This window comes from Nocardia brasiliensis IFM 10847 (genome assembly GCF_000710915.1).
Taxonomy (GTDB): Bacteria; Actinomycetota; Actinomycetes; order Mycobacteriales; family Mycobacteriaceae; genus Nocardia; species Nocardia brasiliensis_A.
This window is the reverse complement of sequence record NZ_BAUA01000107.1, coordinates 1-57,671: the sequence shown is the minus strand read 5'-3', so window position 1 is coordinate 57,671 and position 57,671 is coordinate 1. Positions and strand designations below refer to the sequence as shown.

General features: G+C 69.5%; 41 protein-coding genes and 1 pseudogene (1 of these 42 running past the window's edge). 15 read left to right on the top strand and 27 right to left on the bottom strand.

Annotated features, from left to right (window positions below; translation table 11 throughout):
* Window positions 1-13,547, bottom strand: the 5' portion of a protein-coding gene (locus NBRGI_RS22785) for a non-ribosomal peptide synthetase (RefSeq protein WP_036560403.1). It extends 1,711 nt beyond the left edge of the window; only the first 13,547 of its 15,258 coding nucleotides appear in the window; it begins with the start codon at window positions 13,545-13,547; its stop codon lies off the left edge, out of view.
* A gap of 372 nt (window positions 13,548-13,919) precedes the next feature.
* Between NBRGI_RS22785 and NBRGI_RS45340 the strand changes: the two genes are divergently transcribed.
* Window positions 13,920-17,282, top strand: a complete 3,363-nt coding sequence (locus tag NBRGI_RS45340; RefSeq protein WP_081878197.1) for an AfsR/SARP family transcriptional regulator — start codon at window positions 13,920-13,922, stop codon at window positions 17,280-17,282.
* An 84-nt stretch (window positions 17,283-17,366) separates the two neighbouring features.
* Here the strand turns inward: NBRGI_RS45340 and NBRGI_RS22775 are convergent, their stop codons facing one another.
* From NBRGI_RS22775 to NBRGI_RS45335, 5 genes are read right to left on the bottom strand one after another with little or no spacing between them, the layout of a single operon-like run.
* Window positions 17,367-17,879, bottom strand: a complete 513-nt coding sequence (locus NBRGI_RS22775; protein WP_036560401.1) for a VanZ family protein — start codon at window positions 17,877-17,879, stop codon at window positions 17,367-17,369.
* A 39-nt stretch (window positions 17,880-17,918) separates the two neighbouring features.
* On the bottom strand, window positions 17,919-18,998 hold the full coding sequence (locus tag NBRGI_RS22770; protein ID WP_029899278.1) for an SDR family oxidoreductase: 1,080 nt from the start codon (window positions 18,996-18,998) through the stop codon (window positions 17,919-17,921).
* The gene (locus NBRGI_RS22765; protein ID WP_029899277.1) at window positions 18,998-20,392 is read right to left on the bottom strand and encodes a condensation domain-containing protein; all 1,395 of its coding nucleotides are present in this window, start codon (window positions 20,390-20,392) and stop codon (window positions 18,998-19,000) included. Before NBRGI_RS22765 ends, NBRGI_RS22770 begins: the two co-directional genes overlap by 1 nt.
* A complete protein-coding gene (locus NBRGI_RS22760; protein ID WP_029899276.1) occupies window positions 20,389-21,594 on the bottom strand; it encodes a M20 family metallopeptidase in 1,206 nt (401 codons plus the stop codon). The genes NBRGI_RS22765 and NBRGI_RS22760 overlap by 4 nt, the downstream gene beginning before the upstream one ends.
* Before the next feature lie 56 nt (window positions 21,595-21,650).
* Entirely contained in the window at window positions 21,651-22,409 is a 759-nt protein-coding gene (locus tag NBRGI_RS45335) for a class I SAM-dependent methyltransferase (RefSeq protein WP_235211075.1), read from the bottom strand.
* Between the two features lie 254 nt (window positions 22,410-22,663).
* Here NBRGI_RS45335 and NBRGI_RS22750 point away from each other — a divergent pair, with 254 nt between their 5' ends.
* From NBRGI_RS22750 to NBRGI_RS22720, 7 genes are all read left to right on the top strand, one after another.
* Window positions 22,664-23,860, top strand: coding sequence for an iron-containing alcohol dehydrogenase (locus tag NBRGI_RS22750; RefSeq protein ID WP_029899274.1), 1,197 nt, complete (start codon window positions 22,664-22,666; stop codon window positions 23,858-23,860).
* A complete protein-coding gene (locus NBRGI_RS22745; RefSeq protein WP_029899273.1) occupies window positions 23,850-25,172 on the top strand; it encodes a hypothetical protein in 1,323 nt (440 codons plus the stop codon). The genes NBRGI_RS22750 and NBRGI_RS22745 overlap by 11 nt, the downstream gene beginning before the upstream one ends.
* A 31-nt stretch (window positions 25,173-25,203) precedes the next feature.
* A complete protein-coding gene (locus tag NBRGI_RS22740) occupies window positions 25,204-26,214 on the top strand; it encodes a C-terminal binding protein (protein WP_029899272.1) in 1,011 nt (336 codons plus the stop codon).
* Between the two features lie 104 nt (window positions 26,215-26,318).
* A complete protein-coding gene (locus NBRGI_RS22735; protein WP_235211074.1) occupies window positions 26,319-27,191 on the top strand; it encodes an isocitrate lyase/phosphoenolpyruvate mutase family protein in 873 nt (290 codons plus the stop codon).
* Window positions 27,176-28,339, top strand: coding sequence for a phosphonopyruvate decarboxylase (gene aepY / locus NBRGI_RS22730; protein WP_235211073.1), 1,164 nt, complete (start codon window positions 27,176-27,178; stop codon window positions 28,337-28,339). Before NBRGI_RS22735 ends, aepY begins: the two co-directional genes overlap by 16 nt.
* Window positions 28,329-29,720: an aldehyde dehydrogenase family protein gene (locus tag NBRGI_RS22725; protein WP_029899269.1), complete on the top strand. Its 1,392-nt coding sequence runs from the start codon at window positions 28,329-28,331 to the stop codon at window positions 29,718-29,720. Before aepY ends, NBRGI_RS22725 begins: the two co-directional genes overlap by 11 nt.
* Before the next feature lie 33 nt (window positions 29,721-29,753).
* A complete protein-coding gene (locus tag NBRGI_RS22720) occupies window positions 29,754-30,557 on the top strand; it encodes an SDR family NAD(P)-dependent oxidoreductase (RefSeq protein ID WP_029899268.1) in 804 nt (267 codons plus the stop codon).
* Between the two features lies 1 nt (window position 30,558).
* Here NBRGI_RS22720 and NBRGI_RS48180 read toward each other — a convergent pair whose 3' ends face one another.
* The 10 genes and pseudogenes from NBRGI_RS48180 to NBRGI_RS22665 all read right to left on the bottom strand — a co-directional run bounded on the left by NBRGI_RS48180 (window position 30,559) and on the right by NBRGI_RS22665 (window position 39,422).
* Window positions 30,559-30,774 (bottom strand): phosphopantetheine-binding protein, encoded by a 216-nt coding sequence (locus tag NBRGI_RS48180; protein WP_029899267.1) that lies wholly within the window; start codon window positions 30,772-30,774, stop codon window positions 30,559-30,561.
* Window positions 30,774-32,216, bottom strand: coding sequence for a class I adenylate-forming enzyme family protein (locus tag NBRGI_RS22710; protein WP_029899266.1), 1,443 nt, complete (start codon window positions 32,214-32,216; stop codon window positions 30,774-30,776). Before NBRGI_RS22710 ends, NBRGI_RS48180 begins: the two co-directional genes overlap by 1 nt.
* A gap of 2 nt (window positions 32,217-32,218) precedes the next feature.
* Complete coding sequence (locus NBRGI_RS22705) at window positions 32,219-33,544, bottom strand: aminotransferase class III-fold pyridoxal phosphate-dependent enzyme (protein WP_029899265.1); 1,326 nt, start codon at window positions 33,542-33,544, stop codon at window positions 32,219-32,221.
* Between the two features lie 34 nt (window positions 33,545-33,578).
* A complete protein-coding gene (locus NBRGI_RS22700) occupies window positions 33,579-34,331 on the bottom strand; it encodes an ABC transporter permease (protein ID WP_029899264.1) in 753 nt (250 codons plus the stop codon).
* A complete protein-coding gene (locus tag NBRGI_RS49210; RefSeq protein ID WP_051727958.1) occupies window positions 34,328-35,281 on the bottom strand; it encodes an ABC transporter ATP-binding protein in 954 nt (317 codons plus the stop codon). Before NBRGI_RS49210 ends, NBRGI_RS22700 begins: the two co-directional genes overlap by 4 nt.
* A complete protein-coding gene (locus tag NBRGI_RS49205) occupies window positions 35,272-35,601 on the bottom strand; it encodes a hypothetical protein (protein WP_029899262.1) in 330 nt (109 codons plus the stop codon). The genes NBRGI_RS49210 and NBRGI_RS49205 overlap by 10 nt, the downstream gene beginning before the upstream one ends.
* A pseudogene (locus NBRGI_RS49950) lies at window positions 35,555-36,412 on the bottom strand (serine hydrolase domain-containing protein); the annotation flags it as partial. The gene NBRGI_RS49205 and the pseudogene NBRGI_RS49950, both read right to left, overlap by 47 nt.
* A 67-nt stretch (window positions 36,413-36,479) precedes the next feature.
* Window positions 36,480-37,319 (bottom strand): pantoate--beta-alanine ligase, encoded by an 840-nt coding sequence (gene panC, locus NBRGI_RS22675; RefSeq protein ID WP_029899259.1) that lies wholly within the window; start codon window positions 37,317-37,319, stop codon window positions 36,480-36,482.
* 191 nt (window positions 37,320-37,510) lie between these two features.
* Window positions 37,511-38,191, bottom strand: a complete 681-nt coding sequence (locus NBRGI_RS22670) for a response regulator (RefSeq protein WP_029899258.1) — start codon at window positions 38,189-38,191, stop codon at window positions 37,511-37,513.
* Window positions 38,181-39,422 (bottom strand): sensor histidine kinase, encoded by a 1,242-nt coding sequence (locus NBRGI_RS22665; protein ID WP_036560417.1) that lies wholly within the window; start codon window positions 39,420-39,422, stop codon window positions 38,181-38,183. The genes NBRGI_RS22670 and NBRGI_RS22665 overlap by 11 nt, the downstream gene beginning before the upstream one ends.
* Window positions 39,423-39,587: 165 nt before the next feature.
* Here NBRGI_RS22665 and NBRGI_RS22660 point away from each other — a divergent pair, with 165 nt between their 5' ends.
* The gene (locus NBRGI_RS22660; protein WP_200882213.1) at window positions 39,588-40,196 is read left to right on the top strand and encodes a hypothetical protein; all 609 of its coding nucleotides are present in this window, start codon (window positions 39,588-39,590) and stop codon (window positions 40,194-40,196) included.
* Here the strand turns inward: NBRGI_RS22660 and NBRGI_RS22655 are convergent.
* The 3 genes from NBRGI_RS22655 to NBRGI_RS22645 form a co-directional block, all read right to left on the bottom strand.
* Entirely contained in the window at window positions 40,187-40,513 is a 327-nt protein-coding gene (locus NBRGI_RS22655; protein WP_014985107.1) for a hypothetical protein, read from the bottom strand. The genes NBRGI_RS22660 and NBRGI_RS22655 overlap by 10 nt on opposite strands.
* Before the next feature lie 61 nt (window positions 40,514-40,574).
* Window positions 40,575-41,312, bottom strand: coding sequence for a GNAT family N-acetyltransferase (locus NBRGI_RS22650; RefSeq protein ID WP_029899255.1), 738 nt, complete (start codon window positions 41,310-41,312; stop codon window positions 40,575-40,577).
* Window positions 41,313-41,409: 97 nt separating this feature from the next.
* Window positions 41,410-44,031 (bottom strand): helix-turn-helix transcriptional regulator, encoded by a 2,622-nt coding sequence (locus NBRGI_RS22645; RefSeq protein WP_029899254.1) that lies wholly within the window; start codon window positions 44,029-44,031, stop codon window positions 41,410-41,412.
* A 167-nt stretch (window positions 44,032-44,198) separates the two neighbouring features.
* Here NBRGI_RS22645 and NBRGI_RS22640 point away from each other — a divergent pair, with 167 nt between their 5' ends.
* On the top strand, window positions 44,199-44,645 hold the full coding sequence (locus tag NBRGI_RS22640; RefSeq protein ID WP_029899253.1) for an ester cyclase: 447 nt from the start codon (window positions 44,199-44,201) through the stop codon (window positions 44,643-44,645).
* Window positions 44,646-44,672: 27 nt separating this feature from the next.
* Here the strand turns inward: NBRGI_RS22640 and NBRGI_RS22635 are convergent, their stop codons facing one another.
* Window positions 44,673-45,182 carry a hypothetical protein gene (locus tag NBRGI_RS22635; RefSeq protein WP_063048044.1) on the bottom strand — a complete coding sequence of 170 codons (510 nt, stop codon included), beginning with the start codon at window positions 45,180-45,182 and terminating at the stop codon, window positions 44,673-44,675.
* Between the two features lie 143 nt (window positions 45,183-45,325).
* Entirely contained in the window at window positions 45,326-46,276 is a 951-nt protein-coding gene (locus NBRGI_RS22630) for a LysR family transcriptional regulator (protein ID WP_235211072.1), read from the bottom strand.
* A gap of 111 nt (window positions 46,277-46,387) precedes the next feature.
* Here NBRGI_RS22630 and NBRGI_RS22625 point away from each other — a divergent pair, with 111 nt between their 5' ends.
* Both NBRGI_RS22625 and NBRGI_RS22620 read left to right on the top strand, forming a co-directional pair.
* A complete protein-coding gene (locus NBRGI_RS22625; protein ID WP_029899250.1) occupies window positions 46,388-47,446 on the top strand; it encodes an AMP-binding protein in 1,059 nt (352 codons plus the stop codon).
* The gene (locus NBRGI_RS22620; RefSeq protein ID WP_029899249.1) at window positions 47,446-48,807 is read left to right on the top strand and encodes an aldehyde dehydrogenase family protein; all 1,362 of its coding nucleotides are present in this window, start codon (window positions 47,446-47,448) and stop codon (window positions 48,805-48,807) included. The genes NBRGI_RS22625 and NBRGI_RS22620 overlap by 1 nt, the downstream gene beginning before the upstream one ends.
* A gap of 9 nt (window positions 48,808-48,816) precedes the next feature.
* Here NBRGI_RS22620 and NBRGI_RS22615 read toward each other — a convergent pair whose 3' ends face one another.
* Together NBRGI_RS22615 and NBRGI_RS22610 are read right to left on the bottom strand one after the other, a co-directional pair.
* Window positions 48,817-49,536 carry a DJ-1/PfpI family protein gene (locus NBRGI_RS22615; protein ID WP_036560411.1) on the bottom strand — a complete coding sequence of 240 codons (720 nt, stop codon included), beginning with the start codon at window positions 49,534-49,536 and terminating at the stop codon, window positions 48,817-48,819.
* A gap of 168 nt (window positions 49,537-49,704) precedes the next feature.
* Window positions 49,705-50,715 carry a GlxA family transcriptional regulator gene (locus NBRGI_RS22610; RefSeq protein WP_029899247.1) on the bottom strand — a complete coding sequence of 337 codons (1,011 nt, stop codon included), beginning with the start codon at window positions 50,713-50,715 and terminating at the stop codon, window positions 49,705-49,707.
* Between the two features lie 370 nt (window positions 50,716-51,085).
* On the opposite strand from NBRGI_RS22610, the gene NBRGI_RS22600 reads away from it, so the two are divergent.
* Both NBRGI_RS22600 and NBRGI_RS22595 read left to right on the top strand, forming a co-directional pair.
* Window positions 51,086-52,669, top strand: coding sequence for a CocE/NonD family hydrolase (locus NBRGI_RS22600; RefSeq protein WP_081878194.1), 1,584 nt, complete (start codon window positions 51,086-51,088; stop codon window positions 52,667-52,669).
* A 172-nt stretch (window positions 52,670-52,841) separates the two neighbouring features.
* Window positions 52,842-54,206 (top strand): family 20 glycosylhydrolase, encoded by a 1,365-nt coding sequence (locus NBRGI_RS22595; RefSeq protein WP_051727955.1) that lies wholly within the window; start codon window positions 52,842-52,844, stop codon window positions 54,204-54,206.
* A 235-nt stretch (window positions 54,207-54,441) separates the two neighbouring features.
* Here the strand turns inward: NBRGI_RS22595 and NBRGI_RS22590 are convergent, their stop codons facing one another.
* From NBRGI_RS22590 to NBRGI_RS22580, 3 genes are all read right to left on the bottom strand, one after another.
* On the bottom strand, window positions 54,442-54,993 hold the full coding sequence (locus NBRGI_RS22590) for a putative immunity protein (protein ID WP_029899244.1): 552 nt from the start codon (window positions 54,991-54,993) through the stop codon (window positions 54,442-54,444).
* A gap of 103 nt (window positions 54,994-55,096) precedes the next feature.
* Window positions 55,097-55,927 carry a helix-turn-helix domain-containing protein gene (locus NBRGI_RS22585; protein WP_029899243.1) on the bottom strand — a complete coding sequence of 277 codons (831 nt, stop codon included), beginning with the start codon at window positions 55,925-55,927 and terminating at the stop codon, window positions 55,097-55,099.
* Between the two features lie 51 nt (window positions 55,928-55,978).
* Window positions 55,979-56,563 (bottom strand): nucleotidyltransferase domain-containing protein, encoded by a 585-nt coding sequence (locus tag NBRGI_RS22580; protein ID WP_235211071.1) that lies wholly within the window; start codon window positions 56,561-56,563, stop codon window positions 55,979-55,981.
* A 160-nt stretch (window positions 56,564-56,723) separates the two neighbouring features.
* Between NBRGI_RS22580 and NBRGI_RS22575 the strand changes: the two genes are divergently transcribed.
* A complete protein-coding gene (locus NBRGI_RS22575) occupies window positions 56,724-57,164 on the top strand; it encodes a hypothetical protein (RefSeq protein ID WP_148310910.1) in 441 nt (146 codons plus the stop codon).
* Window positions 57,165-57,223: 59 nt separating this feature from the next.
* On the opposite strand, the gene NBRGI_RS22570 is transcribed toward NBRGI_RS22575, so the two are convergent.
* Window positions 57,224-57,671, bottom strand: a 448-nt coding sequence (locus NBRGI_RS22570; RefSeq protein ID WP_029899240.1) for a TetR family transcriptional regulator, incomplete at its 5' end; no start/stop codon positions are given.

Sequence of the window (57,671 nt, the reverse complement as noted above, 5' to 3'; positions counted from 1 at the left end):
CCGCCGGCGGTGCCCGATCGCTCGGGCACCACGTAGCCGATCAGGTGCTTGCCGCCCGTCTCCGTCTCGCGCGCGACGACGACGGCACGCGACACCGAAGGATGCTGGCTCAGCACGGTTTCCACTTCGCCCGGCTCGACCCGGAAGCCGCGGATCTTCACCTGGTCGTCCACCCGGCCCACGAATTCGAGCTGCCCCGAACGGTTCCAGCGCACCACGTCGCCGGTGCGATACAACCGGCCGCCGGAGGCGTCGAACGGATCGGCCACGAATCGGGCCGCGGTCAGCCCGGACCGGCCTCGATAACCCCGTCCCACCTGGGCGCCCGCCACGTACAACTCACCGGCCACGCCCACCGGCACGGGCGTCAGCCACGAATCCAGCACGTACACCCGGGTATTCGGCACCGGCACGCCGATCGGCACGGGGCCGTCGAGCTCGGCCCCGGCGTCGTAGGTGGTCACGCACGCCGTGGTCTCGGTGGGCCCGTAACCGTTCATGACCTGCGCCCGAACACCGCGCTCGGGCAGCTTGCGCACGACGTCGGCGGTCAGTTCCGCGCCGCCGGAGATCACCCGGCGCAACGATTGCAACGGACTGCCGGGCAGCGACGCCACATGGTCGGACAGCGCCGAGAGCAGTGGCGGTGTGGCGAACATCTTGGTCACCGACCGCCGCTGCACCAGCCGGGTGATCTCCGCCAGATCCGCGCGCTGCGCACAGGTCAGCACGACCGCCGCACCGCCGCACAGGGCAGGCCAGATCTCGTAGGTGGTCGCGTCGAAGGCAATCGAGGAGTGCACCAGCACGCGGTCCCGCGCAGCCACCGACCACGCCTGCGCCACCAGGTTGACGACGTTGCGATGGGTGATCGCAACTCCTTTCGGCCTGCCGGTCGAGCCGGACGTGTAGATCACGTAGGCCAGGTTCTGCGGCGCGGGCGCGCCGCTCGACACCTGGACGGACCCTGCAGGTCCGGCCATGGCCGCTACGGCGTCGGGCGCGTCCAGGTGCAGCTGCGGTGCCGAAGTCGACGGCAGCAGTTTCGCGGTCGCCGAATCCGTCACCACGACGACGGGAGCCGCGTCGGTGAGCACGAATTCGACTCGATCCGAGGGATATGCCGGATCGATCGGCAGGTACCCGCCACCGGCCTTCAACACGGCCAGCAACGTCACGAGCAGGTCCGGCGAGCGCGGCAACGCCACCGCGGCGAGCCGCTCCGCGCCGACCCCGTAGGCCACCAGCATCCGCGCCAGCCGGCCCGCGCGCAGGTCGAGTTCGCGATAGGTGAGCTCGGTGTCCGCACACACCACCGCGAGCGCCTCCGGCGTCCGCGCCGCCTGGGCCTCGAACACCTCGACCAGAGTCGTCTCCGGCACCACCGCCGTCGCGGCGTTCCACCTGTGCAGCAACGACTCTCGTTCGTCCGCGCCCAGTACATCGATCGACCCCACGGGAGCGGCGGGTTCCACCGCGATCCGGCGCAGCACCTGCTCGAATCGGCGCACCATGGTCTCGACCGTCGACCCGTCGAACAGCTCGGTCGCATACTCGACCAGCCCGCTCCAGGCATGGCCGGCCGGTGCGTCGGTGATGTTGAAGAACAGGTCGAATCGTGCGGTCGCCGTGGTCGCGACATGCGGCTCGAACCGCACGCCGGGCAGCTCGAGGGACGGCAGCGCATTGTTCTGGAAAGCCAGCGACACCTGGAACAACGGGTGATGCGCCGCCGATCGCGCCGGATTGAGCAGCTCGACCAGCAGTTCGAACGGGACGTCCTGGTTCTCGTAGGCGGCCAGCGCTTTCGTCCGCACCTGGGCCAGGATCTCCCGGAACGACTGGGCCACCGGGACCTTCGCGCGCAGCACCCAGGAGTTCACGAAGAAGCCCACCAGATCGGCCAGGGCCTCGTCGGTGCGTCCGGCGATCGGCGACCCGATCGGAATATCCTCGCCCGCACCGAGTCTGCTCAGCAGCACGGCCAGCGCCGCCTGCAGCACCATCGAGACCGTCGCGCCTTCGGCCGCCGCCAAGCGTTCGACCGCCGTGCGTGTTTCGAGATCGATCTCGAAGAACACCATATCGCCGCGGTAGCTGGCCACCCGCGGCCGCGGCCGATCTGTCGGCAGTTGCAATTGGTCGGGCAGGCCGTCGAGTTCACGCCGCCAGTACTCGAATTGCCGGGCGAGCACACTGTCCGGATCGGTGGCCGCGCCCAGCAGTTCGCGCTGCCACAGCGTGTAGTCCACGTACTGCACCGGCAGCGGCGGCTGATCCGGCGCCCGGCCACCGATGCGAGCCGTGTACGCCGTCGACAGGTCCCGCAGCAGCGGCGTCATCGACCAGCCGTCACCGGCGATGTGATGGATCAGCAGCACCACCACGTATTCGTCCGCGCCGCACTGGAAAACGTCTGCGCGCAAAGGGATCTCGGTCGAAAGATCGAAGCCGTAGCGCACGGCGCCGGTCACCGCGGCGTCGACCTGGGCCGGGTCGACGATGCTGCGGTGCACCGGAAGCTCGAGGCCGTCCGCGTCGAGTACCCGTTGCGACGGCACGCCGTCGGCGTCGACGAAGATCGTGCGCAGGCTTTCGTGTCTGCGCACCACGTCACCGATGGCTGTGGTCAACACGGCGGCGTCCGCCCCGTGCAGCCGCACCGCGTAGGCCATGTTGTAGGTGGCCGAGGGGCCTTCGAGGCGGTGGATGAACCACAACCGTCGCTGCGCGAACGACAACGGCACCACATCCGGGCGCGGCCGCGCGACCAGGGCCGGCCGCAGCCGTGCGTTTGCGTCGAGCCGAGTCACCAACTGCGCCACCGTCGGTGCGTCGAACACCGTCCGGATCGGCACTTCCACCCCGAGCACCACCCGGATGCGGCTGGCCAGCCGGGTGGCGAGCAACGAGTGCCCGCCCAGCGCGAAGAAGCTGTCATCGACGCCGACGCGGTCCAGGCCGAGGATCTCGGCGAACAATTCGGCCAGCACCCGCTCGCGCTCGTCGCGCGGTGCCCGGTAGGCGCGCGCGGGGGCGAACTCCGGGTCGGGCAGGGCGGCCCGGTCGAGCTTGCCGGTCGCGGTCAACGGCACCGAGTCGAGCACCAGCACGGTCGCGGGCACCATGAACTCGGGCAGCCGGTCGGTGGCCCAGCGGCGTACCTCGGCGGCCAGCAGGCCCGCGTGCGGGCTGTTCGCGTACCGAGCCGGATCACCCTGCGCCGTCGATGGGTAGACGTCGGCGAGCGGTCCATCCGGCGCCGTCGCGGCGTCGACGAACACGGCCGTCATCCGGCCCGGCTCCGCCGACCACGTGACCGCGGTCCGGTAGCCGAATTCCGCGCCGAACCGGTGCAGGTCCTCGGGCAGCAGACCGGTTCCCGAGCGCGACGCGTAGTCACCGAGTACACCTTCGAAACCCGCGGCGAGAGCGCCGTTTTCGCGGCCCGGGTCGACCGGCACACCGTTGCGAATCCGATGCGCGGCCGCGACCTCCCCGACGAGCCCGGCGTGCGGAATACCGGTGACCCGGACGCCGGCACAACGCTCCCGCAGCAACGTCCGCAGCCATTCGCCGTCGCGGAAGGCAGCTTCCGGCAGTTCGGCAACAGCGACAGGGGCCACCGGAGCCTTGTACAGGACCACGTCGTACCGGTACCGGGTCAACTCGTTGACCGAATATCCGCGCTTGAGCGCGATATCCACCGCGCCGATCTCGAGCTCCCCGCGCAGCGCCGGGAAGTACTCCGGTGCGAGCAGCAGTTCCTGTTCGGCGGCGATATCGCGGCGCACGCGGTCCTCGACCGCCGCCGGATCCGCACCGCCGTTGCGCCGGATCTGCGCCGCGGTGGCGAACTCGGTGAGCAGGGCCAGATTTCGGATGTCACCGACGAACACCGCGCCGCCGGGCGCCAGCGCGCGCAACGCGTGCTCGAGCACGCGGCGCAGGTACCGCTCTCCGGGGAAGTACTGGATCACCGAGTTCACGATCACCGTGTCGAAATGGCCTACCGGCAAGCCCGACCCGTCGTCGGCGGCCCGGACGCTCAGCTCGACATGCTCGACCCAGTCCTGCCGCAACTGCGCGAGCTGGTGGCGCAGCGAGGCGATGGTCTCGGCGGAGAAGTCCGTCGCGTGGTACTCGGCGCACTCCGGAGCCAACTGCGACATCAACAGACCCGACCCCACACCGATCTCCAGCACCCGACGCGGACCCAGATCCCGAATCCGATCCACCGTCGCCGCCCGCCACTCCCGCATCTGCGCCAACGGAATCGGCGCACCGGTGTAACTGCTGTTCCAACCACCGAAGTCGTTGCCGAACCCGGCCTGCGCGTCGGAGCGGGTGACGCTCTCGCTCGCCGCGGCGTACAGGTCGTCGTATACCCGGCGCCACTGCCCCACCAACTCGTCCTCGCCCACGGTCGGCCCCGAACGGTCGGCGACGACGTAACCCACCAACTGCTTGCCGCCCTCGTTGCCGGTGTCGCGGGCCACCACGACCGCCTGGGCCACCGACGGGTGTTGCGCCAGCACGGTTTCCACCTCGGCCGGTTCCACTCGGAACCCCCGGATCTTGACCTGATCGTCGGCGCGGCCGACGAACTCCAGCACGCCCGAACCGGTCCAGCGCACCACATCGCCGGTCCGATACAGCCGGCCACCCGCCGGATCGAACGGATCGGCCACGAACCGCGCCGCGGTCAACCCGGCCCGCCCGCGGTAGCCGCGCGCCAATTGCGCACCGGATACATACAATTCACCGGCCACCCCCACCGGGACCGGCGTGAGCCACGAATCCAGCACGTACACACGGCTGTTCGCCACCGGCGCCCCGATCGGCACCATCGTGTCCCGCAGACCGGTAGGCACGCGGTAGGCGGTGACGTTTACCGTCCCCTCGGTCGGGCCGTAGAGGTTGTCCACTCGGACATCGCCGCACACCGCGTGCAACGCGTCGACCAAACCGCTGGGCAGCGTGTCGGCTCCGGTGTTCACCTGGGTCAGGTTGCGCAACGGCGTGCCCGGCACCGACGCCGCGTGCTCGGCCAGCGCCGAGAGCAGCGGCGGTGTCGCGAACAGCTTCGTCACCGACCGGCTCGCGATCAGGCGGGTGATCTCGCCCGGATCCGAACGCCGCGCCCCGGCGATCACCAGCGTCGCGCCGCCGCACAGCGCGGGCCAAATCTCGTAGGTGGACGCGTCGAACGCGACCGAGGAGTGCACCAGCACCCGATCGCCGGGACCCGCCGACCAAGCCTGCGTCACCAGGTTGACCACGTTGCGATGCGTCACCCCGACGCCTTTGGGCACACCGGTCGAACCGGAGGTATAGATCACATACGCCAGGTTCTGCGGCTGAGCCGTACCGCTGCGGTCGCCGAGGTCCGGCAGCTCCGCTGTGTCGACTCGCAGGCGCGGTATGGCGTTGCGCGGCACCGTGTTCTCGGTGGCGGCATCGGTGAGCACGAGCACCGGCGCCGCATCGTTCAGCACGAACGCCAACCGATCCGTCGCGTAGATCGGATCGATCGGCAGATATCCGCCGCCCGCCTTCAGCACCGCGAGCAGGGCGACGACCAGCTCCGCCGACCGGGGCAGGGCCACCGCGACGATACGGTCGGGCCCGACGCCGTGCGCACGCAGATGCCGCGCGAGGCGATCGGCCTGACCATCCAGGTCGCGGTAGGTGAGTTCGGTGGCCGCGCCGACGACGGCCACCGCATCGGGCGTGCGGGTGGCCTGCGCTTCGAACAGGCCGGCCACGGTGGCTTCCGGCAACGCGCACGCGGTGTCGTTCCAGCGGGTCAGCACCAGTTCACGTGCCGCACCGTCGAGCAGATCGATCGCGCCCACCGGTGCGGCCGGACTCGACACCGCCAGACGCAGTACCCGCACCAGCCGTTGCGCCATGGCCGTAACCGTGGATCGGTCGAACAATTCGGTCGCGTATTCGACGAAGCCGCGCCACGGCGCACCGGCCGGCGCCTCCGACACATTGAAGAACAGGTCGAAACGCGAAGTCGCGGTGGACGCGTCGTACGGTTCGAGCCGCACCCCCGACAGCTCCAAGGCGGGCAGCGTGTTGTTCTGGAAGGCCAGCGTCACCTGGAACAGCGGATGGTGCGCCGCCGAGCGCACCGGGTTGAGCAGCTCCACCAGCAGTTCGAACGGAATATCCTGATTCTCGTACGCGGCCAGCGCTTTCGCCCGGACCTGTCCCAGCACCTCGGCGAACGACGCCGCGGGCGTGACCGTGGCGCGCAGCACCCAGGTGTTCACGAAGAAGCCGACCAGATCCGCCAATGCCGCGTCGGTCCGGCCCGCGATCGGCGCGCCGATCGGAATATCTTCGCCCGCACCGAGTTTGGACAGCAGCACGACCAGCGCCGCTTGCCACACCATCGACACCGTCGCGCCTTCGCGGGCCGCGAACTGTTCCACCTCCGCGCGCAGCGGCGCGTCGACCTCGAAGGCGACCACGTCACCGCGATAGCTCGCCACCCGCGGCCGCGGTCGATCAGTGGGCAGCCGCAGCTGTTCGGGCACCTCGTCGAGTTCGTTGCGCCAGTACTCGAATTGGCGCGCGAGCACACTGTCCGGATCATCCGGCGCACCGAGCAGGTCTCGCTGCCACAGCGTGTAGTCCACGTACTGCACCGGCAGCGCGGTCCAGCGCGGGGCGCGGCCCGCCAGGCGGGAGTCGTACGCGGCGGACAGATCCCGCAGCAGCGGCGTCAGCGACCAGCCGTCCCCGGCGATGTGATGGATCAGCACCACCGCGACGCACTCGTCCGGGGCGTACCGGAAGACACTGGCACGCAGGGGGATCTCCGCGGACAGGTCGAAGCCGTACCGGGCGGCTCCCGTGACGGCCGCGTGCACGTCGGCGGCGGCCACCTCGGTCACCACCACCGGTACCTCGATGTCCTCCATCGCGAGCACCCGCTGAGCGGGCACGCCGTCGGCGGCGACGAAGATCGTGCGCAAGCTCTCGTGCCTGGCCACCACATCACGCACGGCGGCGCCGAAAGCCTCGACATCCAGTCCGTGCAGCCGGACCGCCAGCACCATGTTGTAAGTGGCCGAGGGACCTTCCAGGCGGTGGATGAACCACAGTCGCTGCTGCGCGTAGGACAGCGGAATCACTTCGGGCCGAGCCTGACTCGACAGCGCCGGACGCACCTGCTCGTCGGCGTCGAGCCTGGTCACCAGCTGCGCCACGGTCGGCGCGTCGAACACCGTCCGGATCGGCACCTCGACGCCGAGCACCACCCGGATCCGGCTGGCCAGCCGGGTCGCGAGCAGCGAATGACCGCCGAGTTCGAAGAAGCTGTCGTCCACGCCGACCCGGTCGCGGCCGAGGATCTCCCGATACAGCTCGACCAGCATGTGTTCCTGGATGGTGCTCGGCGCGCGATACCGTGCGGCGGAACGCAATTCGGGCTCGGGCAGCGCGCCTCGATCCAGTTTGCCGTTCGGCGTCAGCGGCACCGCGTCGAGGACGAGAACCGCTGCGGGCACCATGAATTCGGGCAGCCGCTCGGCGGCGAACGCGCGCACGTCGGCGCCCGTCAGCTCGGTGTGACCGTTCGTGCCCGCTCCGCCGCCGGTGTGCTTTGCGACGACGTAGCCGACCAGTTGCTCCCCGACCGCGGTGGTGCGGGCCACGACCACGGCGCGCGACACCGAAGGATGCTGGGCCAGCACGATTTCCACTTCACCCGGCTCGACCCGGAAGCCGCGGATCTTCACCTGATCGTCGACCCGCCCGACGAACTCCAGCTGCCCGGACCGGTGCCAGCGCACCACATCACCGGTGCGATACAACCGGCCGCCGGCCGCGTCGAAGGGATCGGCCACGAACCGCGTCGCGGTGAACCCCGGCCGCCCACGATACCCGCGTGCCACCTGGGCCCCGGCCACGTACAGCTCCCCCGCGACGCCGATCGGCACCGGCCGCAGCCACGAATCCAGCACGAAGGCGCCGACATCGGCCAACGGCGACCCGATCGGCACCGCCGCCGCGTGCGCGCTCACGCCGTCGGCACCGAACACCGTGGCGAATACCGTGGTCTCGGTCGGTCCGTAGCCGTTGATCACCTGTGCGCCGGCACTGGCGGTCCGCACCCGATGCACCAGTGCCGCGTCGAGTTCGGCGCCACCGACGATCACCTGGTTCAGGCCGCGCAGCGGGCGGCCCGGCAGCGTTTCCGCGTGTTCGAGCAGCACCGCCAGCAACGCCGGGGTGGAGAACATCTTGGTCACCGCCCGCGACGCGACCAATCCGACGATCTCGGCGGCGTCCGACCGCGACGCACCGGCGAGCACGACTGCGCCGCCCGCGATCAGGGCGGGCCAGATCTCGTAGGTCGAGGCGTCGAACGCGGTCGAGGAATGCACCAGGACGCGCTCGCCCGGTCCCGCCGCCCACGCCTGGGCCGCGAGGCTGTGCACGTTGTCATGGGTGACCGCAACGCCTTTCGGCACGCCGGTGGAGCCGGACGTGTAGATCAGATACGCGAGATTGCCCGCACGCGCGGCACCGCCGCGTGGCGCTGCGGTCGTGTCGGGATGCTCGAGGCCGTCGATGTGCAGACGGGCGATCGCGGTGTCCGGCAGTGTGGGTGCGGTGGCACGGTCGGTGACGAGCACCACCGGCGCGGCATCGGCGAGGATGAACGCCAACCGGTCCGAGGGATATGCCGGATCGATCGGCAGATACCCGCCGCCTGCTTTCCACACCGCGAGCAACGCCACGATCAGCTCCGGCGAGCGGGGCAACGCCACCGCCACGATTGTTTCCGGGGCCACTCCCCGCGCGGTCAGGACGCGCGCGAGTCGATCCGCCCGATCGTCGAGTTCCCGGTACGAGACCTCGGCGTCCGCACCGACCACCGCGATCGCGTCCGGGGTCGCGGCCGCCTGCGCCTCGAACCGCTCGAGCGTGGTGCCGGGCCGGGCCGACGGCGCGGCGTGCCGGTTCCATTGCCGCACCAGCAGATCCCGCTCCGCGCCGTCGAGGACGTCGATCGACCCCACCGGCCGGTCCGGGTCGGCCACCACCTGTCGCAGAATCCGCACCCAGCGCGCGGCCATCGCCGTCACAGTGCTCCGATCGAACAGCTCGGTGGCGTATTCGATGTAGCCTTGCCAGCCGACCGGATCAGGCGCGGCGCCGTTGTCCGGCGCCGTCACCGCGGCGGCGGCGATGTCGAAGGTCAGATCGAAGCGCGACGTGGTGGTGGGCGGCAGGAAAGGCGTCACGTCGGCACCGGGCAGGACGAGGGCCGGAAAGGCGTTGTTCTGCAACGTCAGCAGCACCTGGAACAGCGGATGGTGGGCCGCCGAACGCACCGGATTGAGCAGCTCGACCAGCAGCTCGAACGGCGCGTCCTGATTCTCGTAGGCGGCCAGCGCTTTCGCCCGGACACCGGCCAGGATCGCGGTGAACGTCGCCGCGGGCGCGACGGCCGCGCGCAGCACCCAGGTGTTGACGAAGCAGCCGACCAGCTCGGCCAGCGCCTCGTCGGTCCGGCCCGCGATCGGCGCGCCGATCGGAATATCCTCCCCCGCACCGAGTTTGTTCAGCAACACCGCCAGCGCGGCCTGCAACACCATCGAGACCGTCGCGCCCGCACGACCCGCGAGGTGCTCGACCCCGGCCCGGGTCTCGGCGTCGATCTCGAACAGGACGCGGTCGCCGCGATAGCCGGCCACCCGCGGCCGCGGCCGATCCAGTGGCAACGGCAGTTGCTCGGGCAGCTCGTCGAGTTCGGTTCGCCAGTAGTCGAATTGCCGCGCGAGCACGCTGCCCGGGTCGGCCGCCGAGCCCAGCATCTCGCGCTGCCACAGCGTGTAGTCCGCGTACTGCACCGGCAACGGCGTCCACTGCGGCTCCCGCTGCGCGCGCCGAGCCGTGTACGCCTGCGACACATCCCGCAGCAGAGTCGTCACCGACCAGCCGTCGCCGACGATGTGATGGATCAGCACGAGTAGCGCCCAATCATCGGTGCCGCAGCGCAACACGTGGGCCCGCAGCGGGATCTCCGTCGACAGGTCGAAGCGATAGCCCGCGGCCTCGGCCACCGCCGCCGCTGTGTCGGCGGCGTCCACATCGGTGACGAGCACAGGTATCCGCACGCCGTCCGCGTCGAGCACCCGCTGTGCGGGCACACCGTCGATCTCGGCGAAGACCGTGCGCAGGCTCTCGTGCCTGGCCAGCACGTCGCCGAGGGCCGCGGTGAACGCCGCCGGATCGAACGCGCCCCGCACCCGCGCCGCCAGCGGCACGTTATAGGTGGCCGAGGGCCCTTCCAGCCGATGGATGAACCACAGCCGCCGCTGCGCGTACGACAGCGGGAGCACGCCCGGCCGTGGGCGAGTCGTCAGCGTGGGACGCACCTGAGCGCTGTCGTCGAGCCGAGTCGCCAACTGCGCCACGGTCGCCGCGTCGAACACCGTCCGGATCGGCACCTCGACGCCCAGCGTGGCGCGGATCCGGCTGATCAAGCGTGTGGCGGACAGCGAATGGCCGCCCAATTCGAAGAAGCTGTCGTCCACGCCGACCCGGTCCACCCCGAGCACCTCGGCGAACAGGCCCGCCAGGACCCGTTCGGTCTCGTTGCCCGGCGCCCGATACCCCGCCGAGGACACCCATTCCGGAGCGGGCAACGCGGCACGGTCGAGTTTCCCGTTGGGCGTCAACGGCACCGCGTCGAGCACCAGCACCGCGGCGGGCACCAGGAACTCGGGCAGCCGCTCGGCGGCGAATCGGCGGACTTGCGCCCCGTCCAGGCCGTGCCCGTTCGGGCGACCGTTGCGCTCGGCCACCACATACCCGACCAGCTGCTTGCCGCCTTCGGCGTCGCGCGCCACCACCACGGCCTGGGCCACCGACGGATGTTGTGCCAGTACGGCTTCCACCTCGCCCGGTTCGATCCGGAAGCCGCGGATCTTGACCTGATCGTCGGCCCGGCCCACGTACTCCAGCGCCCCGTCCGCGGTCCAGCGCACCACGTCACCGGTGCGGTACAGGCGACCGCCGCCCGCCGGATCGAACGGATCGGCCACGAAGCGGGCCGCGGTCAGTCCGGCTCGCCCGTGGTAGCCGCGCGCCAATTGCGCTCCCGCTACGTACAATTCACCGGCGACACCCACGGGTACCGGTAGCAACCACGAATCCAGCACGTACACACGCATGTTCGCGATCGCCGAGCCGATCGGGCTGCCACCGCGGGCCGGCTGTGCCGCCGACAGTTCGAGTCTCGTGACGTGCACGGTGGTTTCGGTGATCCCATACATGTTCACCAGGGCCGGGCCTGCCCCGTGGCCGGCCGAGTACCACGGCCGCAGGTAGCCGGGCTGCAATGCCTCGCCGCCGAAAATCACCATGCGCAGGGCTGATTCGGCGCGGTCGCCGGCGGCGCGCGCTTCGGCCAGCGCGTAGAAGGCGGACGGCGTCTGGTTGAGCACCGTCACGCCCCGGTCCACCACCAGATCCCAGAGCTGCGCCGGGGTGCGCACCACGTCCCACGGCACCACGACGACCCGGCCGCCGTGCAGCAGCGCACCCCAGATCTCCCACACCGAGAAGTCGAAGGCCTGGGAGTGACACCACGCCCACACGTCTGCCGAACCGAAACCGCACCACGGGGCGGTGCTCAGGAACAGCGAGGCCACGTTGCGATGGGTGACCCCGACACCCTTGGGCCGCCCGGTGGACCCGGAAGTGTAGATGAGGTAGGCCAGGTTGCCCGGTCGCAGCGGCACCGGACGCACCACGCCCGACCGTTCCCCCGCGACCTCCCCGACGAGGATCACCGGAACCGGATTGCGCGGCAACGTGTTCGCGGTGGCCGCGTCGGTGAGCACAGCCACCGGCGCGGCATCGCCGAGCACGAAGGCCAGGCGCTCGGCCGGATAGCCCGGATCGACGGGCAGATAGGCGCCGCCCGCTTTCACCACCGCCAGGATCGCGACGATCAACTCCACCGACCGCGGCAACGCCACCGCGACCACGCTGTCCGGGCGCACTCCGCGGGAAATCAGCGTGCGCGCAACCCGATCCGCCCACATGTCGAGTTCCCGGTAGGAAAGCTCCCCCGTGCCGGACTCCACCGCGACCGCGTCCGGCGCGCGGCGCACCTGCTCTTCGAACAGTCCCACCAACGTCGCATCCGGGTCCACCGGCACCGCCGTGTCGTTCCACGCCTCGAGCACCAGGCGGCGATCAGGACCGAGAATGTCCACCGCGCCGATGGATACGCCCGGCTCGGCGATCGCCTGGCGCAGGAAGCGCGCGATGGAGTCAAGATAGGTGTGCAGGTCGGCGTCGGTATAGCGTTGCGCGTCGCCTTCGATCCGCAGATATCCGCCCCGGTCCGAACGCCGCTCGTAATAGAAGACGATGGACAGATCGCCGCTGTTACCGGCGGAATAGAGCTGGAGGTCGGCGGTGCCGCCCGACATTTCCAGTGCCCCGAAGAACGACATCACGTTGACGACCGGGCCGAACGGATTGCCTTTCGTCTTCGGTATTCTCAGATCCCGGCGGATATCGGAGAGGCCGTACCGCAGATGATCGCGGGCGCCTGCGATGGTCGCATAGATTCGATGGGCCAGCTCCGCCAGCGACAGATTACGGTTCGAATCGACCAGCAGCGGTACCGTGTCCGACAGCTGGCACGGCGTCTTGTGCGCGATGCCGACCTGATTCGACACCGGTATCTGCAAACAGAATTCGTCGCGCAGCGCGTACCTCTGGATCGCGGCGGCGGCGACGGACAGCAGCAGGTAGGGCAGCTTCACGCCGGCCGAACGCGCGGCGCTCAGCAGCCCGCCCAGCTCAGCGCCGGAGAAGCTGTGGGTACTGCCGATGCGGCCCGGTGGCGTGTCAGGCGCCGCGTTCCCCGGCAGTCGCAACGGCTCGATCCCGGCCGGAATCTGCTTGCGCCAGTAGGCGCGATCGATCGCCTGCCGGCGGCGGCGGTAGGCGAGGTCGTGCTCGATGAGATCGTCGATATGCACGAAATCGGCTGGTGCGATGGGTGTTCCGGCCACCATGGCGCAGTACACGTCGAGCACCCGTTGCGCCCAGGTGGCCACGCCGACACCGTCCATGATGATGTGGTGGAAGCACATCGAGAGCAGGTAGTGATCGGCGCCGACTTCGAGCAGCGCGACCCGCAGCAGCGAGTCCAGTTCCAGATCGAAACCGAGCTCACGTTCCCGGGCCATGTAGTCCAGCGCCGCGGCGGTGGGGTCCGGTTCCGCGGTGAAGTCGACATAGGTGGGCAGCCAATCCCGGATATCCCGTTCCACCTGCATCGGCCCGTTCGGCCCACGGACGATGTTGACCGTCAGCGACGGCGACTCCGCGAAAACCTGCTGTAGGGCGTCGGCGAAATATCCGAGTTCCAGATCCGTATGGATGTCGATGTAGACGATGCAATTATTGGGAATATCGGAAAGTTCGTGCGCTATCCACAGTTCTTTCTGAATCGACGTCAAACTGCGCAGCAGCGATTTGTTACCGGATTGCATAGCGAACTCCCTCGCTCATCACCTGTGCCGGGCGGAACTGATCGTCTGCTGGCCGAAAGTCTGCGATGGTGAGCGTTTCGGGTACGTCCGATCACACAGCCGGGACACGTCGTAGGACATGCGCGCGCCATCCACCCCGAATCCCCTTGGGCGGCAACCTCGTCCGGAGCCCGTCGGGGCACGCCGGCACGGCGGCTCAGCTGGTGCACTGCCTGGCCGATCCACCTAGTGGACGCTCGACCATAACTGGATGCGTGATTGCGAGGTCGCCGGCCGACCGGCCCCCTCGCACGTCGTTGCCCCCGAATCCTGGTGCAGCACACTCGATCAGGATGTCCCGGCCTGCGTAACTGGCGCTGTACTAGTGCGTAAATGACTGGTCAAAGTGGTAACTATCCCCGCGTTCCCGCGCTCGGCGCGGCCCGCGCCGCCTATGCTCTGCGCTGGCAGCACATGGTTCAGGAGGGCTTGTCCATGGCTCAAACACAGATCAGATATGGGGTGCTCGGCTCGTTCACGGCATGGCGGGATGACTGTGAAATCGAGTTGGGCCCAGCGAAACAACAGGCAGTGCTCGTGGCGCTGATGCTGGAGATGAACCGGCCGGTAACGGTGAACGCGATCATCGACGGGGTGTGGGGTGAACACCCGCCCGGTGACGCGCGCAACGGTGTCCAGACCTACGTCAGCAGGCTGCGCCGCGCCCTGGCGCCGCGCCGCAAGGTCGCCGAGCCCGCGCTGGTGTGGTCGGAGACGGGGTACGTCCTGCACGGCGACCCCACGCTGTCGGATCACGTCGCGTTCGACCGGCTCCTGGCGACCGCCGAGCGCTGTAGACGCGACAGCGACCTGGCCGCCGCGGCCGCGCACACCGAGGCCGCGCTCGCGCTCTGGCGCGGTGAGCCGTTCAGCGGCTTGGCCGGGCCGATCATCGAGGGCGAACGCCGCCGGTTGCAGGAGCGCTATCTGAGCGCGCTCGAGCATCGGGCCGGTATCAAGATCGCCCTCGGCCACCACGCCGAAGCGGTCGCCGAACTCGCGCCGCTGGTCACCGCTCATCCGCTGCAGGAGCGCTTCCGCACACTGCTCATGCTCGGCCTCTACCACTGCGGCCGGCAGGCGGAGGCGCTGCTGGTCTTCCAGGACGCGCAGCGCAGGCTCGCCGACGAGATCGGCATCGAGCCGGGCCGGGAATTGCGCGAACTGCACCGGCGCATCCTGCGCGACGAGATCGAGCCGACGCCCGCCGCGGGCACCGATCCGGGTGGCTCGGACCAGGATGCGCCGCGCCCCGGCCCGGTCACGCACGGCGAAGGACCGGGCGATCTCGGCGCCGTGCTCGAGCTGCGGCCCGAGACGCTGCCGAGCCGCAACCAACTGCCCGGCGATATCGCGGACTTCACCGGCCGCACCGACGAGATGGACCGGCTGCTCGCCGATCTGCCGCCCAAGGCGGGCCGCCCGACGGTGCTGATCGAGGCGATCGACGGCATGGCCGGGGTCGGCAAGACGACCCTCGCGATCCACGCGGCCCATCGGCTCGGCAGCCGCTACCCCGACGCCCAGCTCTACATCGACCTGCACGGCCATGCCGCGGAGAGCGCACCGGTCGAGCCGATGGTGGCGCTGGACCGGCTGCTGCGCGCCGTGGGCGTGCCGAGCGAATCCATCCCGCCGGATCTCGACGCCCGATCGGCCCTGTGGCGCACCGAGATCGCGTCCCGTTCGGCGCTGCTGGTCTTCGACAACGTCGCCGACGCCGATCAGGTTCGCCCGCTGCTGCCCGGTACCCCGAGTTGTCTGGTGCTGATCACGAGCAGGCGTAGGCTCGTGGAACTGGAGGTGTCGCAAACCCTTTCGCTGGACGTGCTCTCGCCCGAGGACGCCACGGCGCTTTTCGCCACCATCGTCGACGACGACCGGATCACGGCCGAGCCCGACGCGGTGGCCGAAACCGTGCGGCTGTGCGGCTATCTGCCGCTGGCCATTCGGATCGCGGCCGGACGGCTGCGCGCCCGGCCGGTCTGGCCGGTCGAGCGCCTCGCCGAGCGGCTCCGACATCCGAGCCACCGCCTCGAACACCTGTCCGCTGGGTCACGCAGTGTGGCCGCCGCGCTCACCGCCAGCTTCCAGGACCTGCCGCCCGCGCAGCAGCGGGTGTTTCGGCTGCTCGGCCTGCATCCCGGTCGCGACTTCGACACCTATGCCACCGCCGCGCTCGCCGATATCGACGGCTGCGCCGCGGAGCAGATCCTCGAGGCGCTGGTCGACGTCCATCTGCTGGAACAGGTTGTCTCCGAACGCTATCGGTTCCACAACCTGGTGCGAGACTACGCCGCGACACTGGCGGAACCCGGCGACGGCAGCGCCGCGCTGACCCGGCTGTTCGACTATTACCGGTACGCCGCCTGGACGGTCGGCCGCAAGATCCTGCCGGATCGCACCAGTCGCGTCGCCGACCTGCCGAAACCGGCCACCCCGATGCCCGGGCTGGACAGCCATCACGAGTGCGTGTCGTGGCTGCACACCGAACGGCTCAACCTGCTGGCCGTCGCACGCGAGGCGACCAGGGCCCGCTGGTCGGACTACACCCGGCTGTTCTCCGAAATCCTGTGGTGGCCTTACGTTACCGGCCTGCGCTGCTCCGACGACGCCATCACGATGCACTTCGACGCGGTCGAGGTGGCCAGGAACAACGGCGAGCAGGCCGAGGAATGCCGCCTGCTGGTCAACCTCGGCTACACGCTGTGGCGGATGCGACACTGTCAGCAGGCGCTCGTGGTGCTCGACGACGCGGTGCGGCTCGCGCACGGCATGCGCGACTACTCGAACGCCGCGCGGGCCATGCACCACAGCGGCCTGGTCTACTTCCGAATGGCGCGCTACCGGGACGCGCTGATGGGCTATCACCAGTGCCTGTCGCTGTCGCGGTTGGTCGGCGACCGGTTCCTGGAAGGCTATGCGCTGCAAGGCCTCGGCCAGGTGCACGAGCGGATGGGCTACGTCGACGACGCGTTCGACTACCTGCACCAGGCCGTCGCGATCTCCGAGGACACCGCCGACCCTTATCTGCGTTCCTGTGCGCAGATGCGGCTCAGCGACACGGCGGTGCGCGTGGGCCACTACGAGGACGCGCTGACCCATCTGGGCGACGCCGGGAAGTCGCTCGCCGCGATCTCGTCGAAAACCCTGTTCCACAATTATCTTTCGATCCGGATCGGCACCGTCTACGCCCACCTCGAGCGGTACGAACCCGCGCTGGACAGCTTCCGTGCTGCGCTGGCGCGCGCCGAACGCAACAACGACCTGATCCTCAAGTGCTGCACGCATCTGGGGATCGGCGACGTCCATCGTCGTCGTGGTCATCGGCGGGAAGCGCTGGCGCACTACGAACGGGCGCTGCACATCGCGTGCGCGTCCGGCTCGCCCTACGAGGAAGTGCTCGCCTACGACGCGATCGCGACCGTGAACTACTGCTCGGCGCATTTCTCGGTAGCCCGCCAGCACTGGAAGGACGCGCTCGCGATCGCGGTCGGCCTCGGCATCCCGGAGACCCGGCGGATCGCGGAGCACGTCGCGCGCATCGACTCGACGTTCTCGGCCGCCCGCGCGACCCTCGCCGCGGACGCGCGCTCGGCGGAGTTCCGCAGAGCCGCGGATCTGATCCGGGGCGAGGTCACCGCGGCACAGCGGGCCGCCGCGATGGCGATGATGGCCGATCCGAAGGCGCTGTGACCACTTAAGGGCGTGACCATTTAAGGGCGTGACCATTTAAGGGCGTGACCACCTAAGGGCGTGACAACCTAAGGGCGTGACCACCTAAGGCGTGACGACCTCGGGCACGCGCGCCGCCCACCACCGCAGGGAGAGCAGTCCGGCCAGGCCCGCTCCGGCGGCGTTCAACAGCACGTCGTCCACCGAGGAGTGGCGGCCGATGGCGAATGCGAACTGCAGCACCTCGACGGCGAGCGAGACCGCCGCGCCCGCCAGCAGGATGCGGTACCAGCGGCCGAACCACGCCCAGCGCACCGGCAGCAGGAACCCCAGCGCGGCGCACACCAGCAGGTTCCCGCCGAACTGCTCGACCACCCGGTCCTCGGTCAGCTGGTCGGCGAGATCGCGCAGTGGTATCAGGTTTACCGAACGACCAGTTCCTTTCGGCGTCAAGATCATCCACAGCCACGGTGCGGTGCCGACCACCAGTCCGACCTCGCACACCGCCGCCCGCCGGCCCCGCCATCGAGCCAGCCACCAGGCCAGCACACCCGCCACCGGCAGCACGGCGACCGCGGCGAGCACGACCCCACCCCACGCCTCCCACGTCCCGTTCACACCACTCCGTACCGCCGCGCCGACCCCGACGCGCCGACGCTACTTCAGATACCAGGTGACGAGTCGCTCGACCAGTCCGAGGTCGCACACCGACTCCGGCACGCCGAGCGCCGACTCCAGGTTGCGCCGGTCGAATTCGATCCGCTCCATGAGGTATTTCCCGGTGTAGGCCATGCGCGCGGCCACGGCCCGGTCCAGCACGGTCAGTTCGGCGTCGCCCCACTCCTGCGGCCGCACCGGCCGCAGGGTCATCCCCAGTCCGGCGCCGATGATGCGGACCGTTTCCTCCGCCGAGACACCTGTGCGATCGGTCAGGTTGACGATCTGCGGCAGGTCGTCGACCTCGGCCAGACCCAGCAGCCATTCGACACAGGTATCGATGGGCACGAGATTGAGCGTCGCCCCCGTCGCCACCTGCACGGCGGCGGTGCCGCCCGGAAAACGGCGCGCCACCCGCACCATGTTCGACATGAAGTTGTAGATGCCGAAATCCGAGGTGGTGTGCGCGGTCTTCGACGAGCCCACCACCTGCCCGAGCCGCAGCACCGCGCCCACGACGCCGTGCTCGCGCACGTAGTCCCGGAAAACCAGCTCACCGGCGCACTTGGTGGCCTCGTAGACCGTCCGGAACCTGGCGGCGTCCGTAACGGGCTGCCAATTCTCGGCGGTCGGCGTGTCCGAGATACCACCGACATAGGCGGTACTGATCAGAAAGAAGCGCGAGCCCGGCCTGCTGTGCGCGACGAACAGGCGCAATGCTCGCTCGGTGCCGCGGACATTCACCTCCTCGAGCAAAGCGGGCCGATTGGGTGACAGATCGACCGCTGCGGCGAAATGCCAGAAATCGCACGGTTCCGAGAAGATCGCCGCGGCGGTGAAATCGTCGATCCCCAGATATTCCTCGGCCAATTCGCAGTCGTAGGTCTCGATATTCGCGATCCCGGGCGGTGGCGCGCCGCCCTCATTGAGGGTCGCCGCGGCGAGCGCCTCGAAGACCCGGGTCCGTGCTCCGCGTGCCAGCGCCTTCACCCGAATGCCGCGGTCGAGCATCGCACAGATCGTGTTGCTCGCGACGTACCCGTTCGCGCCGTCGACGACAGCCACCCTGGACAGTTCCATCAGACGCTCCACCCATTGCTACCGAAGTGCTGGTCGACGGTGCGGGCCAACTGCCGCAACGTGATACCGGAATCCTGCGCGGCCGCCAGGCACACGCCGAGCACGGACGCGCACATCGCGGCCGCCAAACGATCGTTCCACAATCGTTGTGCCGCATTGAAAGTCATCGACAACGCCGCGTCGGCACTCTTGATGGTGAGCAGACCGTCGATCGGCAGCACGTTGCCCACCGCCGTGCGGCGCACGGCGTATTCCGCGGCCACGCAGTCGGGGCCGAACAGGGCCGTACCGGTAGGCGTTTTCGGCACGTTCAGCATCTGCACCGGGAACAGCGCACTGTTCGGATCGATCAGCGAGACGGACAGGTCCGGGCAGAGCTCGAGCACCTCGATGAACGGGTACCACTGGAACCGGTAGGCGGCCAGACTGTTCCGTTTGAACGTGGCGACCAGATCGGCGAACGTCGACTCCGGCGACCAGCAGAACTTGATCACGAACGGGTTGAACAGCATGGCCACCGACTCGTGGAACCGGGCGTCGCGGCGGCCGTGGCTGAAGGTCGGCATCAAATACTCGGCCCGCCCGCACAGGTGGCCCAAGACGAACCCATAGGCGGCGGCCAGCACCATGAACGGCGTCGCGCGCAGGCGGGCGGCCATGGTTCGGATCGCCGCGCTCTCGGCGAGAGTCGAGGTGTGGTCACCGCGCCCGGTGATCGCCGGACGATCCGTCGGTGCCGCCGCATCCTTCGCCTTGACTTGCAAGACCTCCAGCGCGCCGAGATATTCCGGCCAGAACTCGCGCGCCGCGGCCCCTTCGGGCGACTCCAGTGCGGCCAATTCGTCGAGCACCAACTGCCGGTAGCGCACCGTCGGCGGCTCGGGCTCCGGCGCGAGACCGCCGGCGGCACAGTAGAACCGTCCGATATCGCGTTTCAGCACTTCCAGCGACCAGGCGTCGGCCACGCTGTGGTGCACCGTCACCTGGAGCAACTGCCGGTGCTGCGCAGGATCCTCGAGGAGCAGCGTGCGCAGCAGCGGCGGGCTCGCGAGATCGAAGGGCGCGTTGTTGTGTGCCACCAGCAGCGCATCGAGTTCGGTCGCGTCCGCCGGCAGGCCGAGCACCGTGCTCTCCGGGACGACGCCGGAACCGATGACCTGCTCGGCCATTCCGCGACCGCGGACCAGCGCGGTGCGCAGCGCCTCGTGCCGCTCGACCGTCCGCGTGACGGCGTCGAACAGCCGCTGCCGGTCGAGGGGCCCGTCGACGGCGAGCCGCAACGAGATGTTGAAGGCGGCCGCCGCCCCGCCGGGCCGGATGGATTCCAGGAAGTCCAGCAGGTGTTGCCCCGGGGTCAGGGGCAGCCTGCTCCCGCCTGCCGCCGAGGCGTTCACGATACCGCGCCGCCGCGCAGGAACTCTTGTGCCGCAACCGCATACGTCAGTGCGTAGCGCTTGAGATCACGCACCTCGACGTATTCGTCGGCCATGTGCGCGATCCACTTGCCGCCCGGGCCATACACCACGCTGGGGATATTCGCGCGACAGGTCAGAATGGTGCCGTCGGTGGTACCGGGCACCGCGCCGAGCTCCGGGCGGACTCCGTTGACGATCTCGTGCGCCCGGACCAGCGCGGTGACCAGCGGTGCGTCCGGGTCGGTCTCGACCCAGGGGCGATCGTCGATCACCGTGACGGCCGAACCGATCCCGCAGCCGCGCGCCGCGTTGTCGACGCATTCGCCGATGTTCTTCAGCAGGGTCTCGTGATCCACGCCCGGTATGGTGCGCACATCGAGGAACATCGAACTGACGCCGGGAATCGTGTTGAGCTGATCCGTGGTCCCGGCACGCACCACGGTGGGCGTGATCGACGGGGCGCCGAGCGGTGGTCGCGACCCCGCCTCCCGCACCAGCCGGTGCTCCAACGCCTCCAGACCGAGCAGCGCACGGGCCATGGCGGGCAAGGTGTTGCGGCCCTGCCACGGCATCGCGCCGTGGCTCATCACCCCGGTGAAATCCACCCGGAGCCGGATCGCGCCCTTCGACACCGGGCACACCTCGTCGCCCTCCGGCTCACAGCACACGACGCCGTCGACATCTCCGACGAACCCTTGGGCCACAGCCGCTTTCGCCCCTGACATCATCCCTTCCTCGTCGGCCAGCAGGAGCAGGCGAATCCGGCCGGGAAACGGCCCCGACAGCTGCAATGCCCTTGTCCCGTACAGCATCGCGGCGACGCCGGACTTCATATCGGCCGAGCCGCGACCGTAGAGCCTGCCGTCGCGGATCTCGCCGCCGTAGGGATCGACGGTCCACTGCGCCGGATCGCCTTCGGTGACCACATCCATGTGTCCCTCGAAAGCCAAGGTCGGTCCGGGACCGCCACCGCCGGACAGTGTGATCGCGATGTTGGGACGTCCGTCCGCGTCGAAGAACTCGGGCTGCCAACCCCATTCCCTGATCTTGGTGAGCAGGAAGTCCGCGACCGCGCGCTCGCCTCGGCCCGACTCGGTCAACGAGTGGGTGCGAACCAGGTTTCGGGTGAATTCGATGAGTTCCGGCTCGTCGATTGCGGCATCCAGTGCGGCGATGTCCACGGGGACCCCCAGGTGTCAGTGTTTTTCATGCTAGGACGTTGCCGGGTGTCCCCGTACTACAACGCATTGCTCCGATCGGCCCGCAGCCACGACATCGCCTGCCGCAGACCGACGATCACGCCGTCCTCGGCGACGAAACTCGTGCCGAACTCCGGTTCCGCGAGCGGTCCGAGGGCGGCCAGGCGCCGCCGGATCTCGGCGGCGTCCGCCGGCCCCGTCCCGCCGTCGGCCAGCCATTGCGCCAGCGGCCGATAGCTGGTGGTGCGGTGACATTCCACGACCTCGAGCAGGTTGGCGCGCAGCAGGCCGACGAGTTCGTGTTCGGCGAGGGTCGAGGAATGTCCCGGATCGCGCACGCGCTGGATCGCCTCGACCTGCTCGTGCACAGCGCCGGTATACCCGGTCACGTTGTCCGCGACCACGATATGGCCGCCGGGCCGCACCACACGCGCCATTTCGGCCACCGCGAGCTCGGGACGCTCGACGTGATGCAGGGCGCGCGTGCACAGGACGAGATCGAAAGAGCCGTCGGCGAACGGCAATTCCTCGACCAAGCCGACGACGAGTTGCACCGAATGCACACCGCAGGCCCGCGCCTGCCGCAGCATCGCCGCGGACGAGTCCAGGCCGACAACGCGTTTGCGCACGCCCGATTGCGCGACCACGGCCGCCGCGGCGGCGGTTCCCGTGGCCACGTCGAGCACATGCTCGACACCCAGCGGACGGATCATCTCGGCCAGCAGTTCGCCGTCCAGTCGGCGCGCCTGCCCGCCGGCATACGACTGGGCAATTTCGGCGAACCTGGACTGGTTCAAGGCAACTTGTTCGCGGTAGCTCGCGCCCGTCGCGGTTCGGCGCCGAATATGTTCCTGCGACCCCATGGCACCGGCCTCCGGAAGTTCGTGCACCGCTGGGAAGTTCATGCACGACTGGTGAAACAAACGAGCTCTGATATTAACCGAGCCTAGGGTACCGTGTTATTCAACCTGAGGACTTCGTCCGTACACCGGGGGGATGATGGGGATTTCCCGTCACTGGGATCTCTTCGTTTGCTGGAGGCAGGTGGTCGATGCACGCCGCCGATTTCCGGGTCAGCACCCTGCTGCTGGACTCGCCTCGCACCCTCGTGGGTGAACGCGCCGCCGAAGTCGCCCCGGCCGTGGTGCGCGCGGCGGCCGGCACCGGCGCGCCGCGTGTGCTCTTGGTGGCAGGCAACGGCTTCCGGCACCGCGCCTGGGCCGAACCGCTGCGCGCCGCGCTCCAGGGTTTCGCGCTGCGTACCGTCGTGCACGCCGGGCTCCCCACACCCGAATCCGTGGCCCGGCTGACGGACGAGATCCGCGCGCATCGCACCGAGGTGGTCGTCACCGTCGGCGGCGGCAGCGTCATGGACGCGGGCAAGGCCGCCGCGGCACTGTCGACCAGTGCCGACCGCACGCCGCACGCGGTGGTCCTGGCCTGCGCGGCGACGGCCGACGACGCAGGCGCGCCACCCGTCGTCGCCTTGCCGACGACACCGGGCACCGGCGCGGAGGCCACGCCCTTCGCTACCATCTGGCACCGCGATCGCGGCCGCAAACTGTCCCTGCGCGGTACCGCGTTACAGCCGGTGACCGCGGTGCTGGATCCGGAACTGCTGATCGGGCTGCCCGCGGCCGATCTCGTCAGCTGCCTGCTCGACACCCTCGCGCAGGGTGTGGAAGGTGCGTGGTCGATCCGCGCCGACGAACGATCCGAGTGGCTGGGCGCGGCCGCCTGGGCACAGCTCGCCGAGGTGCTCGAGCAGCGCCACACCGACCTGAGCGCAGCCCATCGCGCCGCGGCGCTGCTGGCCGGGCATCTCGCCGGTCGCGCCATCGCCATTGCGGGAACCACTGTGTGCCATGCGATGTCGTACCCGCTGACCCTCCGGCACGGGCTGAGCCACGGGCACGCCTGCGGTCTCACGCTGGCGGCGGTGCTGCGGTACAACGCGCAGGTCGGCGCCGACTGCACCGACCCGCGCGGGGCCCTGCGGGTGCGCGACGCCATCGCGCGGGTGGTGCGCGCCGCGGGCGCCGACAGCGTCGACGAACTGGCCGGGAAGGTGGCGGCGCTGGTGCGCTCGCCCGCGCTGCCGCCGCCCCCGGACCTCGGCCACGACGCGGCCCGGATCGCCACCGAGGCCCTCGCCTACGACCGCGCGGGCAACAACCCGCGCCGGGTGGACGCGGCGACCCTGACCCAGCTGTTGGCCGGGAGTGCGGAGAGAGATCATGCTCGTTGACAACTACAAGGTCGTGCACTGGCTCAACATTCGGAAAGTGACCACCGGACAGATAGCAGGCACACTCGGCATCGACCACGCGGAACTCACGAAATTGCTGACTGTTTCCGGTGATTGCGAATGGCCCGAAGACATCGTCGCTGTCCTGACCCGCACGCTGCAGATCACCCCGGAACATCTCGTCGCGACCGGGCGACGCGATCTCACCGTCCTGGTCCGCACCGCGCGGGAACTCCGCGACACCCGGCGTCCCATTCAGCGCGACGGCATTCATTTCTACAACTACTACACAATGGCGGCGCCGCCGGGCGCGGTCGCCCCGGTCGTGCTGGATATCCTTTGTCCCGCGAACCGATTGCCCGCCTTGAACAATGGGCACTTGGAACCGGCGATCACGATCAACCTCGGCCCCGGCGATATCCACGGCCGCTGGGGCGCCGAACTCGACGAGTCGACCTGGCAGGTGATCGTCGCCAACACCGACACCGACCGCTGGATCGTCGGCGATTCCTACGTCGAGCCGTCGTATTGTCCGCACACCTACTCCCTCGCCGGTACCGAACCGGCCCGAATCGTGTCCTATACCGGCCGATCCCCGCTGGCCGGGCTCCTGGAAGAGGTCAACGACTGGTCCGATCCGGCCGCGCGCGAACTGCTCGCCTGGCTCGACGGCGGCCTGGACCCGCAGCAGGTGGCCCGACTGCTGTTCGCTCGCCGGGGACACACGGTCGAATCCGCCGGTGTCACTATGGGTCTGACGCCCGAGGCGCTGATCGCGGCGATCGACGACGGCACGCTCGCGGTGTTACGCGAGCTGGGCACGACGCTCGGCTTCGACTACCGGCTGCTGATCCGGCCCGCGGCCAGACACGACGCGGTCGGCAAGACCTTCAAAGACATCGCCGAATGCCGCAAGGAGGCAAGGGATTTCCGCGGATACACAGTCACCTCACTGGCCGCGGCCCCGCATCTGCCCGACCTCACCGGGCTGTATCTGCGGGTCGACGGCGCGGCGGGCGAGGACCTGCGCGAACCCGCCGAAACGCACTATCTCGTGACCGCCGGAACGCCGACGCTGCACTGGATTCGGGCCGACGGGCAGCAAGCAGAGGCAGACCTGGAGGTCGACGGATCGGCGTGGGTCGCACCGTTCGTCGCGCATCGCTGGTCCGGCCAGGGCGCGCTGATCAAGTTGGGCTCGGGACGACACCTCGGCTACCTCGACCTGTTCGAGCTGACCAATACCTATGCCGCGGGCGCCACAGTGCGGCGCGGGCACCGAGACAACCGCGGCTGGGGCTACGACTCCTGAACACCGCGCCGCGTCAGCACGGGAGGCAAGAGTGCGCGTCGTCTATACCGATCCGGCCTGGGCACTGAACGAGCGGGGACAACCCGACCTCGCCCGCGCGGATATCGAACGCACCGCGTTCGGCCGCGAAATCGACTTGCGTTTAGGGCTTTTCGAGAGCCGATACGTGGTCTCCGGTCCCGAGTTCCACGACCATGTGCGCGGGGCGGATGCCCTGGTGATCTACCGCTGTCAGGTCACGCCCGAGTTGCTGGACGCGGTCGGCCCGCGCTGCCGGGTGATCGCGCGCAGCGGTGTCGGCATCGACAATCTCAATGCCCCGCTGCTGGCCGGGACCGGAATCGTCTCGTTCAACGTGCCCGACTATTGCGTAGACGAGGTGAGCACGCACACCCTCGCGCTGCTGCTGGCGTTGGAACGCAAGGTCTGCCCCCAGGACCGCCTCGTCAAGTCCCAGCAGTGGAATATCCATGCGGGCGGCGTACCGCGGCGGGTGTCGATGTGTACCGCGGGGATCATCGGCTTCGGCCGGATCGGGCGGGCTACCGCCCGCAAACTCCAGGCGTTCTACAAAACGGTCATCGCGTACGACCCGTACGTCGCCGCCGATCTGATGGCAGGTCACGGTGTCGCCGCCGTCGCCTCGCCGGCCGAATTGTTCGCCGCCGCAGACGCTGTCGTCCTGCACGCGGCCCTGACGACGGAGACCGATCAGCTCGTCGACGCGGGCGCGCTGGCCGCGGCCCGGCCGGGCGCGCTGCTGGTCAATGCGGCCAGGGGCCGCCTGGTAGACCCGGCGGCGGTCCTCGACGCGCTCGAGGGCGGCCGGCTCGGCGGCTTCGCCTCGGACGTCTTCACGCCCGAGGACCCGAACGACGATCCGGCCGCGCGCAAACTGCTGCCCAGGCCGGATGTGGTGGTCTCGGCCCACCGCGCGTTTCTCTCGGTGGAGTCCGAGCGCAGTTGCCGTCGCCGGATCGCCGAGGGCGTCGCCCAGGTCCTGGCCGGTGGTCCGCCGCCCGCCACCGGCCGGGTGACGTGATCCGTGGTCGCCACAACGATTTTCGATCCCGAGTGCGAGAGGCATTGCGCGTGATGGACAACCTCCCCCTTCGAACGGCCGCACCGCCGCGGTGTCACGCCGGTGTGCGGTTGCGCGAACTGCTCGCCGGACCCGAACCGTCCTTCCTCATGGGCGCCCACGACGGACTCAGCGCGCGCATCGCGGCCGAAGCCGGCTTCGCCGGCATCTGGGCCTCCGGTCTGTGCATGTCCACCGCGCTCGGCGCGCGGGACAGCGACGAGGTGTCCTGGGGCGAAATGCTCGATCTGGTGGCCCGGGTCGTCGACGCGGGCGCGATCCCGGTACTCGTCGACGCCGACACCGGCTACGGCAACTTCAATACCGCCCGCCGCTTCGCCGCCCGTGCCGAGCGCGTCGGCGCGGCGGGAATGTGCATGGAAGACAAGGTCTTTCCGAAGATGAACTCCTATTTCGGCGACCGGCACCCGCTGGCGCCGGTCGGTGACATGTGCGCCAAGATCGCGGCCTGCCGGGACAAGGTCGATCCCGGCTTCGTGCTCGTCGCCCGCACCGAGGCGCTCATCGCCGGCGCGGGCACGGCCGAGGCGCTGCGCCGCGCCGAGGCGTACCGGCAGGCAGGCGCCGATGCCATCTTCATTCACTCCCGCCGACGCACCATCGACGAGATCGCGGAGTTCACCACCGAGTGGGCGGCCCGGCTGCCGCTCGTGATCGCACCCACCACCTACCACACCGTGCCCCGGGAGACATTCGCCGAACTCGGTATCGCCGCGGTGATCTGGGCCAATCAGTCGATGCGGGCCTCGGTGGCCGCGATGCGTCAGGTCTGCCGGTCGCTGCTGCGCGACGGTCCCACCGTGGTCGAGCCGGATATCGCCTCGCTGCAGGAGGTGTTCGGCCTCATGGGATATCCGGAATTGGAGGCGGACGAGGCGCACTACACCGAGCTGGCGAAGAAGTGGGCGGATTCGTGATCGACGCGGACGAGCTGCTCGGCGGGTTCGTCGCGCGCGGCGTGGCCGACGTGGTGGGCGTGCCGTGCTCCTACCTGACCCCGATGATCAACCGCGCGGCGTCCGGCTCGGTCGCGGGGTACCTGCCGGTGACGCACGAGGGCGAGGCGGTGGCGGTCGCGGCGGGATGCTGGCTGGCCGGCGCCACGGCCTGCGTGCTGGCGCAGAACTCGGGGCTGGGCAACATGGTGAACCCGCTGACCTCGCTGACCCACCCGAGCCGAATCCCGGTGCCACTGCTCGTCAGCTGGCGCGGGGAACCGGGCCGCCCGGACGAGCCGCAGCACGAATTGATGGGGGCGATCACGGCGGGTCTGCTCGACCTGCTGCAGGTGGGCCACGCGGTGCTCCCCGCCGACGCCGCCGGACTCGACGCCTGCCTGTCCACCGGGTGGGTCGCAATGGGCAGCGAGCAAAGGCCTTTCGCGTTCATCCTGCGCGACGGCACAGTGGCCGCCGAGCCGCTCGCCGAGCCGCCGCTGCCCTCCCCGGTGCTGCCGACGGTGACCCGGTCGCGGGCCGAACGGGCCGCACCCACGCGCATGGCGGCGCTGGAGGCGCTCGTCGGCGCCCTGCCCGACGCCGCCGCCGTGCTGTCCACCACCGGCAAGACCAGCCGAGAGCTCTACACCCTCGCCGACCGGCCGCAGCACTTCTACCTGGTCGGTGCGATGGGGTCCGCGAGCGCCGTCGGGCTCGGCGTCGCGCGGCATACCCGTAGACAGGTCGTCGTGCTCGACGGGGACGGCGCGGCGCTGATGCGGCTGGGGACCTTCGCCACCGTCGGCGCGCACGGCACCGGCAATCTGATCCATGTCCTGCTGGACAACGGCGTGCACGACTCCACCGGTGGGCAGCAGAGTCTCGCGGCGCAGGTCGACTTCCCCGCGCTCGCGCGGGCCTGCGGCTACGCCCGCGTGTTCGACTGCGCCGATCTCGCCGAATTCACCGACGCGGTCAAGGCGGCCCAGCTCGAGCCGGGACCGGCACTGCTCTACCTCCGGATTCGTCCCGGTTCGGTCGAGCGGCTGGGCCGACCGGCGGTCGGACCGTCCGACGTGGCGCGCCGATTCAAAGCCTTCGTGACAGGAGACGATCATGTTTCGTGACGGCGCATACCGACCCGCCACCGAGGAGTTCCCGGTACACAATCCGTGGACCGGGGAAACCGTCGGAGCCGTTGCGCGCGACAGCGTTTCAGAGTTGGACGCCGCGATCGGCGGCCTGCGCGCCGCCTGGCGACCCCTGCGGCCGGACCAGCGGGCCACCATCCTGCGGACCGCGGCCCGCCTGGTCCGCGAACGAGCCGCCGAGCTCGCACCGCTGATCTCGCGCGAATCCGGTGTCTGCCTCGCCGAGACCACCCGGGAGACCGACCGGGCCGCAACGAATCTCACGGTCGCGGCGGACGAGGCCGAACGGCTGCGCGGGGAGAGCATTCCGGTGCCGGGGCATGATCGGCTGGCGCTCACCATGTTCGAGCCGATCGGCGTCGTCGCGGCGATCACGCCGTTCAACCGGCCGCTCAACCAGGTGGTCGTGAAGCTCGCGCCCGCAGTCGCGGCGGGCTGCGCGGTGGTGCTGAAGCCCTCGGAGAAAACACCGCTCACCGCACTGGCTTTCGCCGAGATCATGCTCGAGGCCGGCCTGCCGCCGCACCACCTCGTCGTCACCACCGGTGCGCCCGGTGAGCTCGGCCCCGCACTCGCCGGGCATCGCGGCATCGACATGGTCACCTTCACGGGCTCGGCGCATACGGGCCGCGCGGTATCGGTCGCCGCCGCGGGCAAGAAACTCCTACTGGAGCTGGGGGGCAACGATCCGCTGATCGTGTTGCCCGACGCCGATCTCGACTTGGCGGTGCAGCTGGCGGTACAGGGCGCGTTCGCCACCGCCGGGCAGTCCTGCCGCGGCGTCAAACGCGTCATCGCCGTGGGCGCGGTGGGCGACGATCTCGTCGCGGGGCTCGTCGAGGCGGCTGCGCGGAAACGAGCGGGCGATCCGCTCGATCCCGCGACCGAGGTCGGGCCGCTCATCAGCGCGGACGCCGCGGACACGGTGGTACGGCGGATCGCCGAAGCCGTTGCCGCGCACGCGAAACTGCTGCTCGGCGGTGAACGCCGTGGCGCGCTCGTCACGCCCGCGGTGCTCGATCAGGTACCCGCCGACGCCGAACTGGTGGTCGAGGAGACCTTCGGCCCGGTCGCCCCCGTGATCCGGGTGGCCGATACCGCCGAGGCGATCAGCGTGGCCAACTCGACCAGGTACGGCTTGCAGGCCGGGGTGGTGACAGGCGACGTCGCCGCCTTCACCACGCTCGCGGCGCAGCTGCGGGTCGGCGCGGTGAACCTCGACGCGGGACCGCATTTCGACTCCCCGCACATCCCGTTCGGCGGCGTGAAATCCAGCGGACTCGGCCGCGAAGGGATCGCCTACTCGATCCGCGAGATGAGCACCGTCAAAACGGTCACCCTGCCCTACCCGCGGTAAATCCCTTCGGACATCAAGAGTCAGGACGCATCGATGACCACGCACCCGGACCTCACCCCCGCCGCACTCGACTACCAGGAACTCTTCCGGCTGGACGGCAAGCGTGCCGCGGTCATCGGCGCGGGCAGCGGCATCGGACGCGAGTCGGCGCTCGCGTTGGCCGCACTCGGTGCGGAGGTGGTGTGCGCCGATATCGATCGCACACGCGCCGAGGAGACGGCGCGACTGGCGGGCTCCCCCGCCGTCGCCCTGGCCCTCGATGCGCGGGACGCGGACGCCGTCGCCGTCGCCGCCGCCGAGCTGCCCGACCTCGACGTGCTCGTCTTCACCACCGGCCGCAATGTGCGCAAGCGCCTGTTCGATTACACGACAGACGAATTCGATGCGGTACTGGACTTGAATCTGCGCGCCGCCTTCCATCTGATCCGCGCTTTCGGCAAGGGCATGGTCGCCCGGGGCGGCGGTTCGATCGTCGGCATGTCCTCGATCCGGGCGATCACCGTCGAACCGGGGCAAGCCGTGTACGCGGCGACCAAGGCCGCGCTGGTCCAGCTGATCCGCGGAGCCGCCGCCGAATTCGGCCCGGCCGGAGTGCGCGTGAACGCCATCGCGCCCGGGGTCGTGCGCACCCCGCTCACCGACTCGATCTACGCGCAACCGCAGTGGCGGGCGGCGTACGCGTCCAAGAGCGCGCTCGGGCGCTGGGCCGAGCCGAGCGAAATCGCCGGAGCCGTCGCCTTTCTGGCCGCGGACGCGTCGAGCTTCGTCACCGGGACGATGCTGTACGTCGACGGCGGCTGGACCGCCGTCGACGGCCGCTACGATCCGCCCTGCTGACTCACAGCACGCGCATCGCCTCCTGGACGAAGGTACCCATGTCGGGCGCCTCGAACAGCAGGTGCATCGGCACCTCGGTGTCGAATTCCGCGCGCAGCGCGGTCATCAGCTCGCCGGCGAGCAGCGAATCACCGCCCAGTTCGTAGAAGTTCGCGCCCGGTTCGGTGTAACCGGTGCCGCACACCCGGCCGACCACGGCCCAAACCCGTTGCTCCACTATGTCTCCTGGTCCGCTTTGCGCAATTTGCCCGCAGCGCTGCGCCGGACGTCGGCCACGATCTCGATCGTCCGCGGCATCTGGGCTCTGCTCAGCTCGGCGCGGCAACTGCGCCACAGCTGCGCGAGCACCGCGCCCGAATCGTCGCCGCGCACGGCGACTTCGGCATGCACCACCTCGCCGAGCCGGCGATCGGGCAGCGCGCGGACCCGGACGTCGCGCACCGCGGCATGGCGTTCCAGGACCCGTTCGATATCACGGGGAAAGACCTGCACGCCACCGACATCGATGGCGTCGTCGCGTCGGCCGACCAGCGTCACATAGCCGTCGGCGTCCTGCCACGCGAGGTCACCGACGCTGAAATACCCGTCCACTTCGGCTAATCCCGGTCCGTCGCCGAGATAGGTCGGTTGCGTAGCGTTCTCGTCGGTCATGAACAATTCACCGGTCGCGCCCGTGGTGACATGCTCGCGTCGTTCGTCCAGGATGCGGACCGAACAGTGCCGAGGGCGGCCGACCGACCCGGGGTGGGCGAGCCATTCGTCGCCGCGGATGCTGAGCACGCCGACCCGTTCCACGCTGCCGTACTCCTCGTACACCGTGGTCGGCTCCACCAGCTCCAGCCAACCCCGTTTCACCGATTCCGGGCAGCGGGCCGCGGTATGCACGACGAGGCGCAACGACGAGAACCATTGCCGTTCCCGCCCACTGGCTTCCAGCAGCGTGCCCATTTGCGCGGGCACGGTCCGCACCACCTGCACCCCTTCGGAACTCAGCGATTCCAGGAACAGTTTCGGCGAGGCGTTGCCGGGCACGATGATGCGATGGCCCAGTGCGAGTCCGTGATACAGCGCGCCGAAACCGGCGTGGTACAGCGGCAGGCCGACCAGCTGGGTTTGTCCGTAGTCCAGACCGCGCGCGCTTTCCTTGCTGCTCAACGGCTCCGACGAGTCGTACGCCCACGGACGGTTGCGGACGACGAGTTTCGGGTCGCCGGTGGTCCCGCCGGACAGGGATACCGATCGGGGTAACCCATCGTCCGGCAGCGCCGGCCGTGCGACCGCGCGCCGGTGGTAGGAAACCAGGCCGAGGTCGTCGCCTTCCACCACCCAGCCGCGTGGATAGCGTTCGACGATGCGCTCTTTCGTCGCGACCGACCAGCGGTGGTCCACCGGAATGACCGTGGCGCCGGCCTCCCAGAGCGCGAGGGTGGCCACGACGTGACCGATGCCGGACGGCAACGCGACGGCCGCGACCGCACCTTCGCGCAGACCCTCGTGCCGGTACTTCGCGGCGTATTCGTGCACCTTCTGCACCAACCCGTGCCAGCTGATCTCGGCGCTGGTGCCCGCGGAGAACCCGCGCACGCGCACCGCGCACTCGGCCGGCCGCTGCGCCGCTGTCTTCTCGACGAGTTCGTTGATCGCGACGGTGCCGCCCATGCTCACACCTCCGTGACGTATTCGTCGGCGAGCGAGAGCGTTTCGTCCAACAGCGCCATCCCTTCCCGCAGCTCCGACTCTTCGATGACCAGCGGCGGGCACACCAGAATGATGTTCCAGTGAGTGAGCAGATACAGGCCCTTCCGGAAAGCCTCGGCGGTCAGCCGCGTCATCGGCGCGGCGGCCACGGCGTCCGGATTGAACGGCACCAGCGGTTCTTTCGTCACCCGGTCACGCACCAGCTCGAGCCCCCAGAAGCAACCGGCGCCCCGGACGTCCCCGATCGACGGATGCCGATCGGCCAGCGCCCGCAGCTCTGCCTCGATCAAGGCCCCCAGTCGATTCGAGCGCTCGATGAGCCGCTCCTTCTGGTACACGCTCAGCACGGCCACGGCCGCCGCGCAGCCGACGGGGTGGGCGCTGTGGGTGAGCCCGTACGGGAAGGTGGTGTCCTGTAGCCAGCCCGACAGCCGGTCGCTCACCGCGACGGCCGCCAGCGGGATGTACCCGGCGGTCAAGCCCTTGGCGCAGGTGATCATGTCCGGCACGACATCCCACCGATCGCACGCGAACCACGTTCCGGTGCGCCCGAATCCGGTCATCACCTCGTCGAGGATCAGCATGATGCCGTGCTCGGTGCACACCTCCCGGATGCCCTGTAGATAGCCGTCGGGCGGCATGATCACGCCGTTGATGCCGGTGATCGGCTCGATGATCACCGCCGCCACGTTCTCGGCGCCCTCGTACTGGAGCAGCTCGCGCAGATGCGGCGCGCCCGAGCACACCGGGCACGGCGTAGGATGCCCGGCCGGGCAGCGATAGGTGTAGGGATCGAGCATGCGCACCACGCCGGGCATCCCGGGCTCACCGGCCCAGCGGCGGGGCTCACCGGTCAGGGTCAACGCACCCGCGGTGCTGCCGTGGTAGGACCGGTAGCGCGCAATGACCTTGCTGCGCCCGGTGTATGCCCGGGCCAGACGGATGGCCGCCTCGTTCGCCTCCGTGCCGCTGCAGGCGAAGAAGAACGAGTTGAGATCGCCCGGTGTGATCTCGGCGAGCCGATTCGCCAGCTCCTCGACGACCTCCACGTCCCAGGGGCGCCCGAGCGTGGCCATGGTGGCCACCTGCTTCTGCACCGCCTCCTGCACCTCCGTACGGCCGTGTCCCAGATTGGCATTCACCAGTTGCGAGCCGAAGTCGAGATACGACCGTCCCGCGGCGTCGAAGAACCGGCAGCCGTCGCCGCCGACGATGCGCGGCGGCGCCTGCCCGCCCTGCCGTGACCACGACTGGATGACCCGTCCCCTGGGTGACGTTGTCTCTGCCATTTCCTTGACACCTCCGATTACCTGTGGCGCGCGTTCAGCGAATGGCCACGCGACGCTGACTACTTGGGTCGAAGGCCAGCGTCGCGACGATCGACAACACGCACGCCCAGCCGACGAGTACGAGCAGATGCGGCGCGATGCTCGCCAATCCCCCGTGCTGCGCGAGCACTTCGCGCATCCCGTCCACCGCCCAGTACTGCGGGGTCAGCGGCGCGAGCGGCTGATTCCATCCGGGCAGCAACCGCACCGGGACCACCGCGCCGCCGAGCACGCCCATGCCGAGCACCACCAGCTGGCACAGGTTCTGCATGGCCGAGACGTTGCGCGTGAGGGAGACGAGCACCAGGCCGAGGGCGATCGCGGTCCACGCGATGGACAGGATCAAGACGGTGAGGGCGACGAGCGAGCCGTTCACCGTCGCGCCGAACAGCACCCGGCCCGTGCCGATCAGCAGCGCCATCTGCGCCGCGGACAACAGCAAGTACGGCACGGCCAGCTGCAGCACCATCGTCGCGCGGGACAGTCCGCTGGTACGGACGGAACTCCAAGCGCCCGAAGCGTGTTCGCGGTAGTGCGCGGTGCCCATGAACATCATGACGTAGAAGCCGAACATGATGGTGAAACCCGGCACCGTCTGGTCGGCCCCGGCGCCGCCGGTCAGGCGCGCGAAGGCGTCGCTCAGCAGGGCCTGCATCAGCAGCGGCGCCGCGAACAGGAAGACGAACAGCGTGGGATCGTGGCGCCAGGTAGCCGCTTCTTTCCGGAGGAAAGCCCAGGTGAGCGTCATCGGGTCGCCGATCCGGGAGCCCGCTCGACGGCATGCAGGAAGGCGTTCTCCAATGACACCGGCACCGCGCGCACGTCCTTGACGGGCAGGTTGCTCGCGCCGAGCACGCGGACCACGGTCGCGACCTGCTCCGGCTGCTCCGCAGCCACCCGAATCCGTCCGCCGTGCAGCGTGATCCGGGTCGCGGGCAACGCCGCCCGCAACAGGGTCGTGACCGCCTCGCTCTGATCGCTGACGATCTCGCAGTACGGTCTGCCATATTCGGCCACAAAGCTTTTCACGTCCGCGGTGGCGACGACCCGGCCCGTGTCGAGCACCGCGACGCGGTCGCAGAGGCTTTCGGCTTCATCCAGGTGGTGAGTCGTGTACAGCAGCGTCGAGCCCTCCCCGCGCAGCTCCCGGAGCAGGCGGTGGATGGCCTGCCGGGAATCGATGTCGACGCCGGTGCTCGGTTCGTCCAGCACCATCAACGGCGGCGCGTGCACGATACCCATTCCGATCGACAGCCGGCGGCGCTCGCCGCCCGACAGGTGCGCACCGCCCCGATCGGCGATGTGGCTGAGCCCCAGCCGTTCCATCACCTCCGCGGCGCGGCGCCCCGCGGCGGCGCGCGACATCCCCCGCACGATCGCGGAGAAGCGCAGGTTCTGCCACACGGTCATCGGCAGGTACACCGTATTGTCCTGCGGGACATAGCCGATCCGCCGCCGGACCCGGCGTCCGTGCCTGCGCACATCGGTACCGAAGACCTCCACCTGCCCGGCTGTCGGTTTGACCAGTCCGCAGATGATGTCCAGCGCCGTGGATTTCCCGGCGCCGTTGCGACCGAGCAACCCGAAGATCTCGCCGCGTCCGATGGCCAAACCGACGTCGTCCAGGGCGAGGAACGAGCCGTACTTCTTGCGCAGGCCGCGCACCCGGACGATCGGTTCGTCGGTGCTCACGTCCATGACGAGGCCTGGCGCGCCACGATCTCGCGGACCTGATCCCGGTAGTGCACCGCGCGCCCGTAGCACTGGGTCATCAGCACCGCGCCGATACCGGTGGGAATGTCGTACACGAAGCTGGTCGCGGCACGCCCCAGCCAGCCGACGGTGTGCGCGCGTGGATCCAGTGCTGCCCACGCCGGATCGCTGCTCGGCACGTGCAGCCCGTAGGAGAAGCCATAGCCCTTGCCCGGGATGTAGTCCGGACCGGTACCGGCCAACGGCCCGATCTGGTCCACGAACAGTTCCCGGGTGAACGGCCCGAGCGCCGGGATCGACAGCACGCCGTCGCGATCCGGTGTGATCGCGCACAGCAGCGTGGCGAAATCCGCAGCGGCGGCGTAGCCGCCGGACCCGGCCGATCGCCACGCCGGCCGCTCCTGATGAGTGACAAGGCCTTTTCGGGGTCGCCGGGGCGTCGGCGAACGGCTGGGCGACCCGGTCCAGGTCGGCGGCGGCGACGCTGAAGCCGGTGTCGCGCAAGCCGAGTGGACGGCACACTCGCTGCTCGACGAGCTCGTCCAGCGGCCTGCCGTCCGCGTGCTCGAGTACCCGGCCCAGCACGTCCATCGCCATGCCGTACTCCCACACCGTGCCGGGGTCGGCCGCGAGTGGTTGGCGGGCCAGGTTGTCCACCACCTCGTCGAGCGTGTGCCGCGCGCCGGTGTGCTCGTATTTCCGCACCTGCGCCGTCGCGTAGTACGGCGCGAGGTGCGCCGAGGTGTGGAATCCACCGCCGATGCCCGCGGTCTGCCGCAGCAGATCCTGTAGCGACGGTGGGCGTTTCGGTGCTCGCAGCGCACCGTCCACGGCCACGCGGCTGTCGGCGAAACCAGGCAACCACGCCGCGACCGGATCGGTCAGCCGAATTCGGTTCTCGGCGGCCATCGCCAAGGCGGCCAAGGCGGTGAAGACCTTCGTCATGGAGTAGATGCGGAAGAGAGCGTCGTCGCGCATGGGCCGACCGGCTTGCGGGTCGAGCTGACCGACAGAGCGCACGTCGATCAATGCTCCGTTCTCGGTCACCGCGACGACCGCGCCGGGCAATCGGCGGGCGTCGACCTCCGCCGACACGGCCGCCAGCAGCTCCGCCATCATGTCCATCGTCGCCTCCCGCGCCCCGACCCCCCTGAATCTGTTACTGCGGCACCGACTCTCGGTGCTACACCGCTATGTTGTCGATCAGCCGGGTGCGTCCCACCCACCCGGCGGCCACCAGCCTGGCATCCGGCACGCCGGTGCGCACCGGGCCCAGTGTTTCGGGATCGACCAGTTCGAAGTAGTCGATCCGCTGGATACCGGCATCGGTCAGGGCGCGGCGTCCCGCGGCGAGCGCCTCGTCCACCGCGCCGGTCTCGGCCCGCAAACGTATCGCCGTCTCCGACAGGATGCGGAACAGCGCCGCGGCCGTTGGCCTTTCGGTGTCGCCGAGGTAGGCGTTGCGCGAGGACAAGGCCAGACCGTCCGGCTCCCGCACGGTCGGCACCGCTCGCACCTCGACCGGCAGGCCCAGGTCGCGCACGAGCGCGCGCATCACCACCAGTTGCTGGAAGTCCTTCTCCCCCAGATAGACCGCGGTCGGCGCGAGCATGATCAGGATCTTCGACATCTCGGTGGTGACCCCGGCGAAGTGGGTCGGCCGGCCCACGCCGCACAACACCGCGGATAGGTGCGGAATCGCGACGTGCAATCCGAAGCCGGGCGGGAAAAGCTCGGCCGCCGTGGGCAACCACGCGATATCGGCCGCCGCTTTCTCGCAGAGCGCCAGATCCCTTTCTTCGTCGCGGGGGTAGGCGTCGAAGTCCTCGTTCGGCGCGAATTGCAAGGGATTCACGAAGATCGAGGCGAGCACCACGTCGTCACGTTTGCGCGCCTCGTGGACGAGGGCGAGATGTCCCTCGTGCAGGGCGCCCATGGTGGGCACATAGCCGATGCTCTTGCCCCGCGCCCGCGGCTCTGCCAAAACCTCGTGTAATTCCGCCGTACTCCGGACAACGATCATCGCGTCAATTCCCTCAGCGAAACTCACAGTAGCCACCGCCACCGATGTCGGATAACTCCCACACTCGATGCCCACGGCGAGCTTAACACCGAGTCGCGATCCCCAGTTCTCGAATCCGACTTAATCCGAACGGCTTTCAGAATTCAGCGGATGATTTCGGGCATTTCGCCACATCGGCCGGCGCACGGCGGTCAGCGATTGCCCGGGATCACGATGCCGGTTTCATAAGCGAGCACGACGAGTTGGGCGCGATCACGCACCGACAGCTTGGTGAGCAGCCTGCCCACATGGGTTTTCACGGTGGCCACGCTCAGGTGCAGCGTCGCGGCGATCTCGGCGTTGGAGCGGCCCGCCGCGACATGTTCGAGCACTTCGCGCTCGCGGCCGGTGAGCGCGGCGGGCCCGTCCGGCAGCGCGGGCAGCGCGGCGGGCCTGCGGGCGAACGCACTGATCATCCGGCGGGTGATGCTCGGCGTGAGCAGGGCGTCACCGGCGGCCACCACGCGGATCGCGTGCAGCAGCTGCTCGGGTGGTGAGTCCTTGAGGATGAAACCGCTTGCGCCGCTGCGCAGTGCCTGGAAGACGTGTTCGTCCTGGTCGAAGGTCGTGACGATCAGGACACGCGGCCCGTCCGCGTGCACGGCCAAGTGCCGCATCGCTTCCAAGCCGTCCATGATCGGCATCCGGATGTCCATCAGCACCACGTCGGGCCGCAGCTGCCGGGCGAGCCGGACCGCCTCCCCGCCGTTGCCCGCCTCTGCGAGCACGCTGAGATCCGGTGCGGACTCGACCAATACCCGGAAGCCGGCGCGGACCAGAGCTTCGTCGTCGGCGATCAGCACCCGGATCGCAGGTTCGTGGTCAGCGCTCATCGGGGTCCCGCGGCAGCGGAAGGGACGCGCGGACGGCGAAGCCGCCCTCGGCCCGCGGTCCGGCGTCGAGCCGGCCGCCGAACAGCGAAACCCGTTCGCGCATCCCGAGCAATCCGAGTCCGGAACCGCTGCCGTCGGCCTCGGCCGCGCGGCCCGCCGCCGGACCGGCATCGGTGACCGATACCTGCAATTCGGTCGGCGCGTGGCGGATCTCGACCCACGCCCGGTCGGTATGCGCGTGCTTGACGACGTTGGTCAGCGCCTCCTGCACGATCCGATAGGCGGTGGTCTGCAACAGCGCCGGGGCATCAACCGGCGCACCGACCACCTGATACGCCACGTCCAGCCCTTCGTGCCGTAGTCCCTGCACGAGGTTCGCGATCTCGGCGAGCCCCGGATCCTCCGGTTCGGGGTCCGGGCCGCACTCGCGGATCTGCGCCAGCACCCGCCGCAACTCGTTCAACGCCGAGCGACTGGCCGTCTCGATCGCGCCGAGCGCCGCGCGCGCCTCCCCCGGCCGCTCGTCCAGAACCAGCCGGGCCACTCCGGAACGCACGGCGACCATGCTCAGCGTGTGCGAGATCAGATCGTGCACCTCGCGCGAGACGCGTAACCGCTCCTCGGCCCGGATCCGGCGCTCTTCTTCGCGCGCCTGCCGAATCTGCTGCTCCGCCAGGCTGTTCCGATACGCCCGGCGGGTGCGCAGCATATCGCCGAGCAGCCAGGCGGGCACCGCGATCAGCAGTTGCACGAAATCCTGTTCCTGGTCGGGATGCAGGTCCGCGCCGAGCCACCCGACGATATAGAGCGCGACGAGCGCACCGCCGGTGACGAGCAGCGACTCGCGGCGCGGGCGGCGATCGGCGAGGGTGAGCACGGCGACGCCGAAGGCCGGACCGGTATTGCTCACCCACGGCGTGAAGCGCACGCCGAGCACGGTCGCCAGACACAGCACGCCCGCCACCGCGACGACGACCGCGACCGGCCACCGCCGCCGCAGCACGAGCGGGAGCACCGCGGCGACGCCGAGCGCCGCGATGGCAGGTGTCGAACCTATCCCGCTGGTCGCGCCGACCAGCACGGGCAGGGTGAAGAGCAGGAAGCAACCGGCCGCGATCGCGGCGTCGATCCAGTCCGGTCCGGGGCCGACTCGGCGCGGAACCGCGGGGAGCCGATGACGCCACGGTACGGGTCCGGCGATCGGGGTCGGCGGTGTGGTGGTGATCGCCATAGCGCCGACAGTATCCGGCGGTTCGCGCAGGCACATCGCTCCGGGGTCGCGCGCCGGACTCATCCGCAGGTCGCATGCGCGCCGCGGCATCGGCCGCGCGGCGGTGTCCGTCTCGCGGCCGCGGGATGACGACATCGCCCTGGTCAGCGGGTCAGAGTTGGGGACATGAACAGAGACGACACCCGGTCCGCGGGTACTCGATCGTTTGCCTCGCGGCTCTCCGGGGCGGGGCCACGGTTCTCGCGCCCACTGCTCGGCCTCGCCGCGATCTCGTTCGCGGCGGGTCTGCTGTCCGGCGGCGCGATCTACCTGGATCGGTCCCCGCAGCCGCAGATCCACGTGGCGGGGACGGCGGCGTGGGGACCGCATCTCGTGTTGTTCGTGCTGGCCGTCGCATCGGTCACGTACCTGGTACGCCGGCACGGCCTGTCGCCCAGCGTGTTCCTCGCGCCCGTCAGTCACGGTGCGGCGCAACGCTTGACGCGCACTGTGCGGTCGATCCCGACCCACCCCACCGCCTTGCTCCGACTACTGCTCGCCGTCATGCCGCTGGCCGTCCTGGTGTACAGCCCGTACCGGATCGGCGTGCAGATTCTGGCCGGTCTGGACCCGAACTTCACCGCGAACGCGTGGGGCGGCCCGAGCTATCCGGGCGCGATGGCCTGCCACTATCTCGACGCGGCCCTGCTGATCGCGGTATCGGCCTACTTGCTGCACCGGCTGCTGTTACCTGCCGGACCCGGCAAGCAGGCCGACCCGGGGCCTCAGCGGTAGACCCAGATACCCCCGCCGCCGAGCGGCAGCACGCGGTCCACCGGATGCGGCACGCCGTTGTCGTCGTTCTGGGTGCAGTCGTACGGGAACAGCGAATAGTGCCCGTCGCCGCCGCTGCACATCAGCGGACGCGTGGTGCCGTACGGGCTGATGAGGATGCGCGAGGACAGGATCAGGTTGTTCTGTGAAGCGAACTCACCGGACCAGTCGTGCCGGTTGGCAAGCCGTGCGTCCGCGTCGGGATCGGCGGACGCCAGCGGGGCCGCGACCAGCAGAGCGGTGGCGGCGATACCTACACATGCGAGTACTCGTTTCATAGGTGGACTATCGGCGATACCGCCCCGCTATTACGAATACCCGGTCGCGCGCGCGATTCGCCTAGACGAAAACCGACGTATCGCCCACGGCGGCGGGCGCCTGCACGAGCGTCAGGCGCGAGCGCTTGCGCAACGTGAACCCGAGCGTTTCATACAGGCTGATCGCCGTGGTGTTGTGCGCGACCGCGTGCAGGAACGGCGTCTCGCCGCGGGCGCGAATTCCCGCGCCGACCGCGCGGATCAAGCGCGAGGCGATGCCCCGGCCGCGGAACTCGGCGTCGGTGCAGACGGCGCTGATCTCGGTCCAGCCCGGCGGATGCATGCGCTCGCCAGCCATAGCGACCAATCTGCCGTCCACCCGCAAGCCCAGGTACGTGCCCATCTCGATGGTCCGCGGCGCGAACGGCCCCGGCTCGGTCCGCGCGATCAGGTCGAGCATCTCCGGGACCGCGGCCGTGGTGAGCACCTCGAACTCCGGGTCGAGCGCGACGCGCAGCGCGGTGCCGTCCATCTGGACCGTTTCTACTGTGTCCAGCACGGTCCAACCCGCGGGCGGCACATGCCCTTCGCCGCGCAGCGCGGTGCCGCCACCCGGTCCGAGCAGGGTGGCCAGATCGGCCCAGTCCTGTTCGTCCAGTTCCGGCGGGTGGCCGAAGAACCTGGCGACCTCCGGGTCGTACCGGCCGATCCGTCCGGCCCAGCCCGCGAACCGGCGATGCGCGCCGAGCAACGAGGTGCGCACCGGATCGTCCAGCGGATGCACCGGGGCAAAGACATCGAGGGTCGACTCAGCGGTCACCGCACACTCCTCCACAACAACGTTCAACCACCGAACGTTAGCGAGACGCACAATCGCCGACCACGGTTGCGCTCACCACGATTCCGACGCATCGCGGTCAGAGGTCGGGCACATCCCGCAGTTGCCGCCGCGACGAGATGCCCAGCTTTCGAAAGATGTTGCGCAGATGGGCATCAACGGTGCGTGGACTCAAGAACAGCTGTGCCGCCACCTCTTTCGAGGTCGCGCCGCCCGCGACCAGGCGCGCGATATGCGTCTCCTGCACCGTGAGCGTGTCCGCGACCTGCGCGGATCGACTGCGTGCGCTCTCGCCCGTGGCTCGCAGCTCGCCCGCCGCCCGCGCCGCGAACGCCTCCGTGCCGAGCGCCGTCAGCGCTTCGTGCGCCCGGCGCAGTTCGGTTCTGGCCTCGCGGCGACGCCCTTCCCGGCGCAGCCATTCGCCGTAGATCAGATGCGCCCTGGCGCCCGCGATCGCCGGACCGCCGGCGTCCAGCAACGCGATGGCCGCCAAGTAGGCGGACTCGTCGTCCTCCACCAAAGCCCTTGCGTAGGCAGCTATTCCGTGTCCCCACGGGTGGTCACCCGCACGTGCGCGCTCGGCCAGCGCGGCCAGCGCGGTCTGCGCGGTCTGCGCGAGATCCGGCCGGCGGCAACGCGTCGCGGCCTCCACCAATTCCGGCAACGCCAGCCCGGACAAGCCCAGATCGCCGGACGCGACGGCTTGTTCGGCGGCACGCAGCGCGGCGGGATAGTCGGCCAGACCGTTGTTGAGCACGGCCGTGGCGTACTGCACGCTCAGCGTCATCTCCGGCCCGACGCCGGCGAACAGCTCCACCGCCTCGGCCCGCCGACCGCGCAGCGCGACCAGATGAATGCGCGGATAAACCAGCGGTGCCGCGCCGGTGGCCTCCGCGATCGCCTCCTGCTCGGCGATGAGCGCCGTCACGGTGCCGAAATCGCCGGCCATCGCGGCCACCGGCGCCAGCATGGCCAGTCCGATCGGCAGCAGGTGAAACGAGCCGAGCTCACGCCCGGACGCGATGACACGCTGCGCGATCTCCCGCATCGCGTCGAGGTCCCACAGCTCCAGCGCGAGCAGATAGCCCAGTGTCGGCCACCGCAACCACGCGTCGTCGGCGCGGTCGGCCACCAGCGGGCGCAGCAGTTTCGCGGCGGCCTCGTGCCCCTCGACGGTCAGCGCGACCATGCCGTCCAAGATGCCGTCGGCACTGCCGCGCGGTTCCGGCGCGCTCGGCGCGCAACGCGCTGCCTCGACCACCGCGGCCACCCCGCCGATCAGCATGCTCATCTCGAACGCGTCCACATAACAGGCCCGAGCGCGAGCGGGCTCGCGCTCGGCCAGCCGCGCGGCGGCCCGCAGCAGATGAACGGTCGGCAGATCGCCACCGCGGAAGCGGGCGAACGAGATCCGGCCGCGCAGCAGATCCACGCGCGGGTCCTCCGGCGCCAGGGTCGACAGCAGCTCAGCCGCGGCGGCGAAATCCCCGACCGAGAGTTTCGCCTCGACCGCCGCGAGCATGCGCTCGGCCCGCAAGCCGGGGTCGAGGGTCAGCGTGGCCGCGCGCTCCAGGAACGCCGCCGCCGCGGCCACGCCGCCGCGCGCCTGCGCGCGCGCCGCCGACCTGGTCAACGCCAGCGCCACCGCCTCGTCCGGACCGGCGCTGGCGAGTGCCCGGTGCCAGGCGACCCGGTCGGGATCGGTGACCGGATCGCTCACCTCGGCGAGCGCGCCGTGCGCCCGGCGCCGCTCGACCGGCGACGCCGCCTGGTAGACCGCGGACCGCGCCAGCGGATGAATGAACCGGATGCGGGCACCGAATTCGACCAGCGGCACCTCCTCGGCGGCCGCGTCCGCGACTCCCAGAAGTGCTGCGGCGGGCCATAACAGGCCGGGGTCGCCGATCGGTTCCGCCGCCGCGACGGTGAGCAGCAGACGCACCTGCGGGGTGAGTTCCGCGAGCCGGGCCCGGAAGCTACGCTCGGCCGCCCGCGGCGCGGGCAAGTCGAAACCGCCCGCCATGCCCGCCGCGCCCGCGGTACGCGGCAGTTCCAGCAGGGCCAGCGGGTTACCGCGGGCCTCGGCCAGGATGCGGTCGCGCACACGCTCGTCCAGCGACGCGTGGAACTCGTGCGCCAGCAACGAGCGCGCCTCGGTTTCGCTCAGCTGCTGCACCTCGAGCTGCGGCAGCTGCGCGAACTCGGCCACCTCCGCCCGCGCGGCGAAGACCAGGGCCACCCGCTCCGCGCCGATCCGGCGCGCGATGAACGCCAAGGTGCGAGCCGACGCGTGGTCGAGCCACTGCGCGTCATCGATGAGGCACAACAGCGGGCGGTCGTGTTCGAGCAGCAGACCCAGCGCCGCGGCGCCGGCCAGGAACGGGTCCGGGGTGCCGGTGTCCAAACCGAACGCGATCCGCAACGCGCTGCGATGCTGTGCGGGCAGCGCGTCCAGGTGCTCCAGGACGGGGGCGCACAACTGGTGCAGCGCGGAATACGGCAGCTCGGTCTCGAACTCCGCGCCGGTGGCCCGCATGACCAGGAACCCGGACGATGCCCGGGCCAATTGATCGAGCAGCAGACTTTTACCGATACCGGGCTCCCCGAGCAGCACTACCGCGCCACCCTGCGATTCCCGCGCCTGCTGCAGCAGCGCGAGCAACCGCGCCGTCTCCGCCGATCGACCGACCACATAGTTCACCCGCCGATCTTGGCCTGCCCGCAACCAGCTGTCACCTCGCGGATAGGTAGATATCGCCGACGCGAACGCGGTAGTTCCGGCAGCAGACTTTGGGGCGGCCCGCCCGGACAGCCGAGGGGAAACCCGAAAACAGTCCGGACACAACGACATCGAAAGCGAGAACGATCATGGAACAGCGCACCCTCGACACCGCTGCGGCACCCGGGCAGCTGCTCGACGGCTGGCTCACCTTGTGGAACGGCGTCTACACCTACGCCGACGATCTGATCGCCGCCGACTTCCGGCTGCACGCCGCGATGCTGGACGGCGGTGACGGCGACGCGGTCCGCGGATCCGACGCGCTCGTCGACTGGATCGCCGAGGTCCGCAACGCCTTCACCGAGCTCGTGTTCAGCGTGGAGGTCGGGCCGATCGCCGACCGTCACCACCTCGTCGTCCGCTGGGTCGCCGTGGGCACCTACGGCGGCGGCTTCCCGGGTGCGACCGCTCCCGCGGGCACCGCGATCCGGTTCACGGGGATCGACATCCTGCGCATCGAGAACGCGAAAATCGCTGAGTACTGGATCAATTCGGATATGCACGTGCTGCTGGCCACGCTGGGCGTCCGGAACTGAGGCGAGGAGTTCGCGCCGGGGCGGTGGCTACGGGAACTGTGCGGTAGTGATCACGCCTTCTACGCCGACCGGCTGCTGGGTCGCCCTGGTCGGCAGCACGGGGCGGGCGGTATCGCTGTAGCGCCGCTTGACCATGGCCGCGGCTTCCTCGGGCGTCTCCGGGCGCCACGGCCTGGTTGACAGCTTTTCCAGCACACAGATCAGCAGCATCTGCCGGGTGCGGGTGACGGGATGGCAGTTCATACCGGCCTGTCCCAGGCCCTCGCCGGCGGTACCCCGTTCCTCCGGCGGCACGGTCTCGGTGAGCACCCAGTACAGCTCCGGGCTGAGCAGGACGGACTCGCCGTTGCTGTCGTTGAACCAGCGGACCGAGTACTCGATCAGCAGTTCCGCGATCGGTCCGCTCTGCCGCAGCGCCTCGACGAACCGGGGCAGACCGCCGCTGCTGTCCGAGTTCCGCTGGATCAAGGTCGCGATTCGGTCCGCGACCTCGCGTAGCTGCGTGATGTCATGGTCGGCCAGTTTCGGCAGCGTCATCAATTCGTCCTTACCCGTCACCCGGCAAGAATTCAGCATCCAAACCCAGATGTCAACGCCGCGTCAATAGCTGACGGATATCACAAAGTTGTTCCGCCGCAATGGTGCTCGATTACAACGAGCACACACCGGGACAAGCTGACTTATCGCGGCAAAGGGCCGTCGTGATAGTCGCGTGATTCATGATCGGCGGTGGCGATAAGCGAGTCACGGAAATGGCGCCCCGCCGCCGACAGGTAGGCGTCCGCGCGCCAGACCACCCGCAGCGTGCGGTGACAGTCCGGGCTGTCCAGCCGGACCCAGCGGACCGCCGGATGCGCGGCGGCGCGCCGCGACATGTCCGGGATCAACCCGACACCGATACCCGCGCTCACCAGGTATTGCACCGCGGCCAGTTCGTCACCCTGCACGGTGATGTTCGGCGTCAGCCCGGCCGCGGCGAACAGGCGGTCGGTCAGCGCACGCTGCCAATAACCCGGCCGGGTCGTGACGATCGGCTCGTCGGCCAGTTCGGCCACCGAGACGGTGTGCCGGTCCGCGAGCGCATGGCCCGGCGGCACGGCGAGCAGAACCGGCTCCCGGAAGAGTTCGACGGTGCGCAACGCAGGACCGCGCAACGGTTGCGAGGCGAGGCAGACATCGACCTCCCGCGCGGCGAGTTGTCTGCTCATCCGTTCGGCCGTGGACTGGTAGAGCTGGATTTCGACCCCGGGGTGCCGCGCGCGGAACTCCGCCAGGAATTCGGTGAGCGAGAGCAGCGTTTCGGAGGCGACCGCGACCGTGCCCTGCGCCAGTCCGGCCGCATCGGCCAATTCCGCACGGGCATCGTCGATTTCGGCGAGCGCACGGGTGATTCGCGCGAGGAAGGCCGCGCCGAACCGGTTCAGACGGATCTGCCTGCCCTGCCGATCGAACAGCGGCACCCCGAGTTCGGCTTCGAGCCTGGCGATGGTGCGGCTGAGCGAGGGCTGCGCCACGCGCAGTTCCGCGGCCGCCCGGCTGATGTGCTCGTGCCGCGCCACCACCTGGAAATACCGCAGCGACAACAGATCCACGGCCACGATCTTCTCATAACCCGCCAGGCATGAATTCATGGCGCATTCGGTCTTGGACGCTATGTATCTCCCGAACCTAACGTCGACAGCGGAGGCGGCCGCTCCGGCGCGCCGCGTGAGTTCGAATGCTGTTGTACGAGAGGAGTTCTCATGACCGAGCACAATCCGGACGAGTTCGTTCGCAGGATGATGCGCTGGCACTTCAGCGCGGCGACCGGCTCGCCGTTCTGGCTGGCCCGGGCCGCGACGCTGGACTTCGATCCGCTGACCGATATCCAGGGTCTCGACGATCTGGTCCGCTTTCCCAATGTCGTGGACGAGTTGCGCGATGTCGCGGTGCGCGACCTGATCCCCCGCGGCTACGGTGACAGCCATCCGGTGCACGTCTACGAAAGCGGCGGTACCACCGGGCAACCGAAGCGGGTCGTGTTCACCGCCGACTGGGAACGCCGCGCCGTCGACTGGATCGGCGCGCGTTTCGACGCGCTCGGCGTGCCGCGAGACGCGGACTGGCTCAGTGCCATTCCGAGCGGGCCGCACGGCGTCGGTGCGACGATCGCCGGTTTGTGCACCGCACGCCACCTGGTGAACTTCGGGATCGATCTCGATCCACGCTGGGTGAAACGACTCATTGCCGACGGGCGCGGCGCCGAAGCCGACGCGTACACCGACCACCTGATCGAGCAGATCGGCCACCTGCTGCGCAGCCAGGACGTCGGAGTGCTCGTCTCGACCCCACCGCTGCTGGCGCGGCTGGCCCGCCACGACGATCTCGTCGACCTGGTGAATCGCAAGGTCCGCGCCATCGTCTGGGGCGGCGCGCATTTGGACGCGGACACCCGAGACCTCCTGCGCCGCGAGGTCTTTCCGCGGACACTGCTGATCGGCATGTACGGCAGCACGATGATTCTCGGCGCCGCCGTGGAACGCCCCGGACTCGGCGACGAACAACCCTGCGTCTTCGATACTTTCGCGCCCTACACGACGTTCCGCGTCATCGATCCGGCGACCGGCGAGACGGTCCCCTACGGCGCCCGCGGTCAGGTCGTGATGCACCACCTGAGCCGGACCGCGTTGCTCGTCAACAACACCGAACGCGACCACGGGGTTCGAGTTCCGCCGCCGCCGGGCGGCCTCGGCGATTCCGTCGCGGACGTCGCCCCGGTCGCCACCTTCGGCGGCGCGCCGGTGATCGAAGGGGTGTACTGATGCTGCACCTGGATGCCCTCGGTCCCGAGGGAGACTATCGGTCGCGCAAGCAGGAGACGCTGCACGACCGCACCGGAAACCCGGTCGCGACACTGAGTCTCGCGCCCGGGCTGTACGTCACCCGGGCCATGCAGGCGCTGCGCCGGGCGCCGGAACTGGCGGTCGACGAGCGGATCGCGGCGATCGCCCGCGCGGGCCGGGCCTTCGCCACTTCGACGGTCGCCGCCGTGCCCGCGGCGGAGTACCAGCGCACGGTCAGCGCGGTCTCCGGCTTGCCGATCACGGTGGTGCGCAAGGCCGCCGACGATATCGCCGGTGCCGCCGCCGAGGCCTACCGCATCGGCCAGAACGCGCGCCCGTCCGGCGCGGTGGGCGACTGGCGCGATCCGTCGACCCGCGCGGGCGCGGCGGTGTGGACCCGGCGCGGCGAGGTCTTCGCCGTCCATGCGGCGGGCAATCACCCTGCGGTACACCTGGGTTGGCTGGAGCCGCTCGCTCTCGGGTACCGGGTCGCCGTCCGGCCCTCGCGGCGGGAACCGTTCACACCACACCGGCTGATCAGCGCCCTGCGCTCGGCGGGGTTCGGTGCCGACCAGGTGGTGCTGTTGCCGACCGCGCACGAGGTGGCCGGCGAGATCCTCGGTCTGGCCGACCTCGGCATGGTCTACGGCGGCGCGGACGTCGTGGCCGCGTACGGCGGCGATCCACGCATCCTGCCGCAAGGGCCGGGCCGGTCCAAGATTCTGCTCACCGCCGATCGTGACTGGTCCGCCGCGGTCGACACCATCGTCGAATCCGTCAGCGGCGGTGGCGGTGTCGGCTGCGTCAACGCCACCGCAGTGCTGGTCGAAGGCGATCCCGGCCCGGTCGCGGCCGCCGTCGCCGCGCGGCTCGCAGCCCTGCCCGGCCTGGCGCCCGGAGACGAACGCGCGATCCTGCCGGTGTACCCGATCGACACGGCGCGCCGGTGGGAAGACCATCTGCGCAAACGTGCCGCCGGAACCCGGGCCTGGCTGGGCGGTGACGGCATCGTCGAGGACCTGGGCGACGGCAGCGCCGTGCTCCGTCCGGCGGTCCATCAGGTGGACAGTCCGTACGCCGAGCAGGTCGGCGCGGAACTCCCCTTCCCCTGCGTGTGGTTCGCGCCGTGGGACCGCGCCGCGGGCCTCGCACCATTGCGGAACACGCTGGTGCTCACCGCCTGTACCGACGACGAGCAGCTGATCACCGACCTGGTGCGCGAACCCACCATCGGCAATGTCCACCTCGGCTACCATCCGACCAACCGGCTGGACCCGAGCCTGCCGCACGATGGCTATCTCGCCGAATTCCTCATGCGTGCCAAGACGATCCGGCGCTGAGCCGTCGGATCAGTGCCGCTTCCTGCCGCGAATCCTGGTGAGCGCCAGTTGCCATGCGACAGTGCCGATGGCGACCGTGGACCGGACATTGGCGCTTTCCAACGTCATCTCGGCGACGGCCTTGCGCATGACCTTCGCCGAAGCCTTCGACGGGTGGCCCGCGTCGTAGGGCGGGTGCGGGTCGTATTCGATCAAGAGCTGGATGATCTCGGCGCGCTCGGTACCGTAGATCTCGCCGATCAACCACAGTGCGGCGTCGATTCCGGCGGAAACCCCTGCGGCGGTGAGGATCTTGCCCGAACGCACGATCCGTTCCGTGGGACGGGACTCCACGCCCAGCAGTGCCATCGGTTTCTGCGCGAACCAGTGCGTCGTCGCGGGGTGCCCGGGCAGAATCCCGGCCGCGGCCAGGATCAGCGCGCCCGAACACACCGAGGTCGTCCACTTGGTGTGCGGATGGACCGCGGCCAACCAGCCGGTCAGCTCCTTGTTCGCCATTGCGGTCGGGGTATCGGTCCCGGAGCCCGGCACGAGAACCACATCGGGAGCAGGGGTTTCGGCGAAGGTGTGGGTGGCGCCCAAGGCCAGCACGCCACTGTCGGTGATGATCGGGCCGACTTCGTTGCTCACCAAACGGATCTCGCTGCCGGGCACCAGGCGCAGCGCCTCGTACGGTCCGATCGCGTCCAGCGCGGTCATGCCGGGATAGAGGACGATGGCGATCTGCAGCCCGCTGCCGTCGCGGGCGGGCACTGCCACGTCGGCGGGTGCCGGGGCAGGTCTCGCGGTATCGGCCGCGGCCTCGGCGGCGGTGCCGTCTTCGACGGCGGCAGAAGCTGATTGCGGCGGATGGTCGGCCATAGTGATATTCCCTTGTCTTCGATGGTGCTGGAACGCCTAGACGTCCGAGAGTTCGAAATCCGGGCGTTCGAGGGCGGCGGAACGGGGGCGCGCGAAGCGTTCCCGGTACTCGCCGGGCGCTACCCCGAGGAGTCGCTGGAAGGTGCGGTACAGGGTTTCGGGGCGGCGTAGTCCGACCGCGACGGCGACGCGATCCAACGGGTAGTCGGTGGTTTCCAGCAGTCTGCGCGCGGCCGCGACCCGCACGCTCTCCACGTAGCGCGCCGGGGTGGTGCCCAGTTCGGCGGCGAACACGCGGGAGAAGTTGCGGGTGCTCATGCCCGCCTGCTGGGCCAGCGCCTCCAGCGACAGATCCGCGGTGAGGTTCTCCTCGATCCAGACCTGAAGGGCGCGAAGCGGCGCCAGGCGCGGCGGCCCGGCCGCGACGGGCGCGCTGAACTGACTCTGCCCGCCCGGTCGGTGCAGATAGACCACCAGCCAGCGGGAGATCTCCCGGGCGAGGTCGGGACCGTGGTCGGCGGTGATCAAGGCGATCGCGAGGTCGATGCCCGCGGTCACACCCGCAGAGGTCCAGATCGGGCCGTCCTGGACATAGATCCGATCGGGCGCTACGTCGATATCGGGGTAGCGCTCGCTGAGCCCGCTGCTGCCCGCCCAGTGCGTGGTCACCGTCTTGCCGTGCAGCAGTCCGGCCTCGGCCAGCAGGAACGTGCCCGAACAGACCGAACCGATGCGCCGCGCCCGCCGCGCGACCCGTTGGATCCCCTCGATCAGCTCCGGGTCCTTGCGTGCGGGACCGAACGCGACTCCGCCGGTCACGAGCAACGTGTCCACCGGCCTGGACAGATCACCGATCGCCCGAGCCGTCACCTCGATCCCGTTCGACGCGCGCACCCCGCCCGCCCGCGCCGCGACCACCTCGACGTCATAGAGCGGCTGGCCGCTCAGGACCGCCGCCGCGTGGAAGACGTCGGCCGGTCCGGCCAGGTCGAGCAGCTGAAACCGGTCGAAGACCGCAAGTTGCACGAGGCGGGTCGAAGCAGGCATGCACTCATCCTCCAACCGGTCCCGCATGGCGTCAACGACACAAAGATTGCAAATCCGGCCACCCGAGCCCGTATAGCCGCCGCCAAAAGGCCGCCATCGCAGGACCTCGCTCAAATGCAGCACATGATCTGATGATTGGTAATGATTAGTTTCGCCATTTCTAAGCACAAATGATCAGCTACCCTGAATGCGATGGGTACAGCTGCGTACCCAGCTCAGCCTCGAAGATGGGCAGGGCCGATCCCATGCACGAACTTCCAGCACCTGATCTGACCGGCACGCTGCTGGGCTACCTCCTGATGTCGCCGCTGTCGCTGCTGCACAACCTCGGACTCGCCATCGCGAATCTGCTGGGCCACTAGGAGGTTCGATGTCGATGCGATCGGCGAGCGCGCTGGCCGCCGCCCTTCTCGCTGCCGCCGCACTCACCGTGAGTGACGCGCCGGCGACCGCCGTGCCGATTCCCGGCGGACAGGCCACCACGCTGTTCATCCCCGGCTCCGGCGGTGTGCGGCTCAACGCCGTCATCACCGCGCCCGCCGATTTCGGCGCCCGCAAGCACCCGCTGGTCATTCAGCCGTCCGGGTGGGGAATGCCGGCGGTAGGCAGCTTGGGCTCGGCCTACAAGCTTTCCAGCGGAGCGGATTTCGTCTCCATCGAATACACCGCCCGCGGTATGTACCTTTCCGAGGGCGAGGTCGACGTCCTGGGTCCGAACGACGCCGCCGACGTCACCGCGATCATCGACTGGGCCATCGCGAACGTGAACGTCGATCCCGAGCGCATCGCCATCGCGGGCGGTTCGTACGGCGCGGGAATGGCGATCATCGGTGCCGCGCACGATCCGCGGATCAAGGCGCTGGTCGCCGATTCCCCGCCCGGCGACCCGGCCGAGGCTCTGGCGCCCAACGGCACACCGAAGACCGGCGGTCCCGTCGCGCTGGCGCTGTCGGGCGCCGCGACCAACCGGTACAGTCCCGATCTCACGGCGCGCGGACTCGACACTATCCTGCGGGGCAAGGGCGGTGCTTTCGATTCGTTGCCGTCGGCGCAACTGCTGGCCGAGGCGGTGCCCGCGCTCAACGCCAACGGCACGGCCGTGTTCCTGGCGCACGACTGGCAGGACAGCCTGCTGCCGGTCGACCCGGTCTACGCGCAGTTCGATCGACTCACCGGCCCCAGGAAGCTGTTCCTGCAACCGGGTGATCATTCCACCGGCGGCGGTGCGGGCCAGATCGTGGGCCTGCCCAATCCGATCTGGGATGCCGCGCTGCGCTGGCTCGATCACTACACCAACGGCGCGGCGAACGGTATCGAGAACGAACCCGCCGTCACGATCGAACCGGCCGGCACCGGGCCGTACGTGTACTTCGATTCGGTCGCCGCCGCCGCGCGGACCGTGTGCACCCTCCCCCTGTCGGCGCCCGCCGTCGGCGTGATCGGCGCAGATCCCGGCGAACGCTGGTCCCAGCCAACAGTTTCCGCGCCTACCATCGCGGTCTCGGCCGTGCCCTACGTCACCGGCACCCTGGCGCAGCTCGGGGCGGCACCGCCGATTCCGATCGAGGGTATCGACCGCACCAGGGCCGGGGTATGGCGTAGCGCACCCTTCGAGGGCGGCGGTGTGGTCTCGGGCCATCCGCGATTGGATCTCACGGTGATCCCACCCAGTACCGAACTGACGCTCGTGGGCATCCTCTACGACGAAGCGCCCGACGGAACCGGGAAGGCGATCAGCTACTGGCCGTTGACCCGGCGCGGACTGACACCGGGCGAACCGGCCGCCATGGCCTGGGACCTCGCCCCTACCTACTGGAATATCGCACCGGGGCACCGGCTTTCGCTCGCCGTCACCTCCCAGGATCCGATTCCGTTCCAGAGTTCGACGCCGCTGGGCAGCACCGTCGTCTTCGCGGCGCCGTCCACGGTGCAGCTTCCGGTCGGCGACGCGTGAACCGCCGGACGCTGCTGGCGCTGCCCGTCCTGGCGCTGGCACTCGCACCGACCCCCGCCGCAGCCGCCGCCGCGGCGCCGGTGAGCGTACCCGGCGTGCGCCGATTCGATACCGGCCCTGGGCAATTCACACTCGCACCGGCCGGCGCCCCGGGGTCACCGACACCGGCCCGGTGGGCGCGGTCGCCGCTCGACTGGCCGCTGATCTCGGCCGGGCCGGTCACGCCGTCGGCGCCGGCACCGATCCGGGGCGGCCCGGTGATGTGGTGCTGCGCGTCGATCCGTCCGGCCCGGCCGAGCCGGAGTCCTATCGCATCGAGATCGCCGACCTCGTGACCGTGACCGCACGCACCGCGCAGGGTGTCGGGTACGGGACGCAAACTCTGCTGCAATGGCTTTCGCGGTCGACCACACTGCCCCGCGGCACCGCTACCGACTGGCCGGACTTCGCCGAGCGCGGGCTGCTGCTCGATGTCGGCCGTCAGTTCCTCAGCGTGGACTGGATCAAGCAGCGTATCCGCGAGATGGCGTTCTATCGGATGAACTTGCTGCAACTGCATCTGTCGGACCACTACGGTTTCCGGCCGGCGAGCAGCAGTCATCCCGAGATCACCTCGGCGCAGCACTACAGCACCGCCGACCTAACCGAGATCATTTCCTACGCTGCCGATTTCGGTATCGAGGTTGTTCCCGAAATCGGTTTCCCGGGGCATATGAACGCCATCCTGGCTCCGCATCCGGACCTCATCCTGCATCCCGCTACCACCAGCCCGATCGACGCCGCCACCGACGGCCTGCTGGCCGGCACCGCCGACGGCCGGATAGACCTGTCGAACCCCCGCGCCCGCCCCCTCATCGAGGATCTGCTGCACGAATTCGTGCCTCTGTTCCCCGGGCGCTACTTCCACCTCGGCGGCGACGAGTACGTATCCGACTTCGCGCGCTATCCCCAGCTCACCGCGGCGGCCAGAACCCAGCTGGGTCCTTGGGCCGCCGGCGCGGATCTGGTGGTGGACACGGTCAACTGGGCGAACGACATCGTGCGCTCCTACGGCCGCACCGCTCGCGTGTGGAACGACGGAATCCCGCGCGGCGCAAGCATTCCGGTGCACCCCTCGATCGTCGTCGACCATTGGACCGGCGGCAACGGCCTGCTGCCCTGGTCGGGCAGCGACAACGGACCCGAACAGCTGGCCGATCAGGGCCACACGCTCGGCAACTCCGCGTTCACCCCCACCTATTGGGCCTCCGGCGGTTACGCCGCGCCGATGAACACACCACCGGCGCTGCTCTACGCCTGGGATCCCGGGCTCTTCGTCAACGGCAGCCGCCTGCGCCCGGACCAGCGGGCACACCTGCTCGGTTCGAAATTGCATGTGTGGTGCGACGATCCGACCGCGATGACCGAGGAACAGATGATCGCGCCGGTGCGGGAACGACTCCCGATCATGGCACAACAGCTGTGGTCGGGTACCGGCAACGTCGGCTACCTCGACTTCACCGAGCGGGTGCGCGTCCTGGGCGTACCGACCATATGAGCGCGCGGCGATTCCGTCTCCTCGGGGCCGTCGCCACGGCGACGTGTGCGCTCTCCGTCGCCCCCGCTGCCGCCGCCCCGGCCGACGTTCGCGCCTGCACGCCCGATGACGGACATCGGACTCCTGTGGTCCTGCTACACGGCACCTTGGACGATGCCTCGAACAACTGAACCAGACCACCCGCCGCTGAACCGTTCATGGCGTGGATTCTCGACTCGGGTCAGGCCGGGCGAATTCAACCGCGCCGCAACGCCCGGTCCAGGGTACGTACCAATTCGCCCGCCCGGCCTCGACCGTTCGGTGCCGCAGGGTACCGTGCCAGCACACTGAGCACGGTAGGACCGGCCCACTCCCGTGCCCGGGCGAGGTGAGTGCCGGCCGCTTCCCGATCTCCGCCCGCGTCGAGTTCGAGCGCCCAGGCCGTGTAGGCGGCCGCGCCCAGGATGTGCCAAACCTGCGTGGCTTTCGCGAGCGGGTGCAGGTAGGCCGACGAGCCGGTGGCACCGGCGGCGTGCGCCGCGGCGGCGACCAGCGGCTCATCGCGCGCTTCGGCTGCCCACGCCGCGCGGTGTGCCGCCAGCGAAGTCACACGAATCGCCTTCGTCCGCTTACCTCCCGCGGCGAACTCGCGAGCCTGCTCGAGCACGGCCCGCACCCGTGCATCGCCCGGACACGCACGCTCGAAGATCGGCACCACCGGCGCCGCGCAGGCCAAGGCGTACGCCGTGACCTCGCGCAGTTCGGCCATGGTCAACGGGATCGTCAGGTTCTCCTCGGCAGCACCCATGAGATTTCACCGTATCGTTGAACTGCCGGTTGGTGCTTCCAGCGTGCTGACCGGGAAGATGCGCCCGAAACCCTCAACCGGTGGTTCTCCTGCGGCTCCGCGCTCAGGCGTACGCCGGCGCGGCCCACGCGACGGGGTCGACCGCCAACCACGGTGCGGCGGCAAGGGCCGTAGGCGTAAGCCCCGCAAAGGCTTTGGCGTCGCGATACAGATGCGACTGGTCGACATAACCGCATTCGGCCGACACCCGCGCCGCGTCCACCCCGCCCGCGAGGCGGTGCGCCGCATGGTCGAACCGAACCAGCTGCGCCGCCCGCTTCGGCGTCAATCCGACCTGTGCCCGAAATCGGGACCACAATCGCTTGCGACTCCAACCGAGCTCTCCGGCCAGCGGCTCGACCCGAATCTGCCCGTGAGACCGGACGATTCGCCGCCAGGCGTACGCGACCTCCGGGTCCACCGCAGCACCTTCCTGCTGCCGCCGGGCGATCGCGAGCTCGGCGATCGCGAATCGCTCGTGCCACGAGCGGGCCGCGCACAGTTGCGCACCGAGCCGTGCGGCATCGCGTCCCCACAACTCGCCGAAAGCGACCACCGCGCCGGCCGACTCCGCCGCAGCACCCGAGATCGCCTGCGCGACAACCGGAGACAATCGGATCTGCAACAGGTCGACCTCGCGTCCGCCCCCGCGCACGTTGCCCGGGGCCAGGCCGACCACACTGCTACCGCGCACGCTCTCGCCGGCGCCATCGACCAACCGGACGTCCCCGAAATCGAGGAATATCGTCACCGCCGGGTACGGCACCACCGGCAGTTCCACCGGATTCGCCGCCCGCCCGCGAAACCCGGCCATGCTGACTCCCGAGACCCGCGACCGCGCCGGGACCGCGACTTCGACCGCGGCTCCGCCGATCCGAAACTGCGCACCAGACATGCCGCCATCGTACGAGCGTCGGCAGGCACAGCACGAACTCGTTGCCCGTGTTCAGAGCCGCGCCAGCCAGGCGTGCCCTGGATGCACCCGGGACAGCCATTCGAACAATCGCGCGCGCCGCGCCTGGTCCATCGCGGGCAGCACGCGCTCGAAATCGGCCTCGTCCTTCGCGCGCAGACCTTTCGCTTTGAACAGCAGGGCGACTTCGGGAATCGAGTAGGGAATACCGTCGTCGGTGCGCAGAATCAACTCCGCGTACGACACCGTGATGGACGGGTCACGGCGGCACACCCAGCGATCCCCGGCCTGCGCTTCCCGAAAGACATCGAGCCGATAGCGACCCGACCCGGGTTCCCGCAGCCAGGTCTGAAAGTGATGCTCCGCTGCCGCGGGATACGGCCACGCGCGACCGTCACCGACGACCTCCCAGTCGTACCCGGGCAGCGCGGCCGCGATCTCACCGAATCCCGCTGCCGGAACGCCGATTTCGATATCGCCGTGCGGCCGCGAAGCACCGCCGGTGAACAAGTCGAGCGCCCACCCGGCCGCCACGTACCACGGCGCCGCGACACCCGACAGCCGCGCCGCGACCTCCCCCGGCGTCCAGGCCGCCCACAGCCGATCGGCCTCTTCCACCGAAACCTCCCGCGAAGAAATGCGACCAGGCAAACCCACAGCTTCTCCTCCCCGTCTCGATCATCGACACGCCTTACGACTCGCGGTGCCGCCGAGCGCTGCGCGCAGCGGGAAGAATTCTTGCCGTCCGGAACTTCCGCTGTGCCGAAATGTCTGGCGTATGCAATCACACTTCAACGAGAGGGTGGCTATGTTTCGGGTTTCACGGCTTGCGCTGTGCGTGATCGCACTTGGCGCGCTGACTGTCGGGTCCACCAGTGGCGTGGCCGCCGCCGAGGCGAACGCGACACTGAGAATCGAGGGAGCGATGCAAAGCGATACGGCCTTCGACGTCGAACTCAGTTACATCTGTGCCAAAGGTGCCAAGTACGCGAGCATCCTCGTCAGCGCCGAGCAGAAGCTCGGCAACGACGAGACCGTAGACGGCTCGAAGAAAGCGACCGACAAACTCGAATGCGACGGCCGATCCCACACGATTTACGTCGAGGACCTCGAACCCGCAGACGGCCAATGGGACGAGAACGGTGCGACCACCTTCCGAGCCGCGATGACCAGCAAGGACAAGAATGAAGAACCGGTGATGGCCGAGTACGAGCGTTAACGGGCGGTCGGACTGGGATGTCGGCGCGCCGCCGGTCCGGAGCCGATTGCCTTTGCGATTCAATCGAGTCCGAGGACGGCGGCCGTTGAGCGCCACAGGCGATCGGCGGCCGTTTCCGGGTCCGGCGGCGGGGTCAGCCGCAGTTGCTGGCCGATGCCGTGGCGTAGACCCCCGATGACGAAGGCGCCCGCGCTCTCCGGGTCGATCTCGGCGGGGATCTCGCCGCGCGCCTGGCCGCGGCGGATGTTGTCGGCGGCGTTGGCGCTCATGGTCTGGATGTAGACCGCTTCCAGCTCGGTGAGCTGCGGGTCCAGGGCGGTGCGGTCGAGCAGGACGGCGGCCAGCGGATCGGCGAAGTGATAGGTGACGAAACGGCGGGTGCGTTCGTGCTCGCGGGTCGACCAATCGGCCGCAGGGAGATGGGCATCGGCGATGGCGTGCCGCAGCCCCTCGTAGAACGTCTCGTAAATCGCTGCCAGCAGACCACTTTTCGAGCCGAAGTGGTGA

Bases quoted from the DNA above. Each gene is read 5' to 3' on its own strand.
- NBRGI_RS45340 (WP_081878197.1), top strand. From the start codon at position 13,920: ATGACTGGTCAAAGTGGTAACTATCCCCGCGTTCCCGCGCTCGGCGCG.
- NBRGI_RS22590 (WP_029899244.1), bottom strand. From the start codon at position 54,993: ATGGGTGCTGCCGAGGAGAACCTGACGATCCCGTTGACCATGGCCGAA.
- NBRGI_RS22670 (WP_029899258.1), bottom strand. From the start codon at position 38,191: ATGAGCGCTGACCACGAACCTGCGATCCGGGTGCTGATCGCCGACGAC.
- NBRGI_RS22585 (WP_029899243.1), bottom strand. From the start codon at position 55,927: ATGTCTGGTGCGCAGTTTCGGATCGGCGGAGCCGCGGTCGAAGTCGCG.
- NBRGI_RS22710 (WP_029899266.1), bottom strand. From the start codon at position 32,216: ATGGGCGGCACCGTCGCGATCAACGAACTCGTCGAGAAGACAGCGGCG.
- NBRGI_RS22705 (WP_029899265.1), bottom strand. From the start codon at position 33,544: ATGGCAGAGACAACGTCACCCAGGGGACGGGTCATCCAGTCGTGGTCA.
- NBRGI_RS22620 (WP_029899249.1), top strand. From the start codon at position 47,446: ATGCTGCACCTGGATGCCCTCGGTCCCGAGGGAGACTATCGGTCGCGC.
- NBRGI_RS22625 (WP_029899250.1), top strand. From the start codon at position 46,388: ATGACCGAGCACAATCCGGACGAGTTCGTTCGCAGGATGATGCGCTGG.
- NBRGI_RS22635 (WP_063048044.1), bottom strand. From the start codon at position 45,182: ATGACGCTGCCGAAACTGGCCGACCATGACATCACGCAGCTACGCGAG.
- NBRGI_RS22770 (WP_029899278.1), bottom strand. From the start codon at position 18,998: ATGGAACTGTCCAGGGTGGCTGTCGTCGACGGCGCGAACGGGTACGTC.
- NBRGI_RS22640 (WP_029899253.1), top strand. From the start codon at position 44,199: ATGGAACAGCGCACCCTCGACACCGCTGCGGCACCCGGGCAGCTGCTC.
- NBRGI_RS22745 (WP_029899273.1), top strand. From the start codon at position 23,850: ATGCTCGTTGACAACTACAAGGTCGTGCACTGGCTCAACATTCGGAAA.
- NBRGI_RS22630 (WP_235211072.1), bottom strand. From the start codon at position 46,276: ATGAATTCATGCCTGGCGGGTTATGAGAAGATCGTGGCCGTGGATCTG.
- NBRGI_RS22700 (WP_029899264.1), bottom strand. From the start codon at position 34,331: ATGACGCTCACCTGGGCTTTCCTCCGGAAAGAAGCGGCTACCTGGCGC.
- panC (WP_029899259.1), bottom strand. From the start codon at position 37,319: ATGATCGTTGTCCGGAGTACGGCGGAATTACACGAGGTTTTGGCAGAG.
- NBRGI_RS22600 (WP_081878194.1), top strand. From the start codon at position 51,086: ATGTCGATGCGATCGGCGAGCGCGCTGGCCGCCGCCCTTCTCGCTGCC.
- NBRGI_RS22610 (WP_029899247.1), bottom strand. From the start codon at position 50,715: ATGCCTGCTTCGACCCGCCTCGTGCAACTTGCGGTCTTCGACCGGTTT.
- NBRGI_RS22720 (WP_029899268.1), top strand. From the start codon at position 29,754: ATGACCACGCACCCGGACCTCACCCCCGCCGCACTCGACTACCAGGAA.
- NBRGI_RS49210 (WP_051727958.1), bottom strand. From the start codon at position 35,281: ATGGACGTGAGCACCGACGAACCGATCGTCCGGGTGCGCGGCCTGCGC.
- NBRGI_RS22575 (WP_148310910.1), top strand. From the start codon at position 56,724: ATGCAATCACACTTCAACGAGAGGGTGGCTATGTTTCGGGTTTCACGG.
- NBRGI_RS22750 (WP_029899274.1), top strand. From the start codon at position 22,664: ATGCACGCCGCCGATTTCCGGGTCAGCACCCTGCTGCTGGACTCGCCT.
- NBRGI_RS22655 (WP_014985107.1), bottom strand. From the start codon at position 40,513: ATGAAACGAGTACTCGCATGTGTAGGTATCGCCGCCACCGCTCTGCTG.
- NBRGI_RS22725 (WP_029899269.1), top strand. From the start codon at position 28,329: ATGTTTCGTGACGGCGCATACCGACCCGCCACCGAGGAGTTCCCGGTA.
- NBRGI_RS22660 (WP_200882213.1), top strand. From the start codon at position 39,588: ATGAACAGAGACGACACCCGGTCCGCGGGTACTCGATCGTTTGCCTCG.
- NBRGI_RS22665 (WP_036560417.1), bottom strand. From the start codon at position 39,422: ATGGCGATCACCACCACACCGCCGACCCCGATCGCCGGACCCGTACCG.